General features: G+C 39.8%; 58 protein-coding genes (1 of these 58 only partly in view). 51 read left to right on the top strand and 7 right to left on the bottom strand.

Going from position 1 to position 57671, the window contains the following annotated elements; all coding sequences use genetic code 11:
• The 33 genes from BSAG_RS03250 to BSAG_RS03390 all read left to right on the top strand — a co-directional run.
• Positions 1 to 1557: the 3' portion of a ParB/RepB/Spo0J family partition protein gene (locus BSAG_RS03250; RefSeq protein ID WP_004314101.1), read on the top strand. Its footprint begins 162 nt before the window's first position; the window shows 1557 of its 1719 coding nt (coding positions 163-1719); the start codon falls outside the window, past its left edge; its stop codon occupies positions 1555 to 1557.
• 28 nt (positions 1558 to 1585) lie between these two features.
• Positions 1586 to 4099, top strand: coding sequence for a DNA methyltransferase (locus BSAG_RS03255; protein WP_032811013.1), 2514 nt, complete (start codon positions 1586 to 1588; stop codon positions 4097 to 4099).
• A gap of 98 nt (positions 4100 to 4197) precedes the next feature.
• On the top strand, positions 4198 to 4491 hold the full coding sequence (locus BSAG_RS03260) for a hypothetical protein (RefSeq protein WP_004318818.1): 294 nt from the start codon (positions 4198 to 4200) through the stop codon (positions 4489 to 4491).
• 60 nt (positions 4492 to 4551) lie between these two features.
• Entirely contained in the window at positions 4552 to 5208 is a 657-nt protein-coding gene (locus BSAG_RS03265; protein ID WP_004314103.1) for a ParB N-terminal domain-containing protein, read from the top strand.
• On the top strand, positions 5177 to 5929 hold the full coding sequence (locus BSAG_RS03270) for a hypothetical protein (RefSeq protein WP_004300221.1): 753 nt from the start codon (positions 5177 to 5179) through the stop codon (positions 5927 to 5929). Before BSAG_RS03265 ends, BSAG_RS03270 begins: the two co-directional genes overlap by 32 nt.
• Positions 5930 to 6040: 111 nt before the next feature.
• Entirely contained in the window at positions 6041 to 6616 is a 576-nt protein-coding gene (locus BSAG_RS03275; protein WP_004300222.1) for a hypothetical protein, read from the top strand.
• Positions 6617 to 6664: 48 nt separating this feature from the next.
• A complete protein-coding gene (locus BSAG_RS03280) occupies positions 6665 to 7312 on the top strand; it encodes a DUF3560 domain-containing protein (protein ID WP_004300223.1) in 648 nt (215 codons plus the stop codon).
• A 28-nt stretch (positions 7313 to 7340) separates the two neighbouring features.
• Positions 7341 to 7805, top strand: coding sequence for a hypothetical protein (locus BSAG_RS03285; protein ID WP_004318813.1), 465 nt, complete (start codon positions 7341 to 7343; stop codon positions 7803 to 7805).
• On the top strand, positions 7802 to 8134 hold the full coding sequence (locus tag BSAG_RS26215) for a hypothetical protein (RefSeq protein WP_004318811.1): 333 nt from the start codon (positions 7802 to 7804) through the stop codon (positions 8132 to 8134). Before BSAG_RS03285 ends, BSAG_RS26215 begins: the two co-directional genes overlap by 4 nt.
• Complete coding sequence (locus BSAG_RS03290; RefSeq protein ID WP_008017288.1) at positions 8127 to 9812, top strand: DNA cytosine methyltransferase; 1686 nt, start codon at positions 8127 to 8129, stop codon at positions 9810 to 9812. Before BSAG_RS26215 ends, BSAG_RS03290 begins: the two co-directional genes overlap by 8 nt.
• An 88-nt stretch (positions 9813 to 9900) precedes the next feature.
• Complete coding sequence (locus tag BSAG_RS03295; protein ID WP_004314107.1) at positions 9901 to 10146, top strand: hypothetical protein; 246 nt, start codon at positions 9901 to 9903, stop codon at positions 10144 to 10146.
• A 26-nt stretch (positions 10147 to 10172) separates the two neighbouring features.
• On the top strand, positions 10173 to 10964 hold the full coding sequence (locus BSAG_RS03300; RefSeq protein WP_004314108.1) for a phosphoadenosine phosphosulfate reductase family protein: 792 nt from the start codon (positions 10173 to 10175) through the stop codon (positions 10962 to 10964).
• A 22-nt stretch (positions 10965 to 10986) separates the two neighbouring features.
• The gene (locus BSAG_RS25785; RefSeq protein ID WP_008770948.1) at positions 10987 to 11145 is read left to right on the top strand and encodes a hypothetical protein; all 159 of its coding nucleotides are present in this window, start codon (positions 10987 to 10989) and stop codon (positions 11143 to 11145) included.
• A 244-nt stretch (positions 11146 to 11389) separates the two neighbouring features.
• Positions 11390 to 11806, top strand: a complete 417-nt coding sequence (locus BSAG_RS03305; protein ID WP_004314109.1) for a hypothetical protein — start codon at positions 11390 to 11392, stop codon at positions 11804 to 11806.
• A 21-nt stretch (positions 11807 to 11827) separates the two neighbouring features.
• On the top strand, positions 11828 to 12055 hold the full coding sequence (locus BSAG_RS03310; protein WP_004314110.1) for a hypothetical protein: 228 nt from the start codon (positions 11828 to 11830) through the stop codon (positions 12053 to 12055).
• Between the two features lie 288 nt (positions 12056 to 12343).
• Positions 12344 to 12775: a hypothetical protein gene (locus BSAG_RS03315; protein WP_004314111.1), complete on the top strand. Its 432-nt coding sequence runs from the start codon at positions 12344 to 12346 to the stop codon at positions 12773 to 12775.
• An 11-nt stretch (positions 12776 to 12786) separates the two neighbouring features.
• Positions 12787 to 13704: a radical SAM protein gene (locus tag BSAG_RS03320; protein ID WP_004314112.1), complete on the top strand. Its 918-nt coding sequence runs from the start codon at positions 12787 to 12789 to the stop codon at positions 13702 to 13704.
• 70 nt (positions 13705 to 13774) lie between these two features.
• The gene (locus tag BSAG_RS03325; RefSeq protein WP_008017297.1) at positions 13775 to 14584 is read left to right on the top strand and encodes an NAD-dependent epimerase/dehydratase family protein; all 810 of its coding nucleotides are present in this window, start codon (positions 13775 to 13777) and stop codon (positions 14582 to 14584) included.
• Between the two features lie 92 nt (positions 14585 to 14676).
• The gene (locus tag BSAG_RS03330; RefSeq protein WP_004314114.1) at positions 14677 to 15219 is read left to right on the top strand and encodes a terminase small subunit; all 543 of its coding nucleotides are present in this window, start codon (positions 14677 to 14679) and stop codon (positions 15217 to 15219) included.
• Positions 15220 to 15280: 61 nt separating this feature from the next.
• Positions 15281 to 17296, top strand: coding sequence for a PBSX family phage terminase large subunit (locus tag BSAG_RS03335; RefSeq protein WP_004314115.1), 2016 nt, complete (start codon positions 15281 to 15283; stop codon positions 17294 to 17296).
• A gap of 126 nt (positions 17297 to 17422) precedes the next feature.
• Positions 17423 to 18868, top strand: coding sequence for a phage portal protein (locus BSAG_RS03340; protein ID WP_008017300.1), 1446 nt, complete (start codon positions 17423 to 17425; stop codon positions 18866 to 18868).
• Positions 18822 to 19883, top strand: coding sequence for a hypothetical protein (locus tag BSAG_RS03345; RefSeq protein WP_004315579.1), 1062 nt, complete (start codon positions 18822 to 18824; stop codon positions 19881 to 19883). Before BSAG_RS03340 ends, BSAG_RS03345 begins: the two co-directional genes overlap by 47 nt.
• Before the next feature lie 17 nt (positions 19884 to 19900).
• Positions 19901 to 21478: a phage major capsid protein gene (locus tag BSAG_RS03350; RefSeq protein ID WP_004315580.1), complete on the top strand. Its 1578-nt coding sequence runs from the start codon at positions 19901 to 19903 to the stop codon at positions 21476 to 21478.
• Positions 21479 to 21482: 4 nt separating this feature from the next.
• Positions 21483 to 21905: a hypothetical protein gene (locus BSAG_RS03355; protein WP_008770950.1), complete on the top strand. Its 423-nt coding sequence runs from the start codon at positions 21483 to 21485 to the stop codon at positions 21903 to 21905.
• Positions 21906 to 21913: 8 nt separating this feature from the next.
• On the top strand, positions 21914 to 22456 hold the full coding sequence (locus BSAG_RS03360) for a hypothetical protein (RefSeq protein ID WP_004315582.1): 543 nt from the start codon (positions 21914 to 21916) through the stop codon (positions 22454 to 22456).
• Positions 22453 to 23025, top strand: coding sequence for a hypothetical protein (locus BSAG_RS03365; protein WP_004315583.1), 573 nt, complete (start codon positions 22453 to 22455; stop codon positions 23023 to 23025). The genes BSAG_RS03360 and BSAG_RS03365 overlap by 4 nt, the downstream gene beginning before the upstream one ends.
• Positions 23022 to 23861, top strand: a complete 840-nt coding sequence (locus BSAG_RS03370) for a hypothetical protein (protein ID WP_004300278.1) — start codon at positions 23022 to 23024, stop codon at positions 23859 to 23861. Before BSAG_RS03365 ends, BSAG_RS03370 begins: the two co-directional genes overlap by 4 nt.
• Positions 23858 to 24013 (top strand): hypothetical protein, encoded by a 156-nt coding sequence (locus BSAG_RS25360; RefSeq protein ID WP_004318783.1) that lies wholly within the window; start codon positions 23858 to 23860, stop codon positions 24011 to 24013. Before BSAG_RS03370 ends, BSAG_RS25360 begins: the two co-directional genes overlap by 4 nt.
• A gap of 49 nt (positions 24014 to 24062) precedes the next feature.
• Complete coding sequence (locus tag BSAG_RS03375) at positions 24063 to 24584, top strand: hypothetical protein (RefSeq protein WP_008770951.1); 522 nt, start codon at positions 24063 to 24065, stop codon at positions 24582 to 24584.
• Between the two features lie 30 nt (positions 24585 to 24614).
• Positions 24615 to 24776 (top strand): hypothetical protein, encoded by a 162-nt coding sequence (locus BSAG_RS25355; protein WP_004311558.1) that lies wholly within the window; start codon positions 24615 to 24617, stop codon positions 24774 to 24776.
• 2 nt (positions 24777 to 24778) lie between these two features.
• The gene (locus BSAG_RS03380; protein ID WP_008017308.1) at positions 24779 to 28690 is read left to right on the top strand and encodes a phage tail tape measure protein; all 3912 of its coding nucleotides are present in this window, start codon (positions 24779 to 24781) and stop codon (positions 28688 to 28690) included.
• Positions 28691 to 28692: 2 nt separating this feature from the next.
• Positions 28693 to 29274 (top strand): hypothetical protein, encoded by a 582-nt coding sequence (locus BSAG_RS03385; protein ID WP_004313384.1) that lies wholly within the window; start codon positions 28693 to 28695, stop codon positions 29272 to 29274.
• A 384-nt stretch (positions 29275 to 29658) separates the two neighbouring features.
• A complete protein-coding gene (locus BSAG_RS03390) occupies positions 29659 to 30132 on the top strand; it encodes an RNA polymerase sigma factor (protein ID WP_008997730.1) in 474 nt (157 codons plus the stop codon).
• An 84-nt stretch (positions 30133 to 30216) separates the two neighbouring features.
• Here BSAG_RS03390 and BSAG_RS03395 read toward each other — a convergent pair whose 3' ends face one another.
• On the bottom strand, positions 30217 to 31020 hold the full coding sequence (locus BSAG_RS03395) for a deaminase (protein ID WP_008997729.1): 804 nt from the start codon (positions 31018 to 31020) through the stop codon (positions 30217 to 30219).
• A gap of 340 nt (positions 31021 to 31360) precedes the next feature.
• Between BSAG_RS03395 and BSAG_RS03400 the strand changes: the two genes are divergently transcribed.
• The 18 genes from BSAG_RS03400 (at position 31361) to BSAG_RS03485 (ending at position 51942) form a co-directional block, all read left to right on the top strand.
• Positions 31361 to 33352, top strand: coding sequence for a hypothetical protein (locus tag BSAG_RS03400; RefSeq protein WP_008770954.1), 1992 nt, complete (start codon positions 31361 to 31363; stop codon positions 33350 to 33352).
• A gap of 4 nt (positions 33353 to 33356) precedes the next feature.
• The gene (locus tag BSAG_RS03405) at positions 33357 to 34670 is read left to right on the top strand and encodes a hypothetical protein (protein ID WP_008770955.1); all 1314 of its coding nucleotides are present in this window, start codon (positions 33357 to 33359) and stop codon (positions 34668 to 34670) included.
• Positions 34671 to 34681: 11 nt separating this feature from the next.
• The gene (locus BSAG_RS03410) at positions 34682 to 40855 is read left to right on the top strand and encodes a hypothetical protein (RefSeq protein ID WP_008770956.1); all 6174 of its coding nucleotides are present in this window, start codon (positions 34682 to 34684) and stop codon (positions 40853 to 40855) included.
• Between the two features lie 2 nt (positions 40856 to 40857).
• Positions 40858 to 41646, top strand: a complete 789-nt coding sequence (locus BSAG_RS03415; protein WP_004313377.1) for a hypothetical protein — start codon at positions 40858 to 40860, stop codon at positions 41644 to 41646.
• Between the two features lie 25 nt (positions 41647 to 41671).
• A complete protein-coding gene (locus BSAG_RS03420) occupies positions 41672 to 42481 on the top strand; it encodes a DUF1566 domain-containing protein (RefSeq protein WP_008997728.1) in 810 nt (269 codons plus the stop codon).
• A gap of 146 nt (positions 42482 to 42627) precedes the next feature.
• Positions 42628 to 43035: a four helix bundle protein gene (locus BSAG_RS03425; protein WP_004300306.1), complete on the top strand. Its 408-nt coding sequence runs from the start codon at positions 42628 to 42630 to the stop codon at positions 43033 to 43035.
• Positions 43036 to 43049: 14 nt separating this feature from the next.
• Positions 43050 to 44471, top strand: a complete 1422-nt coding sequence (locus BSAG_RS03430) for an RNA-directed DNA polymerase (protein WP_004313376.1) — start codon at positions 43050 to 43052, stop codon at positions 44469 to 44471.
• The gene (locus BSAG_RS03435; protein WP_004300310.1) at positions 44434 to 44712 is read left to right on the top strand and encodes a hypothetical protein; all 279 of its coding nucleotides are present in this window, start codon (positions 44434 to 44436) and stop codon (positions 44710 to 44712) included. Before BSAG_RS03430 ends, BSAG_RS03435 begins: the two co-directional genes overlap by 38 nt.
• A 203-nt stretch (positions 44713 to 44915) precedes the next feature.
• Complete coding sequence (locus BSAG_RS03440; protein ID WP_004313375.1) at positions 44916 to 45203, top strand: hypothetical protein; 288 nt, start codon at positions 44916 to 44918, stop codon at positions 45201 to 45203.
• Complete coding sequence (locus tag BSAG_RS03445) at positions 45200 to 45727, top strand: hypothetical protein (RefSeq protein ID WP_004311566.1); 528 nt, start codon at positions 45200 to 45202, stop codon at positions 45725 to 45727. Before BSAG_RS03440 ends, BSAG_RS03445 begins: the two co-directional genes overlap by 4 nt.
• Positions 45711 to 46289: an N-acetylmuramoyl-L-alanine amidase gene (locus tag BSAG_RS03450; protein WP_004313374.1), complete on the top strand. Its 579-nt coding sequence runs from the start codon at positions 45711 to 45713 to the stop codon at positions 46287 to 46289. The genes BSAG_RS03445 and BSAG_RS03450 overlap by 17 nt, the downstream gene beginning before the upstream one ends.
• Complete coding sequence (locus BSAG_RS03455) at positions 46286 to 46792, top strand: hypothetical protein (RefSeq protein WP_008770959.1); 507 nt, start codon at positions 46286 to 46288, stop codon at positions 46790 to 46792. The genes BSAG_RS03450 and BSAG_RS03455 overlap by 4 nt, the downstream gene beginning before the upstream one ends.
• A 158-nt stretch (positions 46793 to 46950) precedes the next feature.
• Entirely contained in the window at positions 46951 to 47565 is a 615-nt protein-coding gene (locus tag BSAG_RS03460) for a hypothetical protein (RefSeq protein WP_008997727.1), read from the top strand.
• A gap of 54 nt (positions 47566 to 47619) precedes the next feature.
• Positions 47620 to 48681, top strand: coding sequence for a helix-turn-helix domain-containing protein (locus BSAG_RS03465; protein WP_004313372.1), 1062 nt, complete (start codon positions 47620 to 47622; stop codon positions 48679 to 48681).
• Positions 48682 to 48710: 29 nt separating this feature from the next.
• Positions 48711 to 48974, top strand: coding sequence for a hypothetical protein (locus BSAG_RS03470; protein WP_004313371.1), 264 nt, complete (start codon positions 48711 to 48713; stop codon positions 48972 to 48974).
• A gap of 282 nt (positions 48975 to 49256) precedes the next feature.
• Complete coding sequence (locus BSAG_RS03475) at positions 49257 to 49466, top strand: HTH domain-containing protein (protein WP_004313370.1); 210 nt, start codon at positions 49257 to 49259, stop codon at positions 49464 to 49466.
• Between the two features lie 127 nt (positions 49467 to 49593).
• On the top strand, positions 49594 to 50400 hold the full coding sequence (locus BSAG_RS03480; protein WP_004313369.1) for an EcsC family protein: 807 nt from the start codon (positions 49594 to 49596) through the stop codon (positions 50398 to 50400).
• Positions 50401 to 50838: 438 nt separating this feature from the next.
• Positions 50839 to 51942 (top strand): putative phage abortive infection protein, encoded by a 1104-nt coding sequence (locus tag BSAG_RS03485; RefSeq protein ID WP_229105646.1) that lies wholly within the window; start codon positions 50839 to 50841, stop codon positions 51940 to 51942.
• A gap of 172 nt (positions 51943 to 52114) precedes the next feature.
• Here BSAG_RS03485 and BSAG_RS03490 read toward each other — a convergent pair whose 3' ends face one another.
• The 6 genes from BSAG_RS03490 to BSAG_RS03510 form a co-directional block, all read right to left on the bottom strand.
• Entirely contained in the window at positions 52115 to 52564 is a 450-nt protein-coding gene (locus BSAG_RS03490; protein ID WP_004311570.1) for a DUF5053 domain-containing protein, read from the bottom strand.
• 41 nt (positions 52565 to 52605) lie between these two features.
• On the bottom strand, positions 52606 to 52776 hold the full coding sequence (locus tag BSAG_RS25350) for a hypothetical protein (protein WP_004313367.1): 171 nt from the start codon (positions 52774 to 52776) through the stop codon (positions 52606 to 52608).
• 97 nt (positions 52777 to 52873) lie between these two features.
• Complete coding sequence (locus BSAG_RS03495; protein ID WP_004318751.1) at positions 52874 to 54097, bottom strand: tyrosine-type recombinase/integrase; 1224 nt, start codon at positions 54095 to 54097, stop codon at positions 52874 to 52876.
• Positions 54098 to 54464: 367 nt separating this feature from the next.
• Entirely contained in the window at positions 54465 to 55163 is a 699-nt protein-coding gene (locus tag BSAG_RS03500) for a LytR/AlgR family response regulator transcription factor (protein WP_004313366.1), read from the bottom strand.
• Between the two features lie 96 nt (positions 55164 to 55259).
• Positions 55260 to 56321, bottom strand: coding sequence for a sensor histidine kinase (locus tag BSAG_RS03505; protein ID WP_004313365.1), 1062 nt, complete (start codon positions 56319 to 56321; stop codon positions 55260 to 55262).
• A gap of 38 nt (positions 56322 to 56359) precedes the next feature.
• Positions 56360 to 57580 carry an ABC transporter permease gene (locus BSAG_RS03510; RefSeq protein ID WP_004313364.1) on the bottom strand — a complete coding sequence of 407 codons (1221 nt, stop codon included), beginning with the start codon at positions 57578 to 57580 and terminating at the stop codon, positions 56360 to 56362.
• Between the last annotated feature and the right edge of the window lie 91 nt (positions 57581 to 57671).

Genomic DNA, 57671 nt, shown 5'->3' with positions numbered 1-57671 from the left:
AACCTAGAAACCGGAGATGTTACCCCATTACCTTACACATACGAAATTGTTTGCGGTGAGCGTCGTTTCCGGGCTGTGTCACTTTTGAAAGCAAAGGAAGATGAAGCGAATGTTGCAAAAATCAAAGCCCATCGAAAAAAGTCGGAAAAATTTCAGACAATATCCTGCATTGTCAGAGAAATGACAGATGATGAGGCTTTTGAAGCGATGATTACCGAGAATCTTCAAAGAAAAGATGTTGATCCCATCGAAGAAGCTTTTGCCTTTGCGCAGTTGGCTGAAAAAGGACGAACTTTGGAAGATATCGCTCTTAAAATAGGAAAGTCTACCCGGTTTGTATTTGACCGTATTAAATTGAATTCTCTTATTCCTGAACTAAAAGAGCGGGTAAGAAATGGAGATATACCATTGTCCGGTGCTATGATTCTTTCTAAATTGGATGAAGATACTCAAAAAGAGTTTCATGAGGAGGAGGAAGAACAATGTACTACTGCTATGATTCGAGAATTTGTGAGTAATTCTTTCATGGAGCTTGGTAACGCACCTTGGATTAAAGATGATTCCGATAATTGGGAAAATACTGATATTAAATCATGTTCTCAATGTGAGAATAATACGTGTAATCATGGTTGTTTGTTCTATGAAATGAATAGTAAGGATGCTAGATGTATCAATGCTGCTTGCTATGAGAAAAAACAGATTGCTTATGTGACGCGGAAAATTCAACTAGAATATGAACATCTTGTTAAAGTTGGCGAACCTCTTTCATTTGGAAAAACAGTAATTATCGCTAGACGTCCCGATACATATTGGGGAGAAGATAGAAAGGTTTTCTATGAAAAAACTTTGGAAGCTGTTAAACAACTTGGATTTGAAATAGTTGATCCTGATGAAATCTTTAGATGTAAGTGCTGGTATTCAGAAGATGATGAACGCACTTTGAAAATGCTTGAAGATGGAGAAGTTTATCGTTGTCTTTCATTTTTTGGACATTATTCTCCCGAATTTAACGTTAGTTTCTATTATGTTAGAAAAGCAACGGCTTCCTCTACTTCCGCCGTTGCCGATCTAAAAGAGATAGAAAGGGAAAAAATAAACGCCCAATTAAAAAGAGCGAAGGATATAGTCAAGGAGAAGTCTGCTGAAGAAATGCGCAAGTGGGCGCAAGAGAAAACATATTATCAGAGAACAAAAGAATTCTCTGAAAATGAACAACTTGTTTTTGATGTGCTGGTTCTTAGCGGTTGTAGCAGTACTTATCTTGAAAAACTGAATTTGAAAAAATGGAATGGTGAGAGTGATTTTGTAAATTATGTCAAGAACAACCAAGCTGACCGACACCAATGGTATAGAGCCTTTATTGCTGAATGCTTATCATCGAATAATGTGAATTTCTGCTCCTATTTGCAAAAGTGTCAGAAAATCCTTTTTGCAGAACAATATCCGGATGATTACAATGCGCTAACAAAGAAACTTGCAGATTCATATAGCAAGAAAGAGATGAAGCTCAAACAGCAACTCGAAGAACTTAATAACGATAACACAGAGGAAGCCTAACGGTTTCCTCTCTTTATTTGAAATGAAAATGAAAGACTATATAGAATTTCTAAAAGACAAGATGGCTATTAGCCACAATACTGGATTTGAAGTTAATCCTAATGAAATATCAACTTCTCTTTACCCTCATGTGAGAGATACCGTTCGTTGGGCGGTTTCCGGTGGTTGCCGTGCCATATTCTCCAGTTTCGGTATGCAGAAAACAGTAACCCAATTGGAGATATGCAGAGTTATAATCAACCAGTATTTTGGTAAAGCTCTTATCGTTTGTCCTAAACGTGTAGTAGTAGAGTTTATCACCCAAGCTAAGGAGCACATGAACATGACAGTTAAGTATGTCAAGACCATGAGCGAAGTCAGAGCCTGCAAGTGTGATATAATGATTACCAACTATGAGCGTGTCCGTGACGGAGAAGACGGCGTAAGAATAGAACCTTCCTTTTTTACCGTTACCTCATTGGATGAAGCAAGCGTATTGAGAGGGTTCGGCACCAAGACATACCAAGAGTTCCTACCGCTGTTCGCCGATGTGCCTTTCCGCTTTGTTGCCACTGCCACGCCGTCACCTAACAGATACAAGGAGCTGATACATTATGCCGGATATCTTGGAGTGATGGATACAGGTCAAGCCCTTACACGTTTTTTTCAACGTGATAGTACCAAAGCTAATAATCTAACGCTTTATCCACACAAAGAAAAAGAATTTTGGCTGTGGGTATCAACTTGGGCATTGTTCCTAACCAAGCCTTCCGACCTCGGTTATCCTGATACCGGCTATGAATTGCCGGAACTGCGGGTACATGAAGAAGTGGTTAGCGTTGACAATTCCACTGCCGGTACAGACCGTGACGGACAAGTGAAGATGTTTCGTGAGGCTGCTCTCGGACTTGCTGATGCAGCGAAAGAACGTCGGGACAATATGGCAGAGAAGATTGCCCGTGTCGTAGAGATTATTAATCGTCCTGAAAACAAGGACGAGCATTTCCTTTTGTGGCATGACCTTGAGAGTGAGCGGGAAGCCCTTTGCAAGGCTATCCCCGGTTGCAAAGCTGTTTATGGCTCGCAGGATGATGAGGAAGCCGACAAGGTGATAGCGGACTTCAAAAACGGGAGATTGAAATACCTGGCCGCAAAGCCTGAAATGCTTGGTGAGGGTTTGAACTTCCAGTACCATTGTCATAAGGCTATCATGTTCATCGACTACCGGTTCAATGACAAGTTTCAGGCGATAGCCCGTATCTACCGTTTCATGCAAAAACATCCTGTAGACCTTTACTTGGTCTATGCAGAAAGTGAAGGAGAGATATTCAAAAGCTTTATGCAGAAATGGGCGCAGCATCGTGAAATGGTTTCTAAAATGACTGATATCGTCCGTGAGAACGGTCTGTTCGGTTTGCAGGCAGAGGAGAAGATGATGCGCTGGATGTTTGCCAGCCGTGAAGAAAAATCCGGTAAACTGTGGAAAGCCATCAATAACGACAATGTTTTGGAGTGTCAGAAAATGGAAAGCAACTCGGTGGATTTGGTTGTAACCAGCATCCCTTTTTCCAATCATTACGAATATACGCCGACCTATAACGATTTCGGGCATAATGAAAGCAACGACAAGTTCTTCGAGCAGATGGACTACCTCACACCAGAACTGATGCGGATATTGAAGCCTGGGCGGCTGGCTTGCATCCATGTGAAAGACCGTGTATTGTTCGGTAATGCCACAGGTGACGGTATGCCCACCATCGACCCGTTCTCCGAAATGACGGTATTTCACTACATGAAACACGGATTCCGCTACATGGGGCGTATCACAGTAGATACCGATGTGGTAAGGGAGAATAACCAGACCTACCGCCTTGGCTATACAGAGATGTGCAAAGATGGTTCTAAGATGGGTATTGGTTGCCCTGAATATGTGCTTCTTTTCCGTAAACTGCCTTCTGATACTTCACGTGCCTATGCAGATTTGCCAGTAACCAAGAATAAGAATGAATATTCGTTAGCCCGCTGGCAAATAGATGCTCATGCAAGTTGGAAATCTTCAGGTAATACTTTGTTAAGCTATGAAGATATGAAAGTTGCCGGTATTGACAAGATACGCCATTTGTTTAGAAACTATGAGCGTGAACATATATACAATTATGAAGAACATGTTGCTTTCGCTGAAGAATTAGAAGTTTACGGTAAACTACCAAAAACATTTATGGCCGTAGATCCTGTAAGTAAGAAACCTTGGATTTGGGATGACGTTACCCGGATGCGTACACTCAATACCAAGCAGTCACAGAAAAAACGTCAAAATCATATTTGTCCTCTTCAGCTTGATATTGTTGAGAGGTTGATTGAACGGTATTCAAATAAAGGAGACTTGGTATTCGACCCATTTGGCGGTATCGGTACTGTTCCTTACTGTGCTATTAGATTGGGGCGTAAAGGGCTCTCTACCGAGTTGAATTATGACTATTGGAAAGACAGCCTTTCATACTTGCATGAAGCTGAAATTGAAGTGAATGCACCGACGCTATTTGATTTGATGGAAGCTATTTAATCTAAATAAGAATGGATATGTATTTGTATAAAAACAGACCACCGCCTTTATTAAATAGTGTGAGATTATTCTTAGTCTAACAATTTAACCCGATCGATATGATAACATTGAATAGGTTTGCCCAGAGATGCTTGAATATCATGAGGAAGCGCTTTAAGATGAATGAGCATAGCTCAAGAAAAGCGTTTAGCATAAGAATTGAAGCCGTTTGGAGAAAATTCGATATTGCTTCTAAATATAGGAGTGATAATCTTCCTAAATATTCGGAAGATGAAGAATTGGCAGCCGAGATGATAATTTACCTTGTTGCCTATTTAAAAAGATTTGGTTGTGAGGACATTGAACAGCTTATCAAAGATAAGATAGAGTTCGATGATAGAAAAAATGATTAGGTGTTGTTACTGACTGTTTGTGTTGTTGATTTTGTGTTGTTGATTTTAATATAGTTAGTTATGACAGAGATTATTCAAGTCTGCCTACTTGATTTTAATAAGGGGCAGCTCACGGGATTGCCGAAAAATCCACGTTTTTTTCGTGATTACCGCTTTGAAGCGATGAAGAAAAGCATTCAGGATTCGCCAGAGATGCTTGAACTTCGAGAACTTATAGTTTTTCCCTACAATGATGGCAGATATATTGTTGTTTGTGGTAATTTACGTTTGCGAGCTTGCAAGGAGTTAGGTTATAAAGAACTGCCTTGTAAAATTCTGGCACCTGATACCCCCGTTAAGAAGTTGAGGGAATATGCCACTAAAGATAATGTCAATTTTGGTGAGAATGATTTGGACGTTATGGAAAACGAGTGGAATAAGGCGGAACTCCAAGATTGGGGCATCGAATTTGCCCCGGAGAAGAAAGAGGATGAATTTAAAGAGCGCTTCGATGCCATCACGGATGATACAGCCATTTATCCTCTCATTCCAAAGTATGACGAAAAACATGAGTTGTTTATCATCACCTCAAGTAATGAGGTAGATAGTAATTGGCTTCGTGAAAGGCTGGATATGCAGCACATGAAGTCGTACAAGACCGGGAAAGTAAGTAAGAGTAATGTAATCGACATAAAAGACGTTCGCCATGCCTTGCAAAATAGTAATACCAAGTCATAAGCGCCATGACCGGGTGTTCGCTAAAAAGTTGGTGAACGATCCTATCATTTGCGTTGCTGAAAGTCAAGCTGACTTATATCAACAATTTAACCCGGAATGTGAAATTGTTACTCATCCTGACGATGTTATGGGCCTCATCCCGAAACGTAACTGGATGGCAAAGCATTTTGGAGAACTTTTCATGCTTGATGATGATGTCCATGCCTGCAAACCTATTTATGTGGAAAAAGGAGAACCTAGCCGGATAAAGGATAAAGATAAGATAACCAATATCATTCAGTCATTATTTGAGATGGCCAGTATGATGGATGTACATCTGTTTGGCTTCACCGCTCGGATATCGCCGGTAATGTATGATGAATCCGCTTTTCTTTCTCTTTCGAAAATGATAACCGGTTGCAGTTATGGAGTAATCTATAACAAAAACACTTGGTGGAATGAGGAAATACGTTTGAAGGAAGATTTTTGGATTTCTTGTTACATGAAGTACAAAGAACGTAAGGTTTTAACCGATTTGCGGTATAATTTTGAGCAAAAGAACACTTTTGTAAACGCTGGTGGGCTTGCTTCTATAAGGAATCAGGAAGAGGAACGTAAATCTATCCTCTTTATCAAAAAGAATTTTGGTGATAGTATTTTGCTAAAGAGTGCAACCACTAATGGGAAAGACAAAACAAAGCAGCTCGTTCAATATAATATATCATGCAAATTCAAATTCTAATAGTCTGTAAAAAAGGCGTTTAAATGGCGTCCATTCTGTTTGTCATATTCGCCTTTTTTAGCTAATTTTACTGATGTAATAAACTAAAAGTCAAACCATTAAATTAGAATTATGATTATAAGAACAGTTTGCGGATATGATTTCTTTGAGGTGAGTTCTGCAATGCAGAAAGCCATTAGGCGAGCCGACACCGGGGTAGCCGGCTTTTTTGCATTGGAACTTTGGGCGAGTGGGTACCGCGACTATGTGTGGAAGCGTCTGTTTACCATTAGTGCTGAAGATTGCTATGGAATCATTACTAAAGAGATAGAAGCATTGTGGCAGGGGCATGAGCTGGTAAACAAGACTGCTACTGAACCCAAAGGGAGGATATTTGTCAGTAAAGCTGTTATTCTCCTTTGTGAATGTAGAAAGAATCGTGATGCGGATCATTTGCAAAACTTCATCTATGATAGAAAGGATATTGATATAGAAAAGTGGATAAATGATGTCAGGCGTTATCCTATTCCTATTCCAGATTACACTTTCGATGTACATACACGAAAGGGTAAAAAACATGGGAGAACCAAAGAAGAATTCTTTCAGGAAGAATACAAGGCGTTACAACCTCGTGTTCCTGGTTTATTCGATGATTTGGTTCAACCCAGTCAACCAAAGTTATTTAATGATGAAACCACGGCTAAGTAGCTGTGGTTTCTCATTTTTCATATAAGTCAAACCAATTTAATTAAAACAATGAACACGTATTACAAATTTGCGCCAAATGTATTTTTGGCAAAGTGTGATGAGAAGCACGAAAAAGGTGAAACTATTGAGGTTACCACCAAGTATGGTAAGGAGAACGAAAGTATAGTATTTAACCTAATCTTCGAGAAAGATGGGTTTTACTATTACTCCATCGTTAGAGCTGACGGCTTTAATGTTCAAGAATGGGCTAAGCAAAGAGCGGAACGCAGGCATGAATGGGCGTCATCGGCAGTACAAAAAAGTAATGAGTATTTTCAGAAATCAAATAAACATCGCGATTTCCTTTCTTTGGGTGAGCCTATCAAAGTTGGACACCATAGCGAACGAGGACATCGCAAAATGATAGATGATGCCTGGAATAACATGGGGAAAAGCGTTGAGTTTAGCGATAAGGCTGCCGAACATGAAAGAGTTGCGAAGTATTGGGAAAAAAGGGCTAATACGATAAACTTGTCCATGCCGGAAAGTATAGATTTCTATGAACATAAGTTGGAACAAGCAAAAGAATATCACGAAGGATTGAAGTCCGGTAAGTACCGACGCGAGCATACATACGCTATGGCTTATGCCAATAAAGCAGTAAAAGAGGCTAAAAAAAATTATGACCTTGCAGTAAAGCTGTGGGGCGATGTTTAATAATCTGTAGTATCTCAAATAATTTACTATGAGAGAATTATCAAAAGAAACCTCATTACAAAGGGTAATGAGGGCTTCAGGTCGTGTACCTGTACAATGCTCATGCAGTGTTTGTAAACAACAATGTCATACGCCATGTTTAGGTACTCCTGATGATATTGAACGAATTATAGATGCTGGTTATGCCGACAGGTTAGCACTGACAAACTGGGCTGCTGGTATATTCTTAGGGGTTATTAATATTGCTATTCCGATGATTCAACCTGTTTCCGGCAAAGAGTTTTGTGCTTTCTTCGAAAATGGACTGTGTATCTTACATGATAAGGATTTGAAACCCACTGAAGGGCGTTTGTCTCACCACACTGTCAGGAAGGATAACTTCAATCCAACTATGAGTATTGCTTGGAACGTTGCGAAAGAATGGCTGATGCCAGAGAATGAGGATGTACTTTCTCGTGTAGTAAATAAATTCTTGAATGCGAGGAAGCCATGAATGTGTATCAATCAATACCTCGTAGAGATTGTAGGGTGTTTGCTAAATGTGGGGCAAAATCCTTATCACATTGCCGGCGGCATCGTGGAACTGATGGTGAGTGTAAAAACTGTACTCTTATTCATCGCAAACCTCGCAATCGTATTATAGATGCTTCAGGACGTGAGATGAAAAAATGTACACACTGCGGAAATTACTTCTACTTGAACCGGTTCTACAATCGTATAGTAGTGAGAAAGGGTAAGGAATATCATTTATTGACTTCTTGGTGCCGCATGTGTATGTCTGAAATCAATAATCAAAGAAATTTGAAGAAAAGAAATGAGTAGTATAAATTTATTATATATTGACCTGTTTTGTGGAGCAGGTGGAACCTCGACAGGAGTGGAATCTGCAAGAATTGATGGTAAACAGTGTGCTAAAGTAATAGCCTGCGTCAATCACGATGCCAACGCCATTGCAAGCCATGCGGCCAATCATCCGGATGCATTGCATTTTACGGAAGATATTCGCACGCTGGAACTTTCCCCGCTAATTGAACATCTTGCCAAATGTAAGGCTCAATATCCGGGTGCAGCGGTCGTTCTTTGGGCGAGCCTGGAATGTACGAACTTCTCCAAAGCAAAAGGTGGGCAACCTCGGGACGCTGATAGTCGCACACTTGCTGAACATCTTTTCCGGTACATTGAAGCTATTTGCCCGGATTACATTCAGATTGAAAACGTTGAAGAATTTATGAGTTGGGGTGATATGGACGAAAACGGAAAGCCTATCAGCATGGATAAAGGTAGACTATATCAAAGATGGGTACGCAACGTAAGAAAGTATGGCTACAACTTTGATTTCCGTATTCTCAATGCTGCCGACTATGGTGCATATACTACTCGAAAACGCTTCTTTGGTATATTTGCCAAAAATGGATTACCGATAGTATTTCCACAACCCACTCACTGTAAAAACGGTAAACAAGATATGTTTGGTCGTTTGGAAAAGTGGCGCCCGGTTAAAGAGATACTGGATTTTTCCGATGAAGGAACAAGTATTTTTCGTGAGAAGCCACTTGCTGAAAAGACAATGGAACGTATCTATGCCGGCCTGATAAAATTTGTAGCCGGGGGCAAAGATGCTTTTCTTATCAAATATAATTCCATGAGCCGGACTGGAAAATATAATGCCCCTGGGATTGACGAACCATGCCCGGTAGTAGCTACGCAAAACAGACTGGGAGTTGCGCAGGTATGCTTTCTTTCAAAACAGTTCAGTGGACACCCCGAAAGCAAGAATGTTTCTATTAATGAACCAGCCGGAACAATTACATGCAAAGACCATCATGCGTTTGTATCAGCCCATTACGGTAACGGATTTAACCGCTCAATAAATGAACCGTCTGCAACCGTAACAACGAAGGATCGGTTATCTCTCGTTTCTCCATATTTCATAGACCAGCAATATGGAAACAGCAAACCTTCATCTACAGAAAAGCCGCTTGGATGTATTACCGCCAATCCTAAGTACAATCTTGTTAGCTGCAAGCCGTGGATTATGAATACAAACTTCTCCAACGTTGGTAGTAGCATAGAAGAGCCCGCACAAACAGTCACTGCAAATAGAAAGTGGCACTACCTAATGAACCCTCAATTTAATAGTGCAGGTGGTTCCGTTGATAATCCATGCTTCACTCTCATAGCACGTATGGATAAAATGCCGCCTTATTTGATCGCAACTGAAACTGGACATGTAGTAATCGAGATTTATGATACCGACAGCCCTATGACAAAAAAAATAAAAGAGTTCATGGGCTTATACGGGATAATTGATATTAAAATGCGAATGCTACGCATACCTGAACTAAAGCGTATCATGGGATTTCCAGAAAACTATGTGTTAATTGGTACACAGGCTGACCAAAAGAAATTCATAGGGAATGCAGTCGAAGTTAACATGGCACGTGTTCTCTGTGAATGTATTAGTAAAAAGTTACGTGAACTAGGGTCAGTTGCAGCATAAAATGGCGTTAAATTGGCGAATGTTCTGTTTGTAAAACTTGTCAATAATGATTACCTTTATAGATGTAAAGAACTAAAAGTCAATCAATATGAAGAGGAATGAAAAAATAGCAAAATTAGAAAGACTAGGTATTTTCAATCAATGGAAATATAATACAGAAAGAGCAAATGAGACATTTAATATTGAGTGTCCTGACTTCTCAATGACAAATGAAGAGCGGATGAACAATTTGTTAGATGTTGATTGCTGTTTTCATTGGTTTCTAACTATTTCATTCCCTTTTAATAATACTCCTGAAGGCGTTGCTTTTTGGAATGATATTGCAAAAAAATAATTAAAATAAAATTAGAAAGGAATCAAATGATAATAGCATGGTTCAGTTGCGGTGCTACATCCGCAGTTGCTTGTAAGATAGCATTAAGCCTATACGATGATGTGCATATCTACTATATTGAAACTGGTTCCGGTCATCCCGATAACACTAGATTCTTGGCAGATTGTGAAAAGTGGTACAATCAATCTATCCACATTATCCGAAGCGACAAGTACACCTGTGTGTCTGATGTGTTGCGAAAGGGGTATATCAACGGCGCGCATGGTGCCGCCTGTACTCTTGAACTGAAAAAGAAAGTCCGCTACAAGTTGGAAAAAGAATTGCAGCACTGGGACGGTCAAGTTTGGGGTTTCGATTATGACCCGAAAGAGATTAACCGGGCTATCCGATTAAAACAGCAGTACCCGGACACAAAGCCACTATTCCCGCTTATTGAAAAGCAGATTACGAAGCAGGATGCAATGGGAATGCTTTGGAAAGCCGGTATTGAAATCCCCGCTATGTACAAGATGGGCTATAATAACAACAATTGTATCGGTTGCGTGAAAGGCGGAATGGGCTACTGGAATAAGATACGAAAGGACTTCCCGGATGTATTTAACGAGGTGGCGCAGATTGAACGTGATGTAGGTGCAACTTGTCTAAAAGATAAAGACGGACGAATCTTCCTTGACGAACTCCCAACATGGCGAGGTGACCCAGTAGAAGAGATTATACCGGATTGCTCGCTTATCTGTCAGATAGAGTTTCAAGAGATAATCGACAGGCAGGTAGAACGAGTTTTGAAAGGAGAAATTAGTATTAACGATGTAGCCTAATTAGGCTCAAAACAAGATAGATATGAATTTTAAATCATTGGTAGCTCAATTAGCAAATCGCATCAATCAGCCGCATGTGGTTGAAACATATATGCGTAAAGTTTTTGCGTCTGGTGTTGAGTGGCAGAAAAAGCAATCTCCATGGATAAGAGTAGAAGAACGATTACCAGATGAAGAGTAGCGTGTTTTAGTCGGATTTTTATATTACTATAAATACGATGATAGAGAAGCTGAATCACGTAAGCATATAGATGTATTCACGTATGAAAATGGTATATGGACTACTGATAGTGATATATCATATTTAGGAAAAGTGTCGAAAAGGATGATATTAAGGTTATATGTTGGATGCCTATTCTGTCTTTCGATGAAATATTGGAAGCCAACAGAGATGTACTAGAACGGATTAAAAAGAAAGGAGACTGATGATGACAGCAAAAGAATTAAGTAAGTTAATCACTACTGGCAGAAAACTGAAAAAGTTTATTAAAGAAACTCTCCCTAAAATCAGAGAAGAGTTTCAAAGCCATAGCAATAGTGGAATAGATAAGCATACAGATGGATTTGGCAGAAGGGAGAGTATTCAGAGTATGAATATAAGTAATCTTTGTTATTTTTCTTTTTCTGGCAGTTATGGAAGTGGAGACACATATTCGGATATAGCAAATATGGATACTGATTTGATGCAGGAATACTTTATCAAATATCTGAATAGGCATAAGGATGAAATAATGGAGGGAGTAGCAGATTTAATGATAAATGATGCAAAATCAGGTCAAGAAGATGCTATTAAGGAAATAGACGAGTATAAAAAATCACTGCTAAAACTATTGGAGGAATAAAATAACAGAAAGGAATAAATTATGCAATACATATTAACAGAACAAGAATATAGAGCTTTGACCCCTATTAGTGAGGTAAATAAGCTCAAAGAAGAAGTACAGCTTCTTAATGATAAAGTTATGGAGCTTAGTGAACATCCATGTGGAAGTGGCGCAGATTATAGAAGTGTAACCTTTTATTGTGATGATTGTCCGATTGGTGCGTTTGGAACCGGAACTTGCACAAAGAGTCAACAATATTCTAAATAACACTCAAAATACAGTCTGTAATGAATAAAAGCAAAAGGCGGGTTGCAAAGCCGCCTCCTGTTTATTTTAGATGGGTACACACTCTGTCACGTATTCAATTAACTAATAACTGTCACTTACGAGATTGAAAAATGCTTCCCATCCTACCGTCTAATTGATTTTGGACATCCATATAGCCCCACGGTAGTAAAGCTATAGGAGTCCTTTTAAAATTATGTTTTTCATAAAAATAAAATTAAGTCGCTTGCACCGTGCAAACGACATCCAAAAGTAACAATTTAAAATAATATGGCAAAAATTTATGTAGCAAGTAGTTGGAGAAATGTATTTCAACAGGACGTTGTAGATATTCTCCGTGATTTAGGACATGAGGTTTACGATTTTAAGAATCCCCCACATGGTAATGGTGGTTTCCAATGGTCTGATATAGATCCTGATTGGCAGAACTGGACAACAGAGCAATATAGAGAAGCGCTTAATCACCCAATTGCGCAGAAAGGTTTTGATTCGGATTTCAACGGTATGCAGTGGGCTGATGTCTGCGTTATGGTTCTCCCTTGTGGTCGGTCTGCTAACACAGAAGCGGGTTGGATGAAAGGTGCAGGTAAAAAGGTGATGGTTTATTCTCCGAAAAAGGAAGAACCGGAACTTATGTATAAGATATACGATTTTGTGAGTGATAGCATATTTCGTATCAATGATGAGATAATTGGAGTATAACTGTTTTAGTAATGAACATCGGAATATTAGCAGTTGACAGTAATTATCCTAATCTAGCTTTGATGAAGATAAGTGCATGGCACAAGGCAAGAGGCGACAATGTGGAATGGTATAACCCTTTGTGCTCATACGATAAAGTTTATTCGGCAAAGGTATTCTCCTTTACTCCAGATTATGGCTATTACATCAATACCAATCAGGTTGAGAAAGGTGGTACAGGGTATGACATAAGCAAGGTTCTTCCAGTAGAAGTTGATAAAATAGTTCCCGACTATAACCTGTATAATATTGATAAGAATCTGGCTTATGGCTTCCTTACCCGTGGCTGTCCTAATCGTTGCAAATGGTGTGTCGTTCCTGCCAAAGAAGGCAACATAACTCCATACATGGATATAGAAGAAGTATCTGCCGGGCGAAAGAACGTAATACTCATGGATAACAATGTACTTGCATCCGATTATGGATTACAACAGATTGAAAAGATTGTCTCCATGGGCGTACGAGTAGACTTCAATCAGGGCTTAGATGCTCGCTTGGTAACAGACGACATCGCCCGGCTACTGGCAAGAGTAAAGTGGATGAAGCGCATACGGTTCGGCTGTGACACACCGGGACAGATTGCCGAATGTGAGCGTGCCACAGCTTTGATTGACAAGTACGGGTACAAAGGCGAATACTTCTTTTATTGTATCCTGCTCAGTGACTTCAAAGAATCGTTTGAGCGTGTCAATCATTGGAAGAACAAAGGCGGTCGGTTCTTACCGCATTGCCAGCCTTATAGGGATTTGAATAATCCACGTCAAATTATTCCTCAATGGCAAAAGGATTTAGCCGGATGGGCTGATAAGAAGTGGGTGTTTAGAAGCTGTGAATTTAAAGACTTTACTCCTAGAAAGGGTTTTAAGTGTAGGGAGTATTTTCAAAAATAAGATTTAATCTTTAGGATTTTATGTTGAACCTAGGTGTGTCTTTAAACAAGATGCACCTTTAGTTTTTGTGATGATGAGAAAAATGATTGTAACCGGCAGTGAGGGATTTATTGGTAAAGCCCTTTGCCGAGAATTAGCTAAAAGGGATGTCGAAGTCATAGGACTTGATCGAAAGTCTGGTATTGAAGCCACAAAAGTATGTGAGCTCCTGAAAAATGGGGGTATTGATTGTGTGTTCCATTTGGCGGCGCAAACTAGTGTGTTTAATGGAAACCTGGAACAGATCAGGAAGGATAACATTGATACTTTCATGCGAGTAGCTGATGCATGTAACCAGTATCATGTGAAGTTAGTATACGCCAGTTCGTCAACGGCGAATCCGGAGAATACCACTTCCATGTATGGAATAAGCAAGTATTTCGATGAACAGTATGCATCTATCTATTGTAAGGCTGCGACCGGGTGCCGGCTGCATAATGTATATGGACCTAATCCGCGAAAAAGAACTCTTCTCTGGTTCCTGATAGAAAAGGAAAACGTGTCTTTATACAATTGTGGTCAGAATATCCGGTGCTTCACTTACATAGATGATGTCGTCGAAGGGCTTATTTATGCGGTGGGCTGTAACCGGCAGCTTATCAATATTTGTAACGTCCAACCTGTGACTACTATGTATTTTGCATCTTTAGTAAAATACTACAAACCGCTTGAAATAGAGTTGATTAATAAAAAACGAGATTTTGACAATTTGGAGCAATCGGTGAACCAGGATATCTATTTAGTACCTTTGTCCTATACGTCAGTCGAGGACGGAGTAAAAAAGGTATTCGCCATGCGGAGAGAGGATAATTCTCAAAAAAATGCGGGGGCGGAGAAATAGAAATCCTTTGAATGTACAACCATTCTAATTTATTCCTGCATGTTGAGTAACTATCATTGTTTCTTCATGCAGGAATTTAATAATTTGAAGCTATGAGTAGAGAGAATGTATTAACATTGAAACAAGAGAAGTTCTGTCAATATTACGTTGATATTGATGGCAACGCAAGTGAAGCATACCGGATGGCTTACGACTGCACTAAGATGAAGCAGGAGAGCGTTTGGCGCAATGCTCATGCCCTTATGCAGAACATCAAGGTTACATCAAGGATAAAAGAGATAAGAGAAAAGAGGGCGAAAGAATCTGAAGTTAAACGTGAGACTGTGGAACGTGTGCTGATGGATATCATAACTTCTGATCCTAATGACTTGTATATTGTCGATGAGCTAACAGGTAAGGTAAAGATGAAAAGTCCATCGCAGCTTCCAAAGCGTACACGCAATGCATTGAAGAAGATTCAGAATAAGAGAGGAGAAGTTGTCTATGAGTTCAACGGTAAAACAGAAGCCGCTCGTTTGCTTGGTGCCTGGAATGGATGGGAAGCCGATAAGAATGTCAATATCAAAGGTGGAGACGGAAATAAAGTCGGTGAACTTCGTATCGGATTTGAAGATAATGAGAATTCGGAAGAATAGAACAATTTGAACTGCAAAATCCGGTATTCATCCTACGGAGAAACCTTACTTTTAGAACAATATGGTTATAAATTATAAGAAGCTAAATCCTAACGGATTCTATCTATTGAAGTACTTGAATGATGAGACTATCCGTTTTATCATTCTCTATGGAGGTTCATCTTCCGGTAAGTCGTATAGTGTGGCACAAACAATACTGATACAGACATTACAGGATGGTGAGAACACTCTTGTCATGCGTAAGGTAGGAGCTTCTATTCTCAAAACCATTTATGAAGATTATAAGGTCGCTGCGATCGGTCTTGGCATCTCCCATTTGTTCAAATTTCAACAGAATACTATTAAATGTCTGGTAAATGGTGCGAAGATAGATTTCTCCGGTCTTGACGATCCGGAGAAGATAAAAGGTATCTCTAACTATAAGCGAGTTCAGTTAGAGGAATGGTCAGAGTTCGAGCATCCGGATTTCAAGCAGCTACGTAAGCGTTTGCGTGGTAAGAAAGGGCAGCAGATTATTTGTACCTTCAACCCGATTAGTGAAAGCCATTGGATAAAGAAAGAGTTTATTGATAAAGATAAATGGCATGATGTACCGATGACGGTTACCATTGCCGGCAAAGAGTTGCCGAAAGAACTTACCAAGGTCAAATCCGTAAAGAAGAATGCACCCAGGCAAATACTTAATCTTCGTACTAAGCAAATCGAGGAACAGGCACCTAATACAGTTATTATCCAATCTACCTATTTGAATAATTTTTGGGTGGTCGGTAGTCCTGACGGTGCGTATGGTTTCTATGATGAGCAATGTGTTGCCGACTTTGAGTATGATAGAGTTCACGATCCGGACTATTACAATGTGTACGCATTGGGAGAATGGGGTGTCATTCGTACCGGTAGTGAGTTCTTCGGTTCCTTCAATCGTGGCAAACATTCCGGTGAACATAAGTATGTTCCGGACTTACCTATTCATATCTCTGTCGATAACAACGTGCTTCCGTATATCAGTGTATCATATTGGCAGGTCGATTTCACAACTGGTACCAAGGTTTGGCAATTCCATGAAACGTGCGCTGAAAGCCCAAACAATACAGTAAAGAAAGCCTCCAAACTTGTTGCAAAGTATCTGAAATCTATCCAATATTCTGATAGGTTATATGTACATGGTGATGCATCAACGAAAGCGGCAAACAGCATTGACGATGAGAAGCGTTCCTGGATGGACTTATTCATAGATACATTGCAGAAAGAAGGATTCGAGATTGAAGATAAGGTAGGCAACAAGAATCCGAGTGTTGCCATGACCGGTGAGTTTGTTAATGCCATTTTTGATTGTACTGTTCCCGGTATAGAGATATACATTGACGAATCATGTTCGGTATCTATTGAGGACTACATGAGCGTACAGAAAGATGCTAACGGTGCCATTCTTAAAACTAAGGTCAAGAATAAAACTACCTTGCAGACTTATGAGGAGCACGGGCACCTGTCTGATACGTTCCGATATGTCGTTGTGGATTTGTGTAGTGAGCAGTATATAGAGTTTAGTAACCGGCGAAAAAGAAACTTGTATGCTTGTAATGGCACTATTAATTTCTTCAATCCAGATACCGAATGTAAATACACTAAGAAGATTCTATATGTGATGCCGAATGTTAATGGGAAATTTGTCCTTATACAAGCGTTTAGATGTGGAAATAAATGGCATGTTGTTGATGTCGTATTTATGGATACTACTTCAACAGAAGATATACGTTCTTCTATTTTGTCCCATGAATCTGATTCATGTGTAATTGAATGTACAGATGCTTATTTCCCTTTTATCCGGGAACTCCGTTCTAGTACAAACAAGGAGATTCGTGTAATGAAAGAGTTTCCGGATGTAGATAAGCGTATTGCTGCAACATCTGATTATGTGAAAAATAGTATTCTTTTTTCTGCATCAAAAGTAGAATCTGATACGGAATATGTTGCCTTCATGAATAATCTGATGGACTATAATAAAGATAGTGAAACAAAAGAGGCCAGTGCTGTTTTGAGTGGGCTAGTACAGTTCGTTGTAAAATTAGGTTTGAATTGAATTGCGTTATATGTGATTGAAAATAAGGATGTTGTATTGTTGATATTATGTTTTCGTAATTTCAAGATTTTAGTGTTTTGGAAAACGGTTTTCCTTTTTACTTAGTTTTGCTCAAAAAGGAACCCAATGAATATTTTTTTTGATAATCTATTTGGAAAGAAATCTAAGACTAAAGGTGAAGTTGAAATAGTTACTTCATCTGAAAATAAGGATATAGATACTCAAAGTGGCAAGGCTGAAAAATGGTCAGTTGCATACATTGAGGACCTTACTAGTCCTATTGTAGCGGGCAGTAACTATCTAACGCTATTCAGTACGATACCTGAAGTCTTTTTCCCGATCGATTATATTGCATCGCGAATTGCAGGTGCTAATTTTCAATTGAAGAAAACTAAGGATGACAGTATAGTATGGGCGAATAAACGAATGAATGGCATACTTAGTCGTCCTAATTGTTTGATGCGTTGGAAAGAATTGATTTATCAGCACCATATTTATAAATTGTGTACAGGGAATAGCTTTATTCGTGCCGCTATGCCTGATGTCTTTTCTACAGCTGAAAAATGGAGATATTGCGATAATTATTGGGTGCTACCTTCTGATAAGACTATTGTAGAACCTGTTTACGGGAATATGCCATTGTTTGGTATTGCCCAAACAGAAGATATTATTCGTAGCTATCGTTTGGAGTATGGTTGGAATGGTAGTTTGGAAATTCCTCCATACCAAATATGGCATGATAGAGACGGAAGTGCAGAGTTCTATTCAGGGGCTATGTTCTTGAAGTCCAAAAGTCGTCTTGCTTCCCAAAATAAGCCAATGTCAAATCTAATAGCTGTATATGAAGCTAGAAATGTGATTTATGTAAAGCGGGGTGGATTGGGCTTTATTGTAAGTAAGAAAACTGATGCTACCGGTTCAATAGCGTTGACTGACGATGAAAAGGAACAGCTTTTGAAGCAAAATTTTGAGAAGTATGGTGTAAGGAAGGGCCAGGTACCTTATGGTATTTCAGATGCAGATATTGACTTTGTTCGTACTAATCTTTCTATTGCAGAGTTACAGCCGTTTGAAGAGACTTTGGCTGATGCAATAAATATTGCAGGGGCATACGGCATCCCTGCCGTTCTTGTTCCGCGAAAAGACCAGTCCACATTTAGCAATCAGGCTACTGCTGAAAAGAGCGTATATTGTTCAACTGTTATTCCTATGGCCAAACAATTCTGCAAGGATTTTACAGCTTTCCTTGGTCTTGAAGGAGGGGGATATTATTTGGATTGTGATTTCTCTGATGTTGATTGTTTGCAGGAAGGATTGAAAGAATCCGAGGACGTAAAGACAAATATAAATAAACGTTGTCGTGAACAATTCTCATGTGGGCTTATAACGCTCAATGACTGGCGTGCCCAAATAGGTGAAAGTATGATAGAAAATCCCTTGTTTGACAAATTGAAATTTGATATGTCAGATGAGGAACTGGATAAAGTAAATCGAGTTTTTAACACTAAAAGTGGAGATGAAAAAGATGGAAGAGAAAATCAAAAGCCTTCAGTACAAGACAAAGGCAAATGATGTTGATGAGAAGGGTATCGTTACCGTTGCGGTGAATGGTATCGGTGTGAAGGACTCACAAAATGACATATCTATGCCCGGCTCATTCAATAAGACATTGAAAGAAAATATTGGTCGGATGCGTTGGTTCCTGAATCATCGTACAGACCAGTTGTTAGGTGTTCCGTTGAGTGGTAAGGAAACAGAAGGTAATTTGGTTATGGTCGGTCAGTTAAATCTTGAAAAACAGATTGGCCGTGATACGTTAGCTGATTATAAACTGTTTGCAGAGAATGGCAGAACACTTGAACATTCTATTGGGGTCAAGGCCATTAAAAGAGATTCTGTTGATCCCTGTAAAGTGCTTGAATGGCGTATGATGGAATATTCAACATTGACAAGTTGGGGGAGTAATCCCCAGACTTTCCTTGTGAATATTAAGTCTGCTACTGCCGACCAGGTAAAGGAGGCTGTTGATTTCGTTCGGAAAGCGTTCTTGCAGCATGGATATAGTGATGAACGTTTAAAAGGATACGATATGGAATTAAGTTTATTACTGAAGAGCCTCAACGGTGGTGCCGTTGTCTCATGTCCTCATTGTGGTCATCAATTTGATTATGATGCAGAAACAGAGCATACCTTTGCCCAACAGGTATTAGATTATGCTGCTGATTATCAGAGATGGATAACACAGGACATTGTAAGGGAAGAAATGGAGAAGCTCACTCCGGAGATTAGAACCCAAGTAATTTCTCTTATTGATTCTGTCAAATCAGAAAAGAAAGAATTTTCTCAAAAGGGTCTACAAGACCTTATGAATTATGTAAGATGTCCCCACTGTTGGGGAAAAGTATATCGTTCGAATGCTATTCTGCAAAACACTTCTGAAGATACCACCGGAAAAAATGAGCCGTCTGTTGACACTCAAGAAAAGAATGACGGGGAAAATGGGAACGATGAAGTGACGATTAAAGCCGCTGATAATGGCACTTTATTCGATTTTAAGAGTTTGAATAGCTGTTTCGAGAATAAATAACTTAAAATTTAAATTTTATGCCAATTAGAAAATTTACAGTATCAGATTTTAATCTGAAAACGGACGGCTTGCCGGCAGAACAGAAGGCGTTTATGGAAAACATCGTCGGCATGATGTGTGAAGTAGTAAACAAGTCCCTTGAAGGAATTGCATCACCGGATGAGGTATCAAAACAGTTTGACGATATTAATAAATTGCTGAAATCCTATGACAATGAGAAGTTTCAGCAATTGGTTAAAGACAATGAAGAACTCGTTGCCCAGGTAAAGACCCTTGGAGAAAGTATTGAGAAAATGAAACAAAAGGGCTTGTCTATGAATGCTATCAACAAGTTCGATGAGAAGTTGAACGAGATGCTTGATTCTGAAAAATTCAGAGATTTCGCAGAAGGAAAAACACGCAAATCAGGAGAATTTGACGGCTTCTCCTTGAAAGATGTCGTTTCCATGACTGACAATTACACCGGTGATTTGTTGATTACTCAACAACAGAAACGTGTTGTGACTCAGGTTGCCAACAAAAAGTTGCATATGCGTGATGTATTAACGACGCTGACAGCTGATCCTGCATATCCTCAACTCGCCTATGCGCAAGTATATGCTTTCAACCGCAATGCCCGTTTTGTAACAGAGAACGGTCGTTTACCGGAATCAAGTATCAAGGTAAAAGAGATACAGACAGGAACTAAGCGCCTTGGTACTCATATCCGTATCTCAAAACGTATGTTGAAATCAAGAGTGTACATTCGTTCCTACATCTTGAACATGCTTCCTGAAGCTGTTTGGATGGCAGAAGACTGGAACATTTTGTTTGGTGACGGTAATGGTGAGAATTTGCTTGGTATTATTAATAATACTGGGGTGACTTCTGTAGAGAAGATTATTAGTACAGCCATTGTTACAGGTGCCGCTGGTGCTGTAAAAGCTATTACCGGATATAACGGTGATAAGGATGTGATTGTAGAGTTTGCAGAACCACAGGATTTGATTCTTGATGGAATGAGTATCACGTTCGCTGGCGCCGCTGTTCTTACAGAACTGAACAAAACACACGCTCTTGTGAAAATGGAAGATGGTCGTATCCTTATTCCTGGTGTCGCGTTCTCCGGTGCTGAAACGGCTACGGATAAAATGACATTCAGTGTTCATGAAGCCGGCTTTAAGAACATTGAGGAACCCAACTCTGAAGATGTAGTGAAAACAGCTTTCGCCGCAATGACATATGCCCAGTATTTTCCGAATGCTATTATTCTTAATCCAATGACTGTTAACGGTATGGAATCAGAAAAAGATACGACAGGACGTAATCTTGGTATCGTTAAAATGGTTGATGGGGTGAAATATATTGCCGGTCGTCCGATTATCGAGTATGGTGGTATTCTTCCAGGTAAGTATCTTTTAGGTGACTTTAACCAAGCCGCAAATTTGGTTGATTATACCACTTTGACACTTGAATGGGCTGAAGATGTGGAGACCAAGCTTTGCAATGAGGTTGTGCTGATGGCACAAGAAGAAGTTATCTTCCCGATTTATATGCCGTGGGCTTTCGCTTATGGGGATTTGGCCGCATTGAAGACTGCAATAACTAAAGCGTAGGATTATGGATTACATACTTAGAGGTAACGATAAGGATGTAACCAATGTGCTTAAAGAGCAACGCATTCGGATTAATAGAGGGATGATTCAACTCATCCCTATTTCCGAATGTGGTCTTGTTACAGAAGAAGATGCCCGAAAGACATTGGAATGTATGCTTGCAGAGAAAAATGAAGAGATTGGCAGGCTTACTGCATCCATTGCAGAGAAAGATAAGACAATTGTTGAACTGACAGAAGAGCGTGAAACAATGAAAGCTCGCATTGCAGAACTTGAAGTACAGGTGCCTTCTGATGAAAAGAATCTTCCGGTTGCCGATTCAAAAGATTTGCAAGAGGAAGATGCCAAGGAGGTAACTGTTACAGATGATAAAGCCGTTTCCGTGGAAGATGAAAAGAAAACCGGGAAAAGCAAGACTTCTAAATAACTATCGCTATGTTGATTGATGTTTCATATTTTATGTCAGGTCCCAGGCATATTGAGAATGTTTCGGTCGCTGAAATGCCTTCGCCCCAATCTCTTGCTGTGAATGAGGTGATAAATGGGTATATTAAGGCATTTCAGCCCGAATTTCTCCGGAATGTTGTTGGTGTGACTCTTTCCCAAGCTATCACAGATTATTTGGAGCTTATTGAACGGGAAAAGGAAGATTCTTCAGATGAAGTTGATATTTCAGAAGAGAAGGAAGCCCCCCAGTCCGGATATGCAGTATTATGCGAGAAGCTGTGTGAACCGTTCGCTGACTATGTCTTTTATCATATTCTTCGTGACGCAAACACCCAGGCTACAATAACCGGGCTTGTCCGTTTGAAATGTGCTAATGAATATGTAGCTCCTTTGAAGAGACAAGTAAGCACATGGAATAGCATGGTAGAGAAGAATAAACAGTTTGTTGAATGGGCTATGTCGAATGATTGTCCTTTCGATGTGCAAATAACCAAGAATCTTTTGACCCCAATTAATGCTTTCAATTTATGATAGATTTAGATATAACAGAACTGTTTGAGGAGATTGTAAAGGAACTTCCAGAAGGGCTTGAAATCCTCTATCCAAATGGGAAAGGGGGAACTAAAGTTGTGAAGTCCCCAAGGTTGAATTACATCTTCGGTAGCAGTCAATATATCAAAGATATTTTAGATGAATACAGTAAGTCTTCTGCCCAGTCTGAAAGGAAGTTTCCATTGGTTGCACTATTCACTCCAATTAGTGAGGATAGAGGTGACGCGGATTATTTTTCAAAAGCAAAGGTTTCGTTAATTATAGCATGTTCTTCTTGTAAAGAGTGGAGCAATGAGATGCGCAGAACCACATCTTTTAAAAATATCCTTCGGCCAATCTATAAACGTTTATTGGAAGTATTATATGAAGATTCTCGGTTCGACTGCGACTATGACGAAAAAGTGAAACATAGTTATTCAGAAAACTATTCATATGGCAGATACGGAGCCTATACAGATTCCGGTGAGGCTGTGAGCGAGCCGATTGATGCCATAAATATACGCTCGATGGAAATAAAAATTAATAATCTTAATTGTAGAAGAAAATGAGAAAGATTAGAACGTGTAAGGGTTCCCGGATGAACACTGGTAGTTCTGCTTGTAGCATTGACTGGAAAAAGGTCAAAGGTGCTATCTTGACAGAACATGGTGTCAAACTCCCTGCTGATATAACAGGTGAGAAGTTGCTCGAATTGTGCCATGCAGACCGTCCCGGGCGTATTTACCCTATTTTGCCATTCCTGGAGTATGCCAAGAATGGTGGAGAGCCTCAAGTTAATCCTGTAGGGTACGGTGCAAGTGAATACAACGGGCTAAGCGCTCAAACAGACACCTTCACTTTGAAGAAATTTGATGAGGTTTTGAATGCCCAGCTTCTGAAATGTGCCAATAAAGGATGGGACGTTTACTTTTGGAATCAGGATAATATGTTGATCGGTTATAATGATGACACTGATATCCTTGCCGGTATTCCGATGTCTACTGTTTATCCGACCGTGACACAGTACCCGACCAGTAGTGCTAAGTCTGCGATGACTGTTAGTTTTTCACATGAAGATGTGGAAGACAGCCAATTGCACTTTGACTACGTGCAGTTAGACTTCAATCCCAAGAATTTCGTTAAAGGCTTGGTTGATGTTGTGTTTCAAAAGTTGGAGGCCGAAAATACTTACAAAATAGTTGAAGTTGTTGGTGGTTATGACCGTACAGAAGAATTTGGCAGTCTTATTGCTGATGGTGCTGCTGAAGTTATGAATAACGTAACTTCTGCTACGTATTCGGATGGTATCATTACCATTGTTCCTAAAGCCGGGGCGGTTCCTTCGTTGAAAGCTCCTTCTGTATTGTATGAAAAAGGAATCAGAGGTATTGAGCAGGTGTCATGAAGGTAGATAATGTTACGTTCGTCGAAGCTGCTGTGAAGGGCATGACGAAGGAAGAGTTTATTAATGCACACATTAAAGTCGTGTGGCAGGAACTGAAGGAAGCTGACCGTAAGAAGAAGCTCTCGGAAGTGTACGATGCGATAACTAAGTAACCGACGGGCTGGGGTGTGATTACAGCCCAGCCCGTTATATTTTTACTGTATGGCAGATTTTGATGAATTACATAGAGTTATTCATTCCATTGCATCCGGGTTTGAAGAGGAATGTATTAGGTGTATGGAAGAACATAAGAATGTGCTCGTTGATTGTATTCAGGAGCAATTATATTCCGGTCTGGACGGTACTGAACATCTATTGAATCCTGATTATGATACTGACACCTATTTTAACGAGCCCGGTCCCTGGCAGAACCGTGCGGAACAATATAAACGATGGAAGGAGAGGATAACTCCACCTCTTAGAAGTGAGATGCTTTATTTGCCACCGCGTCCGATTGAGGTACCTAACCTCTTTATTACTGGTACTTTCTATGATAGCATAACTGCCGATAGAATTGATTCCGGGCTTCGATTCTCAACGAAAGGATTTACGGACGGTAGTTCTATTGAGAAGAAATACGGTGAGCAGATTTTAGGCATTGGTGATACAGCTAAAGAGTACTTTAATATTATGTATCTCCGTCCCTGGATGGAACGTTTCTTTTCAGAATGTGGATATCTGTAGAAAATGGCTTGTAGTTGCGAAATAAAAAAGATGCAGAGTGAACTGGAACGTATCAGTGATCTTGCAAAGAAAGCAGCTGTCTTGGATGGTTGCATGTATGTCGTTTATCAGAAAGAAGATGGTACCTATGCTTTTGATAAACTAGGAGTTGAGATAAAAGGAAAGATTGTTGAATATAGACATTACCTGTAATTATGGCAGATTTAAAATTAAAAGATTTCGTTGATGAGAACGATTTGCAGAAATTGGTGGAGCTTGATAATACTATTGAGCGTGTGAGGGCTGATTATGTTAATGCGGCCAAAGAATTAGCAAAAGGTTTGAAACTAAATGTAGAAGGCGTTGCTGATCTTGAAAAGTTGAGTAATCTTTATAATACTCAAGCAAAAACGGCTGGTTCTGCATCTGCTGAATTAACCGAGGCTCTTAGAAAACAGTCTGAAATAACTCAAACTGTCAGTAAGAAGATAGAGGAAAAGCTAAATGTAGAGAAATTATCTGCTGCTGAATTGAAGAAACTAACCAAGGCAAACTCGGATAATGCTGCGTCCTTGGAAAAGGCTGCTAAAGCGGAAGCTAACTTGACAAAAGCGCAGAATGCCGGTAATACTACTCGTAAGAAAGCTGTTTTATCTGAAGAAGAACGTTTAAAACTTATCAGAACTGCTATTACCTTGACTAATCAGGAAGTACATAGCCGTTCACAAGCAAAGGAAATGAATAAGCAGCTGCAAAAGGCTGTTGATGTTTTGAAAGATACGGATGAAAACTATATTCGTACACTTGCCCGTCTTAATTCTACTATTGGAATCAACACTGATTACATAAAGCGAAATTCCGATCGATATAGTCAACAGAAAATGACAATTGGTGCATACCGGGAAGAAGTGAAGGCTGCATGGATTGAAATACAGAACGGTAATAAGTCCATGCAGAACATGGGAATTATTGCCCGGAATGCTGGAATGATGCTTAAAACGGAGATGGCTCCTGGGCTAAACAAAGTTGGTGCAGGATTGAAAGGGTGGGCTGCTGGATATATTGGTGCACAAGCTGTTGTTAGTGGAGTTGTTGCTTTATTTACAAAACTGCGTGAAGGAGTAGGTGATATTGTTAAATTTGAATTAGCTAATAGTAGGCTTGCTGCAATATTAGGAACCACTTCTGATAAAGTGAAGGAGTTAACTGCGGATGCTCAACGTTTGGGTGCTACAACGAAATACACTGCATCCGAAGCTACGGATTTGCAAATAGAACTTGCTAAACTAGGTTTTACTCGAAAAGAAATATTAGACGCAACAGAGCACGTTCTAAAATTTGCACAAGCTACCGGGGCAGAATTAGCAGATGCGGCTTCATTGGCAGGTGCTTCTCTTCGTATGTTTAATGCTGATACAAGAGAAACTGAAAGATATGTGTCTGCGATGGCTGTCGCAACAACCAAAAGCGCATTGTCGTTTTCATATCTCGCTACTGCATTACCAATTGTTGGACCGGTTGCAAAAGCCTTTAATTTCAGTATTGAAGATACTTTGGCTTTGTTGGGTAAATTATCGGATGCCGGCTTTGATGCTTCAATGGCTGCTACTGCTACCCGTAATGTTTTTCTAAATTTAGCTGATAGTAATGGAAAGCTGGCAAAGGCGTTAGGTAAGCCCGTTAAAACATTGCCTGAGTTAGTTGAAGGATTGAAATCGCTAAAAGAAAAAGGGGTAGACTTGAATACTACTCTTGAATTAACTGATAAGCGTAGTGTTGCCGCTTTTAATGCCTTTCTCACCGCTGTTGATAAAATATTACCACTTAGAGAACAGATTACTGGTGTAGAACGTGAATTGGGCGATATGGCTCACACGATGGGAGATAATGTTCATGGAGCTCTTGCTAACTTATCTTCAGCATGGGAAGCGTTTATGCTTTCTTTCTCCGAGTCAACGGGACCTGCTAAGGAGTTTCTTAATTGGATGGCTGATAAAATAAGAGGTATCGCCAATGATTTGAAATCTCCTGAAGAAAAAATAGAAAAGATAGATTATAATTTTAGAACACTTGCAAAAAAAGATGCGAACAAAAAGTTATTGGAAGTAGAAAAAGATTTTCAGGCAGAATATAAGAGGCTTATTGATGCTGGTGATACAGAGGAACAAGCATACACAAAAGCTGTTATTCAAATGAAAAATAAACGTATTGAAGTAACGGCCCAAGAGAGAGAAGCTTTAAAACGGATGAAAACTCGTGCTCAATATGCAACATCAGAGTTTGAAGATATGTCTTGGATAAAGAATGGTGCTGCTAAAATGTTTGGCTATTACACATCGGAAGCAGAAAAAGCGGATAAGGCTCAGTTGGAATTTTCTAAAAACTTATTCAAAATAGCATCTAGCGATGAATTTAATCGTGGACTTGATGTGATTGCAGAAAAGTTCCGTCCAAAGGGTAACGACAAAAATGGTTCAGGTATAACAGTCCTTACTGATAAAGAAAAACGTGAACAGGAAAAAGCTCTCAAAGAGAAGCTGAAAATTCATGAAACTTATCAGGAGTCAGAACTAGCTCTTATGGATGAGGGACTGGAGAAAGAACTTGCTAAAATTGGTGTTGCTTACTCGAAGAAGATTGCTGCCGTCAAGGGTAATAGCAAAGAGGAAATTGCTACACGTCAGAATTTAGCTAAGGAAATGCAGGAAAAGCTAGATGAGTTTACTATTAAGTATAATTCTGATCGTGAGAAGAAGGATGTTGAGAACGCTCTTGCTGTTGTAAAAAAGGGGTCCCAGGAAGAACTTGATTTGAAATTGCACCAGTTGGAATTGCAACGTGAAGCAGAAATTGATGCAGCAGAGAAAACAGGTGAAGATGTTTTTCTCATTGACGACAAATATGCAAAAAAGAAACAAGAACTTTACGAAAGACATGCATCCGATCAGGTGCAATTAATAGCAGAGAATGCAGCGCATGAGCAGGAAATCCGGGATGCTGCATATGTTATGGATACGCTTGCTCTTAAAAAACAGTTAGCTTCTAAGGAAATAACCCAGCAAGAGTATGCAGAACTTGAGTATCAGTTAAAATTAGATTATGTACGTAAAACAACCGAAGCTGCAATTGATGCGTTGGAGTTGGAACTTCGAAACGAAAATTTGAGTGCAGAGGATAGGGCAAAGATTGCAGAGCAGTTACAGAAATTGAAAGCGGACCTTTCCCAGCAAGAAGCAGAAGCGGAAATAGATGCTATCAATAAAGTTACTAAAGCGGATGAGAAAGCACAGAAAGAACGTCAGAGGAATCTGAAAAAATGGCTTCAAACTGCATCTCAAGCAGTGGGTGCTATTGGTGATCTAGTCTCTACTATTTATGATGGTCAGATTCAGAAAATAGAAGAAGAGCAGGAAGCTAATGATGAGAAATATGATAAGGATGTAGAACGAATACAGAATCTAGCTGATTCGGGAGCAATCTCCGAAGAAGAAGCAGAAGCTCGTAAGCGTGCGGCCAAGGAAAGAACTGAAGCTAAGAATGCTGAACTTGAAAAACAAAAACAAGAAATGGCACGTAAACAAGCCATTTGGGAAAAGGCGACTAGTGTCGCTCAAGCTGGAATAGCCACTGCACTGGCAATAACTGAAGCTTTACCGAATATTCCTTTATCTATTGTTATTGGTGCCATGGGAGCAATTCAGGTTGCAACTATTCTTGCAACTCCTATTCCTTCCTATGCAGACGGTACTCAAGGTAATGATAGGCATCCCGGCGGTGCCGCTTTAGTTGGTGATGCCGGTAAACATGAAGTTATCATGTATTCTGGAAAAGCATGGATTACTCCTGATACTCCAACTTTAGTTGATATTCCTAAAGGTGCGCAAGTCTTTCCTGATGTTGATAAGGTAGATATCTCTAATTTTGATATACCGGATTGGGACTTTCCCACATTTTCACCGACATATTTTGCATCTTCTTCCGGTGACACCATTGTTTTCAATGATTATTCCCGATTAGAAAAAAGGGTTGATAGAACAAATTTCCTTTTGATGAAGAGTCTAAAAATGCAACGCCAAGATGCTTCTAACCGTGAATTTGAACTGTATAAGTTATCTAAACTGAAATAGCCATGATTGAAAGATTAAATCAGATAACATTGAGTGATTTCATTGAACTTTCATGCGGAAACTATGCTTGTTTGCTTTCGGACTGCAAATCTATGTCCGAAAGCACGCTTAAAGAAATAGCGTCTAAATTACTTGTCGAATACAGAAGTATTGTTAATCCTTCGAATATGAAGGCTATGGTAATGGACAAAGAGGATATGCTGAAAGAACGTGCCAAACTATTGAGTCTTCGTATTTGTCAGGCTCTTGTTTCTCTTGGCTTTTATGATGATGTTCGTCAGGTATTGGGTCAACTAAATGTAGATACCCGAAATATGAGTGATGAACAAGTAATATCGAAGATTGATTATTTACTTCATTCTGCAATTTTTGAGCAAAAACGGAATGAGGAAAGACGCAGTGAGGAACATAAAGGAAGTAAGGCTACTCCTGAACAAATTCGTTCTTCTTTTGATGCTGAGATTGCTTTTCTAATGACATTCTTTAAAATGAGTATTGATTCTCGTGTAATTAGTGCTGCTGTCTACGCAAATATCGTTCATCAAGCTGATGTTGAAATATCGATCAGAAAAAGAAGCACATGATAATATTGGTACTACATATATGCTGTAATTCGATTAATTTTTAATTAAAGCGAATTATTTCATACAGTCGTTTGTACATCTCCTTTAGAATCACAAACGACTTTTTTATGAATAGAAAAAACAGCATCCATTGTATAAATAGGCATTTATACAATGTTTTATTGTCAGAATTACGTACATTAGAGACGAAGTGTAATCGGATAACAGCAGAAGTGTCCGAGGTAAAAAAAATGATTGCCTTATTGCCCCCCGATATAGGCACTCTTATTAGTTCAATCGAGCGTTCTGCTAAGGAAATGCACGAACAAAGTATCATGCACCGGAAATATGTGGAAAGGTGCATTAATGGCGAACCGAAGATACACCTAATAAGGAGGGCTGACAATGGACTTTGAAAAGGAATTATCAGAAATATATCCTTGGATATTAAAGGTGGCAAGAAAATTCTGCTGTTCCATGCAAGATGCTGAAGACTTAGCCGGTGATACAGTTTATAAGCTACTTGTGAATCGTGATAAATTTGATTGTTCTAAACCACTTCAACCGTGGTGCCTTATTATAATGAGGAATACTTATATAATAAGATACAATAGAAATTCCCTTATACATTTTACAGGGCTTGATATGGTAGACGGAAGTGCCATTTCTAACTGTACAGCTCATTCAATACTGTTTGATGATTTGGTTTCCACAATACAACGGTGTGCTAAAAAATCCCGTTGTATTGATAGTGTGATGTATTATGCTAGTGGATATTCTTATGATGAGATAAGTGAAATCCTGAACATTCCTGTTGGAACTGTAAGAAGTCGTATTTCTTCTGGACGAAAACAATTATGTCAAGAACTTAAATATTAATTTTATATGTTATTGTAGTGATTACTGGCAATCGAAAAGAAATATTATATAATTTTTTCCGATTGTCAGTAATTTATTAAATTATTATCTGTTTCTAACTTGCCATTGAAAAGTTATATCAGTTTCAGTCATCTCTAATAACTTTATTAATATAACAAAGGTACTATCCGTTGGAGAAATAATTGCAATATCTCCAACTTTCATTCTGGCAAAATGAGAAGGCTCTCTAAACACAAAAGGGTCTGTAATATCTTCAAATTTTTGGGCTCCTTTAGCACTGCGAATTGATTCATTTGGTCCCATTAAATCTACGATCCCATGTACATATTGCAATGTACACCATCTGAATTTGATGGAACGATTATCTTTTTCAGAAAATTTTATTTCAAAATTTTTACCACTGCCAATTACCGCTACTCGTCTTATACCTGATCCATATCCAATATTACAGTCACCATAAATAAAAGTCGATGATTCAATTTTATTCCTTAGTTTAGGTGTGAAAAAGCTAACATTAATATTATTTTCAAGTAGTTTTTCATAACCTTGGCAATAAATTGCCCCATTGGGGTCTAATATTCCTATAATTACATCTTTGATACCACTCTCTATGATTAAATCTGTGCAGGATTGCAGTGGCTGATTATTTGCTATATTTATGCACGGTTCTAGAGTTGTCACTAAAGTTGCTCCATTAAGAGTAGATTTATCAAGTTTCTCTATCGCTATTCTTTCAGCATGTTTTGAGGACTCTTCATCCTTAAAAGCTTTTGCCAATATGATTCCGTCTTTTGCTATTACAGCTCCAACTTTAGGAAATGAAGTACATTTTGATTGTTCTTCTATTGCAATCTTCATTAAATCGACATTTGATAATTTCTGTTCCATTTTGATTATTGTATTTGTTTTTTTCAAAGATATAAATATTAAATTGAAAACAAGAATGCTAATATGAAATATTTTCACTTTTGAAAGCTATGATAATTTTTTAATATAGATATCGGTATAAAAAGGAAGCTGTGATGCGAATGGCGATATTTCTTTTGAAAGTAAATAACTATATATAGGGAGTTTTAAAATGAGAATTTCTTCTCTTATAATGTATTCCTTTGATAAATAGATGATTATATGATGATTTGATAAGGGGAGACTTTCAAGAATTTAGCCAATCGGAAAACCGGTTGGCTTTTTCTATATATTTGCTCGTGAACGTTCAAAAGGAGTTAAAATGCTTTGTAAATATGTACTTACCGTTGATAGTATTTCCTATGATATTCCCAAATCTTGTATTCAGAATTGGGATGAAATAAAGTTTTCCCGTAAACGCTCCGGACTTGAAGGAATAACTAGAACCTTTACTTCAAAATTCCAGTTTGTGGGAGAAGCCTATGATCTCATATTGGAGGAGTATTTGAGCAAATACCTAGCTTCTAATGCTAGTATCACTGTTTATACTATAACTAATTCTCATACTTATGAAGAATTCTTCAGTTGCCGACTGGATTTCGGTTCATTGACCTATGATGGAAATACTGTTTCTATTAATTCGATAGATGATAGTGTCGCTAATATCATAAAGGCTAACAAAGGAACGCAGTACGAATATTCGGTAGATGAGATAAAAGATACATATCAGCTTTATTATGATTCTGTAAGTATGAATTATAGTCAACCGCATACATTAGGTGGTAATACTGTAGAAAATGATGCTTCTTTGCAATATATCGTAATTGACAAAGGAATATATGTAGAAGCTATAACATATTCGCTTCCCTTATATATTTCTGGTGGTGAACTTCCGTCACGGGATTCACCTCTTGAGTTTTATGATGTACCACAGGAATCGAAAGATGATCCAAATGTATTTGTTAAAGCCTTGTCCGACATTGATATAGTATTGAATTTTAGTTTTGAATACTATATCAGTTATAGTGATGCGTATACAACTAAAGCTGAAATTGTTCTAGGTGGGCGTTACGAAGATGGTCGTTTAGTCGAGTTGAAAAGATGGGGGTATAATAAGGGGGATGTTACTCCAAGTAATCTGAATGAATCCATCAAGATTCATCTGACTAAAGGGCAGGCTTTATTTTTTGATTTGAATGTAACATTTAACAGAGTTAATGCTTCTACTGGCAATATTTATTTTCGTAATTTCAAATTTGAGACACGCTTTACTTCTCGAGCTAACCCTATCTATGTGGATGCAATAAGACCTATTGATGTGTTAAACCGATTGCTTAAAAGCATGAATGGTGGAAATGAAGGTATCTATGGTGAAATAGCTTCAGGTGTTGATGAAAGGTTAGATAATTGCGTGATATTAGCTGCTGAAAGTATCCGTGGAATCCCCCAAGCTAAGCTATATACTTCTTATACAAAGTTTAAAAACTGGATGGAAACAGTTTTTGGCTTTGTGCCTGTGATCAATGGTGTCACTGTTTTTTTTAAACACCGGGACAAATTGTTTAGTGATAACAATGTAAAGGATTTAAACAGCAGCTTTTCTAGTTTTGAGTATAAGGTTGATTCATCAAGAATATATTCTTTGGTTAGGGTAGGATATGATAAACAGGACTATGAAAGTATGAATGGTCGTGACGAATTCCGATTTACTACTGAATATACTACTGGCATTGATATAACTGATAATGTATTAGAGTTGATTAGCCCTTACCGTGCTGATGTTTATGGAATTGAATTCTTATCGCAAAAGAGAGGCCAAGATACAACGGATAGTGAAAGTGACAATGATGTGTTTTTTGTTTGTGCCAGTACTACATTACATGATAATGGCGGAGTACAAACATATAAAGAGTATAGGCTTATAAGGAGCGGTTGGGAAATAAGTGGTGTACTTGATCCTGAAACGATGTTTAATACCATGTATTGGCAAGGAGGCATATTGCAAGCAAATGCCGGCTATATTGGTATGTTTACTAAAAAACTATCTTATTCTTCTTCTGACGGTAATAGTGATGTTGTTGTCAATGGTATAGGAATGAAAGATGATTTTAACGTTGAAAGTGGTATTATAACTTGTGGAGATGTTTCATTCACAACTTATAATGAAGATATTCCACCAACAGATGATGAAACGATTAAAATCTTAAAAGATGATCTAGTTTACGAGGGCTACATCAAAGAGGTGAGTAGTACAGTTGAGAGAAACGAGGGAGTGAAGTATGATTTATTTGTCCGTTCAATAACAAAAGCCTAGAAATATGATTATAAGCCCGTTTACCCCACTGTTTTTTTCTCCGTCTACCGATAAATTTGGAGCGAAGAGTAAATATGTGCAATTATTCGCACGTACAGACAGGATTTTTGTTGAATTGATTTTGACAGCCAAAGAGCAGGAGCCTATAGTTTACATTAATAATCTTTTAAGTAATATATCTACACCTGTATCATTAAGCTCATGGAAGATGAATGATGATAAGATTCTTTATTTCTATAACATTTCATTGCTTCCATGTGGATACTATACTGTAACAGTTAATGGGAATACGAGTGAGATTTTTAAAGTTACGGACGATGAATGTGAGTTATCAGAAACCAGCCTTATTCAGTATTCAATGAAAGATAATAAGCAGCGTCTTGATGCTGTCTGGTGGATAGATGGGATGCAATACTTTTTTGATTTTCGCGTTCCTGGTGGTTTCAAAGATAACGGATGGACGTTCGGTGTGGATAATGAGCAGTTCGTGACCTCTGATGAGGATATTGTTGAGCTATTCAGCCACGAATATACAACAGTATTATTCACGCTTGGAAATGGGATGGGATGCCCTGTGTGGTTTGCTGAATTATTGAATCGTGTCTTATGCTGTAATTACGTCTACTTTGATGGTGTTCGATATACCAGAAAGGAAAGTAATGTTCCGGAACTTAACCAGCAAATAGAGGGATTGAAGAGTTTTGTGTTCAATCAAATGTTACAGAAGGTAAGAACGATGAATCCAGTTTTGGAATGGAATAACCAGCTTGCTATGAGGTGTGTACAAAGCGGTGCTTATAGGATAGCAGATGATGAAGGAATGCGTAGTATCAAGTATGGTTCAGAAAGTGAGGTTGCAGAGGTCGGAGCATATATCAATATGACTAAGGCTATTCCTAATACTGGAGTTTCTATTAATAGTGATACTATGGTTACTGTCAACAGTATTCATCACCCAGGTGTTGATGAAAATTCATATTGGGATTTGATTGCAATCAAGACGACTGACATAGATAACAAGTATATTGGTAGAAGAGGTTACGGTAAACTTACAGTTAATGGACTGGATAGACTAAAGAACGATTTGGACAACGGTTCGATAAATTTGCGTGCTGTACTATATAAAGGAGATTCGTATACTAACCTCATTGAAGGGAGTGTAATCAGTAGGGATGGTGTATGTGTCTTGAAAGGTATTAACGGTGGAGATATTGGTGCTCTGAAGGAGTTCCAACTTTATCTTGATAATGTCTATGATTGCGACATAGATAATCTTGGTATGACCATTGAGCTTGTATGGGTATATGAAAATGATTAAAAAAGAGAATTATGACAGAAACAGAAAAACAACAGATTATTAGCCTTGTGTTACAAGCGTTGAAGACAAACAGTCTTACAATAGAGCAACTGACTGATACAACAGAGCTATCCAAAGATATGTACGTTGAAGTTAGTGGCGGTCGGAAAATATCTATTGATTTACTTTCAAGTACCATTGCTAAAATGGTGAATGGGGATTTTGATGCATTAGTGGAGAATGTCAATAAGATTGCAAAAGATTTATCGGATGGAGACGCCGAGTTATTGAAACGTATAACAGGAGTGTCTGATAAATCCAATCCTTTGACTGACCCATTTAAAAGTATTGGCTCTTTTACTACTATTGGTAGCTTTAAAGATAAATTAAAAACAATGTATTCCGGGGATTCTTCTATTGGGAATTATCGGTGTATTTTGTCTGTTGATTCGTCTAAGATTCCTGTAAATATACAAATTGAACGGTTGGAGCTTGATAAGGTTTGTCAATCATTCACTTCGTGTATACAACTGGCTACCATGTCAGACAATGCCGAAGGTGTATATTTAGGTACAGTTTGTACAATCTCACGAATAGGTATTGTTTCCAATGAGAGTGTTACATGGGGCAAATGGACCTCTGTAATAAATGACTTTGAGGAAAGGATAGGAAAAGCGAACGGTATCGCTCCTTTGAACGAAGAAAGTAAAGTTCCTTCTGAATGTCTGCCTGAACCGTTGTCTCTTGGGGAAGGTGAAGAAGAAGCTTTCCCCGGCAACCGTGGAAAGTCTTTGGAAGATACAATGAAAAATATCCCTTCCGATATAATCAAACCGGGTTCTTTCTCCGTCCTGTCTGACGCTTCCTATCTCAATGTGTATTTTAAGAAAGTGTCCAAAACAACCGGTAAAGAAACGGACGACAGCTTCCGTCTGCCTTCTGCTACCCTTGAACAAGCCGGCCTTTTGTCCGCCGAGGATAAGCAAGCCCTTGAGGATATGAAGAGCGGCACGCCCGCTGACGATGTAACACACCCCATCGTCATTGTTGATGAGATCCGCCCATTGAAAGACGGCTACTATACCCTTGAAACCGCTATTGCCGCCATTGTCTCCTATCAACAGGAATCTGGCGTCAAATATGAGCGAACGGGTCTCATCATTACTTACAAAACAGGCGAGTATGAAATGGAAACCCGGCAGTTCCAGGGTGCTGTGTCCGATTTTGCGACCCCTTCTCTTTGGAAACCCTTCGGGAATGGTGGTGGCGGTTCCGTTGTTGAAACTTCCGATGAACCGGCGGAAGGGGGAAAGGATGCCTTTTCAACTGGTGGCGCCTATGCCTATGTTCCGGCCAACCTCGACGTAAACGTGGAAACAGAAGGCATCGTAAAACTTCAGATGAAGAACGCTGCCGGTGAAACCCTTGGCGATGAAGTGCAGTTCGCTATCGGCACGGGTGGCGGCGGTCAAACTGGCGGTACCATTGTTGCCATTGCTTTCCAGTCGACACCTGTCTATGGCTCTTACGGCTCCACGCTACGAACCTTTGCCGCCATTCGTTCCGTGACCTCGAACGGTGTCGAATCCTCTGACAACCTGATTGAGAAACTAGAACTCGTAGACCGTGAAAGCGGGCTTACCGTCTGGACTGAAACCGTCAACAAAGCATCTTCCGGTGACATGAAGGACTTCTCCTTTGAACTGGACTTCACCGCATACTTTACGGCTGCCGGTACTCGGAAATTCAAGCTGATAGCCACTGACGAAAGCGGCAATACCGGTTCCAAGAATGTCAATGTAACAGCTGTTGATATTACCTGTACCTGTGTGCAGGTGCTCAACTATACCCCTGAAACTCTGCTTACTCCGACAACTGAAAGTTTCAGCCTTCCACTCTATAAGTTCGGAAACAATACCTCTGATAAAGGTATCAGTGCCCAGGTTGACATTAAGATTAACGGTGAATGGCAATCCTTGTCTACCGCCGTTGTCAATGACAACTACTCGCACTCCGTCGTAATCCGTCCTGCTTCCCTCGGCCTAGAACACGGTACCTATTCCTTGCGCATCCAAGGAACGGATGTCGCATCCGGAGTGAAAGGAAATGTCATTTACACGGCTGTCATGGTAATTGACCCGAATAGTTCCACACCTCTTGTCGCCTTGAGATACGATGATAAAAACGGTGGAGTAGTCCGACTGTACGAAACCGTAGAACTTGATGTTGCCTGTTATGACCCGTTGGAAATGACTTCACCCGTCAGCGTGAAAGCCAATGACGTGCAGGTAACACAAATTGCTGCCAGTCGTAACAAAACCTATCAGGTCAAACAACAACTGCAGGGCTACAAGGCTGACGGCACCGATACGGTCAACTATACCGCCGTATGCAAGGACGTGACTAGCGAACCTGTCCGGGTGACAGTTAGCGGTTCCGCCATTGACGCCGCCATAAAAGAAGGCGCCATCTATAACTTTGACTTCTCATCCCGTACCAATCAGGAAACTGACCATAGCATTGTCAGCGGTAATTATGAAATGAAAGTGGACGGTGCCAACTGGACTACCAACGGTTTTGGCACATTCTTGGGTGAGAACTGCCTTCGCGTAGCCGAGAATGTGGGCGTGTCATTAAACCATGCCCCGTTTGCCGGCTCGTCCATCGAATCCAACGGTGCCGCCATCCAGTTCGCTTTCGCTTCCAAGAACGTGACCGATGATGATGCCCTGCTCCTTAGCTGCTATGACGAAACGTCCGGTGCCGGCTTCTATGTCACCGGCCGGGTGGTCGGCATCTTCTGTAACAATGGCGTTTCCCGTCGTGAAGAACGCGCCTATCGACAGGGTGAAAAGATAACCGTAGCCGTGGTTGTTGAACCTGCAAACAACTACGTTGAACGTGACGGCACACGGTATTCCATGATGAAACTCTTCCTCAACGGTGAGGAAGTCGCCTGCCTTGGTTATGTTCCGGGCGGCGGCTCCCTGATTCAGACCAAGTATATAACGATGGACGGCAAACTGGGTGATTTGTATCTTTATTACATGATGGCCTGGAACTCCTATATGGAATGGGCACAGGCGTTCAAGAACTACCTTGTCCGTCTGACCGATACAGAGGTAATGGTGAAGGAATACGCCTTTGAGGACATCCTTAAAAGCCAGACAGCCGAGGGTAGTACCCAAAGCCGCCCGTCGGCTGCCGAAATCTATTCACGCGGTATGCCTTACATTGTCGAATGCCCCTATGAAGGCTCCGATATAGAAGCACTGGACGGCACCACTTCCACCAGTACGAAGATATACATCACGCTCTATTACTTTGACCCCGAACGCCCGTGGCGTAACTTCAAGGCCGTGAGTGTCCAAACCCGCAACCAGGGAACCACCTCTGCCAAACGCCCGGTAAAGAATAAACGCTACTACCTCGCCAAGAGCAAAGGCAAAAACAAGGACACTCGAATCATACTACTTAATCCGGACGATACGACGGAGGAAGGACGCCGTGCAATAGCCTTGGCTGCCATCAACAAAGTACAGGTCGGTGATAATACAATCCCGGTCGATGTCATTACCGTAAAAGTCGATTACTCCGATTCCGGCAATGCGAACGACTGCGGCGCCTGTGAAATGATGAACGTTACATACCGTGCCTTAGGTGGTAACTATATGACACCTGTCCAACGTGCATTTGACGGAACATTTGACAGCGGTGACTTGCATATCGAAGACTTGCAGATGAACCACTCTACCGCCAATCACCCGGTAGCCACCTATCGGTGTAAGGATGACAGCCTGCAAAACGTCTATTTCCATGCCAAAGGCAACTGGAAAGAAGACAAAGGGGAACAGTTCGCCCTCGGCTTCAAAGATACCCCCGGCTATAACAAAGGTTGCCTGAATTATGGTGACTTCATAGAGTTCTTCGGTACTCCTGACGAAACTTTAGACGCAATTGAGATACGCTTCAAACAGACTGACGGAGTCGATACGGACAGCGTGTACCTGCTTTCCCTGTATTGCGGTAGTTCGTACCGGATAATGAGGTATCAGGACAGCTCATGGAAAAAGCAGTCCGGTTCCATGAAGTATGAAAACGGCAAATGGAATGTCACCGGTGACGTCCTGAATCCGGTTGAAGGTTTCGAACTTCTTAACTACCAAGGTATGGACTGGTTTCAGGGCGTCGGTTCTGTTCAGGATATGATGGCCATGAAAACGGACAAGTCCTCATGGGTTCAAAAACTCGTGGATAACGGAACTATCTCTGCTGATACCTTCCCGGCATGGACTTACTACTTTGAATCGCTTGTCGATGATGACCAGCTCGCCATTGATTACGCTTTGGGTAAGAAAGTGCCCTATAACCTCTACCGATGGTTGCGCTTCTGTGATTCCTGCGATTACTCCAAAGGCGGGAACTGGCAAAGAACATGGAAGGAAAACCTGTATAAATACGCCTGCCCAGAAAGTGTCTTGAGTTATGACATCTTCACCGACTACCTTGCCGCCACTGACCAACGCGCCAAGAATATGCAGCCGATGTGGTTCTTGGAAGAGTATGCTTCCGTAACAGACGGTGTGTACAGCTCCGAGGATGCCATGCGCATGTACCTGAATAAAATCTATGACTGCGATACGCTCAATAGCAAGGACAATGACGGTGGTTGCACGGTTGATACCGAGGTGGACCCCAACCGGACGAGCGATGAAACATTCACTAACCCTTATGCTGGCTACGGCTCCGTTCTGTTTAATAACATCTATCTCCAGCAAGTAGTGTGGACTGACTCATCCGGTACGGAACTCTCCCTGCGTACCGTTGCCGCCGCCATGCGTAACGTTCAGGCGACCATTGACGGCGTCACCCTGCACCCGTTCTCACCCGAAGGAGCTACGCATTTCTTCATTGACAAACGGCTCAAAAAATGGCAGAAACTGGTTAGTTCTTACGACGGTGAACGGAAATACATCTCCTATACCGCCACCTCTGATGCTATTTACTTCTATGCCCTGCAAGGTCTTGGACTTACCGCCCTTCCGTCTTTCATCGAAAGACGTTGGCGTATTCGTGACGGCTATTTCCAAACTGGTGATTTCTTCAGCGGTGTAATTTCCGGGCGCGTATCTTCCAAATCAAACGCCACCATCCGGATTGTCGCTGCTAAAAACGGTTACTTCGGTGTCGGCAATGACGCTAGCGGCAACCTTTCCGAAAGCTGCTTCCTTGAAGCGGGCGAAGAATATGTATTCACCAACTTCTCACATGAGGAAGGCGCCTTGCTGTATATCTATCAGGCTGACCGCATGAAGCTGCTCGACCTGTCTGAAATCTCCCTGTCAAGTACGGTGAGCTTCTCCGCCATGCAACTTGTGGAAACCCTTATCTTGGGCTCTGACACCCATACAGAACAATCCATCGGTTCTTACGCACCGCTTACCTCGCTGAACTGCGGCGAAATGCCCTTCCTCGTATCACTCGATATCCGGAACACACAAATCGCTACGCTCGTTACCGACAAATGCCCACGTATCGCCCATATCAATGCGTCCGGTAGCAAACTGGAGAACATCACTCTTGCAGAGACTTCTCCGATTAATGACATCTCTCTTCCACCAACAATGACAAGCCTCCGTTTTGTCGGTCTTCCTGAACTGACCTATACCGGTCTTTCCGCCCCGTCCGGCCTGCAAATAGAATCCATGCCGAACGTCCAACGCCTGCGTCTTGAAACGTCGCCTCAACTTGACGCCATTCAGATGCTCCGTGACGTCCTCGCTTCACAAGCGGCATCCCGTAAACTTTCCATGCTCCGTATCTCGAACATGACACTGAAGGCTGACGGCTCCGAGCTTCTTGCCATTCTCGAATATGGAGTCGCCGGTATGGATGAGGACGGTAACAGACAGGATAAACCGGTAGTCAACGGCACGTACGAACTGACGGTTATCCGTGAAACGGATGAAATCGAATCCCTTGAATCCGGTATCGACGGCCTTGTCATCCTTACCGTCATAGATGCCTACATCGACCTGATCAACTGGTTCAATAATGAGTCTTATGGCGGGGAACCGTACTACGATAACGTAACGCTGGACAACATCAATGAAGTCCTTGAATATTATAACGGCGAAACCTACGAGGAATATCTCGAACGGTTTGCTGAAGACAATATGGATATTAATGATTTAATTAACAAGTAACTATGACTAATGAACAAAGCGCCACGCTGCTTCGCTTGAACAAACAGGCACAAGTAGCAGCACTGAACGCCGTTGGATTCTCGGATATCACCGAGAATTCCCGCGCATCTGAATTTGGACAACGTATCAAGTGGGCCGCCGGCCTGTTTGACCTTACTCTTGCCTGTAACCGTATTTCTGATAACTCCAAGGCATACTTTACCGCTGCCGAATGGAATTCCCTTACGCTTGCTAATAAGCAACTGTACATCAAACGCGGGCTTCGTATCCGTGCCCACGGACACTCCTTCGTAATCGCCGCCCAGGAGTGCTATAATGCCGATATGACTACTACCTTCTATTGGGGCGGTCAGGGTAAAGCCATAGACGGCCTGAATCAAAAAGGACTGGGTGCCATGTACGGCTGCTTCACGGGTGAGGAAGATACCGAGCTGATCATCACCGGCCTGAAGGACCAGAACAATAGCGGTGTAATCGGTGCGCCGGCTGCTGAAGCTGCCCGTGCATACCGTGCCTACACTTTGGAAAGTGACGGTATCGAGGATGAATCCAACTGGTTCCTTCCTTCATCCGGCCAAATGCTTCTGATGTACCGCTACCGGGATAAAATCAATGAGATGATGCGTACCTTTTGGAGTAGTGACAGTATGCTGATGACTGATAAATACTACTGGTCATCAACAATTTGGGATGTAAACTCCGCCTGGGCGTTCGAACTGAATACCGGGCGTATTACGAATCAAAACAAAAATTCAAATCTTCTCCATGTGAGAGCTGTTGCTTCCGAATAGTATTAACTTAATATTATACAATAAAATGGATAAAAATATCGCCAGTGCCATGCTTCTGCGCCTGAATAAACAAGACCAGATAGAAGCCTTACAGTCAATTGGTTTTACAACCGTGAATGAAAACACCCCCGCAAGCGACATCGCCAAATATATGCAATGGTCAGGTACGCTTCTTGACCTTTCTTTGGCTACGCTCCGGATTGAAGACGGTGAACAAGTCTTTTTCACGGCTTCCGAATGGAACTCCATGAGCGCGAATAATCGCTCCAAGTATATCCGTATCGGCATCCGACTTCGCGCCGAATGCCACCAGTTCATTATCGCCAAAAGCGACTGCGTTGACGCAGGCGGCAATAAAACGTTCAAATGGGGTGGCTACGGAACTGACCTACGCGGCCTGAAAAACTACGGCAGTGGTAACCAAGGACTCTATGATACCTTCGACGGCAAGGAAAATACCGATGTTATAATAGAAACCCTTGCAGGCGTCAAGGACACCCAGGGAACTGTCGGCGCCCCTGCCGCCGAAGTTGCCAGAGCCTATAAAGCCTGTACGCTTGAATCTGACGGAATTGAAGATACAACCGTGTGGAACCTGCCCGCATTGGGTGAACTTATGCTTATGGCCAAGTATAAAACCGAAATCAATGAGCTCATAACTTCTATGCTTGGCAATCAAAATATATTTACAAACGACTGGTATTGGTCTAGTACCGAATATGACGCTTCCAGCAGTTGGAACGTGAGCTTCAGCGGCGGCAGCGTCAGCTCGGGCCTCCGCCAGGGCGCGGGCCGGGTTCGTCCCCTCGCCGCAATAAACACTTTGTCCCTTTAATTCTTTATCCCTTAGAGAGTTAGCTAAATAAAAGCCCCGGTAGGGGCTTTTCAGATTCACTTTTTTGTGCTAAAATTGTGTTAATTGCTTTACAGTTATTAACTTTGCGCCCTCTAATACATACATTAAAATATCAAAAAATTAACATGGCACTTACACAAGACCTTCCTATATCAAATTCGATGTATAAGCTTCTGAACCTTATCATTGATGCCCGGCAACAATTCCCCAAGGCGTTCCGGTATGAATTTGGTACGGAGTTGATGATGCTTGCCGTCCATTGTTGCGAATATATCCGTTATGCAAATACAGATATGAACCTTGAGCACCGTGCAGATTATCTGATGAAGTTTTTGTGTGAGTTTGATGCATTGAAATTACTGCTAAGAGTGTGTGAAGAACGACATTTGACCAGCCTGACTCAAACTGCCGAAATCTGTCTGCTTGCAGAGAGCATCGGTAAGCAAAGTACCGGCTGGTACAAAAAAACGGTTGCAGATCTCCAACGGCAAAAAGCTAACGGATCGCAACAAGTCGCAAAGCCGGAGTCATAATCGCCAAGGGGATTATGAGTGAGCAATTAGAATTATTTATTGGGCATCCCCCCGGTGATGAGCCGGGAAAGACTAAGATAGCGGATGCAACGGCTTCCAGCAGTTGGAACGTGAACTTCAACAACGGCAACGTCAGCACGGGCAACCGCCAGGGCGCGGGCCGGGTTCGTCCCCTCGCCGCAACAGGTAATATAATCTATGACATACTTCTTAGCAGTATTTTCGAAGCATCCGAAGATTGTGCCAGGCAGAAAAGAACGAGTACGGATTGTGTTGAGTTCTATAATGATTATCAGTCCGCATTGGTGCGGCTATGGTATTCTATTATTTACGGTGAATATGTACCGGACTTTTCAAAAGTATTCATACGGACTTACCCGGTATATCGGGAGGTTTTTGCCGCCGCTTTCATTGATCGTGTTGTCCATCACTGGATCGCTCTTCGTATCGAGCCGATCTTAGAGGAACGCTTCCGGGAACAAGGAAACGTCTCCAAGAACTGCCGGAAAGGTGAGGGATGCTTGTCTGCCGTGCACTATCTGAATAACATGATAGTCGAGGTCAGTGAGCATTATACTGCCGATGCGTACATTTTCAAAGATGACCTGTTCAGTTTCTTCATGTCTATCTCGAAATCGTTGGTATGGGAAATGCTGAACATATTCGTAAGGGACAATTATAAAGGTGATGATATTGAATGTTTGCTTTACCTTCTAGCCGTTACTATCTTTCATTGTCCACAAAATAAGTGTATCAGACGCTCTCCCGTCTCCATGTGGGACAAACTTCCCAGTAATAAAAGTCTGTTTCATAATGACCCTGACAGGGGAGTGGCTATCGGGAACCTGCCGTCGCAACTCATAGCCAACTTTCTGGCGTCTGTATATGATTATTTCGTGATGGAAATACTGGGATTCAGACATTATGTACGCTTTGTTGATGACTTTTGTATCGTGGTGAAATCTCCGGAAGAAATATTGTCCAAAGTCCATCTTCTTGATGGTTTCCTGAAAGAACAACTCCTTTTACGGTTGCATCCACGCAAGCTGTATCTTCAGCATTATAAGAAAGGAGTCTTGTTTGTTGGGGCGTTCATTTTGCCGGGTAGAATTTATGTATCTAACAGGGTGGTTGGTAACACATATAACGCTGTCAGGAAATTTAATAGAATAGCTGAAAATGGATTTGCAGAAGCGTATGTTGAGAAGTTTGTGAGTACAATGAACTCTTATTATGGCCTGATGAAACACTTTGCAACGTACAATATCCGTCGTAAAATTGCAGCGATGTTACTTCCTGAATGGTGGGAATATGTTTATATCGAAGGACATTTTGAAAAGTTTGTATTGAAGAATAAATATAACCATAGAAAACAACTAATTAAACATATCAAAAAACATGGATCAAAAAAATATCTTACCGCGTGGGATTGCTAAGCCTATCGAGCAACAGCCGGACGGAACTTGGATTGTACGTCATCACTTCCGGGTGGTTGGTACCAGTGAGAATGGTGAAGAACTGGTAACTTTTGCCAGTTCGGAATATCCCGAGAAACCTACCTTGCAACAGATTCAAAGAAGTATTGACCGTTATCGGGTGTGTCTAACAATGTATGGAGATACAATTTCAGACGAAATAGAAAAGGTTGATCTTTCCGTGTATATGTTTACGGATTAATAGTTCAATCTGTTGGTTGTTTAGGGGTGCTTATCAAGCATCCCTTTTTTATTTATGGAAAAAGTGAAAATTATAATGTCTTGTTTTATAGATATTTATCATAGAATTGATTTCCAAGATTTTCCATTTTTGTAAAACTCGTTATTATACTCAATACATTTGTTCCATACAGAATATTTTATTAATAATTAAACGCTATGAGTATGGGTATAAAAGTATTGTATGATTGGCTTTTGCAATCTAACCGACCGGCACACGTCAAAGCCGGGATGTTCGTCTTTGTTGTAATGCTTATTTTCTGTTTCCTTCTATTAGGCATTGATTTCTGTAAATCTGCTATTGTTTCTTTAACGACAACCGCCATTGCCGCAATAGTGGTTGAGTACATTCAGAAAAAGTGCGGGTTCATCTTTGATTGGCTTGACGCATTAGCTACTGTTTTGCTTCCTGGGCTGATTACTGTGTTTTCAATATTGGTAGTAACTTTATGATTAATATTATGAGATGGTTATATGAGTTATTTAATGTAGACCAGATACGAATTATTTTCGTTTCGATGTTCAGTTCTCTTCTTGCTTATTTAACGCCGACTAAAGGTTTTCTTATAGCATTAGTTGTAATGTTTGGATTTAATATTTGGTGCGGAATGAGGGCTGATGGTGTTTCAATTATACGTTGTAAAAACTTTAAGTGGGATAAGTTTAAAAATGCCTTGGTCGAACTTCTCCTCTATCTTATAATCATTGAAGTAGTCTTCTCCTTTATGAGCTTGATAGGAGATGGTGAGAATTCATTGTTAGTTATTAAGACTATTACGTATGTATTTTCTTATGTATATCTTCAGAACGCATTTAAGAATCTGATTATTGCTTATCCTAGAAACAAAGGGTTTCGTATAATTTACCATGTAATACGTTTTGAATTTAAGCGGGCTACGCCTACACATGTACAAGGAATTATTGATAGAATCGAAAACGAACTAGATAAAGAGGAAAGATATGAAAATATTGATTGATAACGGTCACGGTAGTAATACTCCGGGTAAGTGTTCTCCAGATGGCAGGTTAAGGGAATACTCCTATACCCGTGAAATTGCTGGGCGTGTAGTATTTGAATTGCGTAAATTAGGTATTGATGCGGAACTGGTCGTGAAAGAGGAAATAGATGTTCCTTTGTCAGAACGTTGTAGGCGAGTGAATGAATATAAAACTTCTGATGCAATTCTTATTTCTATCCATTGCAATGCAGCCGGTAATGGTTCAAATTGGATGCAAGCACGTGGTTGGGAAGCATGGACCAGTGTGGGACAGACAAAAGCCGATAAGCTGGCTGACTGTCTGTATGCTACTGCTGAAGAATGTTTGTTTGGAATGAAAATACGGAAGGATATGGCAGACGGTGATCCAGATAAGGAGAGTAGTTTTTATATCTTAAAGCATACGAAGTGTCCGGCTGTTCTGACGGAGAATCTGTTTCAGGATAACAAAGAGGATGTGGATTTCCTGCTGTCAGAAGAAGGTAAACGGACTATTGTCTCTCTTCATGTGAAAGGTATTTGTAAATATCTGAAAGTATGAAAATGCTAATCTATATAACCATGTTCCTGATGTCAGGAATATGGTTTACTTCCTGCAAAACTTCTCATAGCATTGAGTCACAAAAGCAGATTGACTATTCAGGAGATTTTTTGTATTTGCGAAACTTAATTGAATCATTACAGCTGGATGTGAATAAGCAAACGAAAGTTACTACTGACAAGTTGAGTGATCTGAAAATTGAGAATAAAACAGTTTACTTGTCGCTTCCGGATTCAACCGGAAAACAGTATCTAGTCAAAGAAAGTACTACCACCGCTTCCAAACAGGAGCAAGAACGGAGTGAAGTTGATGAAACATTATCCATTACTTTGCAGCAGTTCTCGAATCGACTTGATACTATAAATAACAAGGTGAATGCTTTACTAAATCAAAGAGAGAAGGTAGTCGAGTTATCTTGGTGGGATTTGCATAAAGATAAAGTTTATTGCTATGTCATTGGCTTGATTCTTGCGGGATGGTTGGGGTGTAAATTTAAGAAATAAGCCTTTCTTTTATTGAAAATACAATTTTGGGGCGAAATTATATGTGATAAAATACAATATTGTGGAAATAATATATATCTTTGCAGCAAAAGAATATCTCTGTTGGCGCAGAGATAAACTTTAAATTCGGTGATGTAAAAATATAAAATTTTATTTTTATGGCAAAAATAAAGAATGTGGCTGAAACAGCCAAAAGGAAGCGTATAATAAACGCTAAAGAATGTGAATACGAACTTCGTGAGTCGTTAGAAAAGCTATTTGATGCTTTTTGGAATGCTGTACGTAATTATGAAAAAGAGGTAATACAAACCCCGTTTACAGCTCGTTGTCGAGGATTTGAAGCCTCCCTCTTAAACTCAAAAATAATTCAAAGTGTTCAGTCTGTTTTTAAAGATGACTGGACATTTGGAAAGTACAAAAGATTTATGCTTAGAGTTAATGGATATATTATGCTTTTTAAGAAATTAAATAGTAAAAATATGCCAATGAATGTTCCAACTCGTTTTTCATCATCTATTCAGAACCAAGAGCAAGGTTATTTGTTTGATATGTATGATAACGGGACAGAGCCTATTTTATTTTTTGGATATAATAAAAGTCGTTTTGGGGAGATTATAAATCCAAAATTGGTTTATATCGATGAAAACAGAGTGAGATGGACTATTTCTGAAAATGATATTTTTACGGTTAATAGAACAATGGATGTTCAGCCAGCCGCTGCGTCTCTCTCTGTACGCCAAAATATCAAAAAGAAAGAAGGAACAAATAATTAATAATATAATACATCACCGAATTTATTTTAGAAAACAACAATACTGATAGCAAAAATGGAAATCAACTATAAGCAGATAATATTTGCTCGTGAATATCGAGGTTACTCACAAACCGAGCTTGCTTCTAAGATTGTTGGATTGTCACAATCCAATTTATCTAAGTATGAGAAGGGTATTGGTCCTTTATCTACCGATGTGCTTAATCGCATAATTGATTTTCTGGGATTTCCAACTGACTTTTATGAGAAGAAAATCTCAAATATTGCAGAAAATGCGCATTACCGAAGGAAGAAAGGAATGACTAAAAATGAACGTTCCCAAATAGACCTTTCAAATAAGTTATTAGGTTATATTGTAGACCAAATGGGGGAGTCTGTGGAATTTCCAGATATGTCATTTCGAATGATTGACCTTGAAGATGGATATACACCCGAAACCGTGGCTCAGTACACCAGGAAGTATTTAGGCTTGAAAGATGAACCGGTTCGGAATATATTCTCTTTGCTGGAAAGAAATGGGATTATAATCATAGAATTGGATTATGATGTGGATCTATTTGACGGGGTTTCTTTTTTGACAGATGGTGGATATTATGTGATTATTATTAATAAGAATTTCAGTAATGATCATAAAAGATTCACTTTAGCACATGAACTGGGACATTTGATCATGCATACTTCAAATGAGTTTCTAATCTCTGAATATAGGGATAAAGAAGATGAAGCAAATAGATTTGCTTCAGAATTCCTTATGCCTTCTGATGCTATATCAAATTCTTTACGTGGACTAAAACTGCAGTATTTGGTGGAATTAAAAAGATATTGGTTAACCTCCATGGCATCTATTGTACGTAGGGCAAAAGATTTGAAATGTATTACTAACGAAAAATATAAATATTTTAGTATTGAACTAAGTAGAAGAGGATATAGAAAAAGCGAACCTGTGAGTGTATATATTGATATGCCGAATATGTACAATGAAGCTTATAAACTTCATAAGAATGAATTGGAATACTCAAATGAGGAAATGGCAACTGCATTTAGTTTGCCTATTGATGTTCTTACTAGATTTTGCTGTCCTACAAAAACTAATTTGAAATTAAGATTGAGTATATAATCTGTATATCTTATAAATATAATCATCATATGGCTAAAACAATAAAAAGATTCACTTATGCGGTGAAAGATAAATATGATAATATGGTAACTGTGTATGCAAGAATTGAAAAGGAAGGTGGTTTGTATTACTGGTATACAAGTCATTTGACAAAACCGCAAGATGCAGATGGAATAGGAATATATAACCCTTCTAATGTTGAGTCTAATCTTGATACTGCTGAAGCATTTTTGAAAGTATATATTAGTATGATGAAAGATTCTAAAGTAATTGTACCAAACAATCATTATTGATTTATTATTTTAGAGATAAGTTATGTTCTATTAATGATAAGTCCTTTTTATATTGTCCCGTCTCTTTGATTCGGGGCTTTCTTATACCTTTGCATCAGTTTTGGCTATGAACTTCATCTCCAAATTTGGCTGGCAATTGGAGTAGGTATCCGTTATGATGATGGAAGTCCTATCATTATTTGGACCTTATCAAAAAATATCATTTCAGAAGATGAAATAACGAAAGAGTTTCAAACTAAACTCATGTATGATAAAAAACACCAAAAACAGCATTAAAAAGATATGACATTACACGAAGCTATTATTAAATTGTTGAAAGAAAAGGGTACTCCTATGACAACAACAGAGATTGCAAATGCTCTAAATGAAAATAAATGGTATTTGAAGAAAGATAAAAGTGAAATTACTCCTTTTCAAATCCATGGGCGTACTAAAAACTACGATAAGCTTTTTCGTAGACTAGGAAATACTGTCTATTTGGTCACTGACTAATTACTATGGCAGAAGAAAATAAATATGCTCACAATTGCGTTTGTGAGGTAATTAACCTAAGGAAAGAAATTAAATTTATTTTTAATGGATTAAACTAATAAAGTAGTAAAACAGGTTTTGTAAAAAGATGAATATATACGAAGAAGGTCAAATTAAAGATATTAAAATTTGGAAAGCTACTGAACCATCGGTAGTTTCCAAAGCTGTAGGTTATATGACTAAGCCTATTGTTCTGGTTGCAAATAGGATTATCCCACAAAAAGCGATACAAGGTGCTCTAACAGGTTCTAATACTTTGGCAAAGTTAATTACTGATGAACAAGATATTATACGGGATGCAAAAGTTAATTCAATAATTGAGTTAAAAACAAAAGATCTTCAATTGTCCGATAAGTTAGCAGATGAAGTTCATAATTGGGCATTGGCCGGACTTGGTCTAGAAGGGGGAGTCGCTGGCTTTTTTGGCTTACCAGGTATGTTTGTTGATATTCCTATGGTTGTAACTATTGCATTAAGAACAATACATAAAATAGGAATTTGCTATGGTTATAAAGCATTAACATTAGAAGATACTCAATTTGTATATTCTATAATGTCTGTTGCCGGTTCTAATTCTATGCAAGAAAAGAATATGGCATTAGTTACTCTTAAACAATTAAATGTTATTCTTGTAAAACAAAGTTGGAAAAAAATGGCTGAAAAAGCTACTGTAAATAAGTATTGTAATGAAGCCATATTGATTACAATCAAGAGTCTAGCTAAACAACTTGGTATTAATATCACAAAAAGAAAGGCAATTCAAGCAATTCCTCTTATAGGTGCCGGTGTTGGTGCAACTATGAATATTGCTTTTATAAATGATATATGTTGGGCCGCAAGAAGAAGTTTCCAAGAACGTTGGCTTATTGATAATGGAAAAGTTCAATCGATTTAATTATTAGTTATATTCTTTCAAGACATCAGAAAGTAAGAAAGTACTAAGAGTATTTATTCTAGGGCTTTCTTCTCACTAAGTAGCAATCATAATAGAGTTTATAAGAGGTAGCTATTCGGCTACCTCTTAGTTTTGTAATCCCTCCAATCAACAACACACGAATCAACAAACTCTCAAGAAGGGTTACATAAGATAGTACTAATATATAATTGAAAAGTTCGGTAAGGATATAAAAAAGTGAGCACTTTTCTTTTAAGTCAAGTATAGCTATAATTGGTGAGCACTTATATTATATTGTTTGCTGTGATAAATAAGAACAAACTTTAGTACCTTTGGAATCTATTATTTCTGGAAATATTTTTTATTTATCAAAATCATGATTATATTTGAATTGATAATATTGTTTTAAAACTTATTAGATTTTGATTTATGATAAGAATGAAAAGAAATGTAAAAGGTTGGCTCGTTTGGGGAACTGTCATCCTCATATTAATTATAATAGTCATTTTAGCTTTCTATTTTATTCAGACCAAAGGTAAGTTTGCGGATAAACAGACCGACTGGGGTGAGTTTGGAAGTCTATTAGGAGCGATTGCAGGATTAATAGCATTCGTCGGAGTTTTATTTACATTAAGACAGAATAAACAGCAATTCTTGAATAGCGAGGATAGAGCTGTCTTTTTTGAGTTGCTTAGGATTTTTATTTCATATCGGGATGCCTTGCGAGTGAAAAGAATAGATTGGGTATATGATGAAAAACAATGTGAATGGAAAATAACTCCTTACAATGAGTTTTGTACACCAGAAAAAACTTATCGACAGATTTATGTAGAGTTATACCATACTTTCTATTTGGAAATAAGAAGAGGTATTCCTGAAAATTTTTCCAAAGAGGAATTTGTAAGGAGGATTATTCCCCAAAATATGTCTAAAGAGCAATGGATGTTTATATATGGTCAATTGAATGCTGCCATTAACAACATTTATTCAGAGCATGAATTTGGAATACATAAAGGAAAGATTAATATTTATCCTGTACATATAAACACTTATGATTACCTCTGTTTAAATGCGATTAAGATCTATTTTGAACAGAATAATTTCAAGCCCATAGCTGAAGCTTGTGCTAAAGCCGCTGATCATTGTTTTGCCCCATATAAAAATCAACTTGGCACATATTTTAGGAATGCTTATTATATTTTGGAAATGACTTCGGAATTCACTTCGCCCCTAAAATATTCGAATATATTTCGAGCGCAACTGTCAAAGTATGAACTTGTGTTGTTGTTTTTTAACTCATTTAGTTCATTATCAACAATTGAGACACGAAGGTTATACTTGAATGCCGATTTGTTCAATAACCTTGAGTTGAAAGATGTGCGATTGAAAGAGGGGATAAATGATGAATCTGTATCCCGCCGAATGGAATATATACATTTTCCACCAGTCTTGTTTCAAAAGGCAAACAAAAACGAATATATGTCTAGTAATTTGTTGGAAAAATTGTACAATGTGACTCTTTCAGAAAATAATATACTATAGAATGTTCGGTAGAAATAAAAAAGTGAGGGGAACCACCCCCTCACCAAAGTCAAACCAAAATAATCCGAATTATGTCCGTATTATCTTGATGTTGCAAAGATACAATTATTTTTCGATTAGACAATAAAAATCCCTGCATCGGCTCAATGCAGGGATGGTGTCAAATAAGAGCTTAACTGATTTTTAATGATGTCTGATGAATCATTTCGCTAACATCGTTCAAAGCGTTCAGGAACGTTTTGAGTTCATTGTCAGTAAAGCGAGCCTTTTTCCCGTTGACTATATTTCCGTTAATACGCTGATATAGCCAGTTTCTACTTTTACCAAAATATTTCTTTGCAATATAACTGAATGAGATTGCTTCGGGCAATTCTCCAAGTTTATCACGTAATATGGCTTCTTCCGCTCTTTCTATATAATCATTGCAGGCATTTACCGTTGCTTTTAGCCCAGCTTCAGATGCTTTTTTGTAGGCTTCCTTTTGGGCTTCCGGTAGTTTATTATATTTATCCTGCATTTCCTTTTTGAAAGCTTCTTTTTCTTCTGTGGTTTTTAGTTCTTTGAATCTTTCAAAGTCAGCCTGCATTTCTTTTGTTGGCAGGCAATCATTCCAATCTATCATAGCTTTTAATGTTTGTCCCTCCCCGAAGGGAGGGATGTTAATTACAACTTTTTTAATTTCTCTTGGATTTCGTTCATCCGATCGAGTATGTCATTTATAAGCGCTTCCCGTTCTTTGGCATTTTCAGGAACCCCATAGGCCTCGTGAAAAGAAGCGAGAAGTTTTAAATTCTCATACTCTTGTTCTAATTCTTTTTTTTCTTCATCTTTCATCAGTTAAACATTAAAATTAAGAACTCTTATTTGACACTACAAAGATAATAAGCATTTGGTTATTATGCAAATTCTTAGTGATTTATTTTATATGTGATTATTCATTTTTCAAGTTGTCAAGTATTTCCCTGATTGCTTTATCAGCGTGTTTTCTCATTATTGTGACATAGTTGAAGATTGGTCTATCTTCTTTCATTGACTGCCCGATACAGTATTCCAGTGTACTAAGAGGAATTCCCAGGTCATATCCATGTTGGACGAAAGATTTGCGGGCTGAATATAGGGTGAATTTATGCCTGATTCCTGCCACCTTGCCTAATTGACTGATTTTCCTAGCCAGCAGGTTATAGCAGGAGGTATAGTTCTTGTATTTCCCGAATATAATTTTCCCTGTATTCTTTTTCATATACTTTTTTATAATGGGCTTTGCTTCTTCGGGAATGGAAAAGGAAATCAGGGAGTCCCCCTCTTTGGTGTTTTTGGTCTTTTTTCGGATGTAGTTTATTTCATCCGTCCGGAAATCGTATGCTAGTATGTCTACTAGGTTCATGCCGGCAAGATAATAAGTAAGCATGAAAATGTCCCGTGTGACGTTGAGATTGTAATGCTCTAAATTGGCGTCCCTGATTGTCTTGAGTTCTTCGACGGTGATTTGCGTTTCCCTCTTTTGGGCTGATGGAATTCTGGCTGTGATGAAAGGGTCGATATCGTAGGTGACGTATCTCATCTTTATAGCATAGTTAATGATAACCTTTAGGAGGGTTATGTAGATGTTGATTGTGGTGCTTGACAGCTTTGTCTTTTTGAGCCATGATATGTACTGGTTCATTCTGATAGGGGTAATATGTTCCATGAGAGAACCGTTCCCGATGAATTGCATAAACTTGTTTGTGGCCAGCCGATAGAGTTTGTATGTCTTGGTACGTTCTTCTTCATCTATTTGGGACAGATATTCATCCACGATATCCTCGAACTTACGATGCTTTTCTCCGTTTAACGGGTTAGTTATCATTTTGACTAATTGCGTGCACGTGAGCGAATCAGGGTAGTCCAGTTCCATGTATCGCTTGAAATAAAGGTTGTATAGCTGTTGTAATTTTGTATTGAGAAAATCCTTGTCTGGACGGTGTACTATTTTACCGTTCTTAAACTCGTTTTCCCTTACCACTATATCCGTGGTGATGAATCTCGTTTCAGAGTTGTGTGCGACTCGAATTCTTATTTTATGTGTCCCGTCTGATAACCTTTTTGCGGGAACTATTACCAATGTTAATGTAGCCATAATTTGTGTTTTTAGGGTAAAAATGGCGTTTTCGACCATTATTTTTTTAACATCCTATTGTAATTTACTTATAATCAGATTCTAATCCGGGAATTTTCCGACCATAATCCGACCATTTTATAGCGTCAAAAGTGACGTTTTTGCTCTCTATTATAGACTACTAATTGATAGGAAAAATAGTTCGATTGTGCTTTTAATATGCTGTATATCAATAAAATAAAAATCGGAAGCTCATGCTCGCTCGCAGGCTTCCGATCAACACAAAAACTAAACTAGACTTAACTAAACTATTCTATTCTTGGAATTTCACAATCCCTTTCTGTTCTTTGCAAAGGTAGATATAAAACGGATTTTGGCAAACTATAATCGACAAAAATCACTTTTTTACCGATAAAATAATGAATAATCAGCTCCTTTCGTCAAGAAAAGTCTGAAAAACTTGCTTGTAACTATCGCTGATAGGAATATATGTCTTGTCAAACACGATACGTCCGCGGTCAATCACACGTATTTTATCTTTCTGTACGATAAAGGAGCGGTGCACACGTATGAAACGACTGGATGGCAAGAGCTCTTCCATGGCTTTCATACTCATCAGTGACAGGATAGGTTTGGGAGCGTCTTCCGTATATATTTTAATGTAATCTTTCAGTCCTTCGATATACATGATTTTCTTCAAGTCTACTTGTACCAGTTTGTAGTCACTTTTCACAAAGATACTGTCTATCTCTTCCGGTTTCTGTACGAGTTCGAACCATTGGAGAGCTTTGTTGGCAGCTTGCAGGAAATCAACGTATGAGATTGGTTTCAGCAGGTAATCGAGTGCATTGACACGATAACCGTCGATGGCATACTGTCCGAAAGCGGTGGTAAATACAATGCGCGTATGCGGATCTACCATCTTCGAGAACTCCAGACCGTTAAGCTCCGGCATCTGAATGTCCAGAAACAGGAGGTCGACCTCTTCGCCCGGCAATTCTTTCATCGCCTGAACCGCACTGGAATACTTTCCTGCAAGTTGCAGGAACGGAGTCTTATTCACATAACTCTCTAACAAGCTAAGAGCTAAAGGTTCATCGTCAACGATTGCGCAACGTAACATCATACTATTTTATATCTAAAGTTTTATATCCAAAATCTTGTACTTGACGCTTTATACTAAACATTGGTACTTGACGTTTTATACTGAACGTCTTTCTTTCTACTCTCTAATCTTGATACTTAATCTCGATTCGTATACCTTTTCATCTTTTGAGACGCCTTTCAACCACGTATAAGCTCCGGGATAAAGTATCTCCAACCGACGGCTGACTTGTTCCAATCCCACGCCCGAGCCACTCTTATCCTCCACTGTCTTAGGATGATTACTATTGCGGATTTCACACACCACTTCGTTGTCATTCTCCAAAATATGAATACTGATGAAACTCGATTCAGTAGGGGAGATGCCATGCTTGAAAGCGTTCTCTATCAAAGAGATAAAGATAAGCGGGGCAATGAGCGTCTGACTGTCGGGCTGAATATCGAATTTAGTAATCATCTGCACGTTGGCGGACAGACGGATGCGCATCAGTTCGATGTAATTGCGGATAAAATCGACCTCCTTACAGAGAGGAACGTATGTCTGCTGGTTATCATATAACACATAACGAAGCAGTTTGCTCAACTCCTGAACTGCCTGTTGCGCCTTGTCCGAATCAAATGCAATCAATGCATAGATGTTATTCAGCGTATTCAGCAGAAAGTGCGGGTTCAGTTGGTTCCGCAGGTTCTTCAGTTCCGCTTCCGCACGGTTCCGTTCCGCCTCTTTTCGGGCAGCTTCATTCTGTGTCCATCGGGCACTCATGCGGATAGCGGCACTTAGTCCGATAGTGAATACGAGACTCAACATATCCCTAAGGAAAAACAACCATCCCGGAGGCATCCCCGGTCTTTTTGATTTGGGAGCGAATGACGGATCGAACGTCAGACTTTGCCAGAGATGAAGCAACACACCGATGGCGCATAAAAAGATAATATTGTAGACCACATATCTTTTGGCCTGACTCTGGAAAAGATAGCGCGGCACAAGAATGAAATAATTCACGTAGAACACAATCATGAAAGAGAGTGGTACGGCAAGGTGGCGTGTATAAGCCATCCAGTTGATGTTCCCGTTTCCACGTTCGACGAAGAAGAACGGGAAACCGAACATAATCCCCCAGCTGATAATGTGTATCAGTACTTCCAGGGGACGACGTGCGGATGTAAAGGTTTGTTTCATAAAGACAAAGATAATTCTTTTATTGGTAATTATCCATTTTATTCGTATCTGATGGCTTCTATCGGATCTAAATCTGCTGCTTTCTTAGCCGGATACCATCCGAAGAAGACTCCTGTAACTGTACATACTGCGAAGGAGAGGAATACGCTCCACGGCTGGATATAGATAGGCCAATGCGCTACGCTCTTGACAATCCAACTGGCTCCGCAGCCGATAATCACTCCGATGATACCTCCCGTGATACTAATCATGATGGCTTCGATGAGGAATTGACTTAGAATGTCGACCCCGCGTGCGCCGACAGACATACGCAGACCGATTTCACGGGTACGCTCCGTAACGGATACATACATGATATTCATAATCCCGATACCACCCACTACCAGCGAAATACCTGCGATGCAAGCAAGCAGGGTAGTCATCAAATCGGTGGTTGAGTTGAGCATCGTGCTCAATTCCTGTTGGGTACGGATGGTGAAATCATCGTTATCCGAAGCCTTCAGTTTATGGTTGCGGCGGAGGATTGTACTGATTTCGTCAGTTGCATAGTCCGTCATATCCTCGGTGAGGGCAGAGGCAAACACTCCCTGCAAATACGTAACGGCAAGCAGACGTTTCATTACGGTGGTATATGGCGCAAGCACTACGGCATCCTGGTCTTGTCCCATAGAGTTGTATCCTTTTGCTTTGAGCACTCCTACTACACGGAAAGGTATTTTGTTGAAACGGATAATCTTACCAACCGGATCACTTCCGTCCGGAAACAGATTGTCGACTATGGTCTTTCCAATCACGCACACTTTGGCCGAGCTCTGTATGTCAGCTTCTGTAAACATATCTCCGTTCTCAACAGTCAGTTGGCGAATATCGAGATATTCTGTTCCGACACCGTTCACCGAAGCCGGATAGTTGTTGTTACCGGCAATAAGCTGTCCCGATGACGAAACATTGGGACTGATGGCAGACAGGAAACTGGTCTCATCGCGCAAGGCCTCGTAGTCGGCAAGCTTCAAGGTCTGCATCGCAGACGGGTCCTGCCGGACACCTCCACGCATATCGGCTCCCGGATGAATCATAATCATGTTCGATCCCATCTCGGAAATCTGCTGCTGGATGCTTTTCTTCGAACCTTGTCCGATAGCCAGCATCGTGATGACGGAAGCAACACCGATAATGATACCGAGCATGGTTAGAAAAGCACGCAGCTTATTGTTCGCCAATGCCCGGAGAGCTATCTTTAATAAATTAGTTCCATTCATGTTTATAAAGTTATGGAGTTATTAATGGGGTTCTGAAGGTATAAGGCTATTATAAGGTTATAAAGTTATGAGACTGTAAAATGTTGGCATG

The sequence above is a fragment of the Bacteroides sp. D1 genome, assembly GCF_000157095.2.
Classification (GTDB): domain Bacteria; phylum Bacteroidota; class Bacteroidia; order Bacteroidales; family Bacteroidaceae; genus Bacteroides; species Bacteroides xylanisolvens.
Note: the sequence above shows the minus strand (reverse complement) of the source record. Positions and strands in the feature narration are given on the sequence as shown.

Coding starts and splice junctions, on each gene's coding strand:
- BSAG_RS03470 (WP_004313371.1), top strand. CDS start 48,711: ATGGCTAAAACAATAAAAAGATTCACTTATGCGGTGAAAGATAAATAT.
- BSAG_RS03350 (WP_004315580.1), top strand. CDS start 19,901: ATGCCAATTAGAAAATTTACAGTATCAGATTTTAATCTGAAAACGGAC.
- BSAG_RS03310 (WP_004314110.1), top strand. CDS start 11,828: ATGCAATACATATTAACAGAACAAGAATATAGAGCTTTGACCCCTATT.
- BSAG_RS03260 (WP_004318818.1), top strand. CDS start 4,198: ATGATAACATTGAATAGGTTTGCCCAGAGATGCTTGAATATCATGAGG.
- BSAG_RS25350 (WP_004313367.1), bottom strand. CDS start 52,776: ATGAAAGATGAAGAAAAAAAAGAATTAGAACAAGAGTATGAGAATTTA.
- BSAG_RS03365 (WP_004315583.1), top strand. CDS start 22,453: ATGATAGATTTAGATATAACAGAACTGTTTGAGGAGATTGTAAAGGAA.
- BSAG_RS03435 (WP_004300310.1), top strand. CDS start 44,434: ATGGATCAAAAAAATATCTTACCGCGTGGGATTGCTAAGCCTATCGAG.
- BSAG_RS03500 (WP_004313366.1), bottom strand. CDS start 55,163: ATGATGTTACGTTGCGCAATCGTTGACGATGAACCTTTAGCTCTTAGC.
- BSAG_RS03385 (WP_004313384.1), top strand. CDS start 28,693: ATGATTGAAAGATTAAATCAGATAACATTGAGTGATTTCATTGAACTT.
- BSAG_RS03490 (WP_004311570.1), bottom strand. CDS start 52,564: ATGATAGATTGGAATGATTGCCTGCCAACAAAAGAAATGCAGGCTGAC.
- BSAG_RS03300 (WP_004314108.1), top strand. CDS start 10,173: ATGATAATAGCATGGTTCAGTTGCGGTGCTACATCCGCAGTTGCTTGT.
- BSAG_RS03425 (WP_004300306.1), top strand. CDS start 42,628: ATGGCACTTACACAAGACCTTCCTATATCAAATTCGATGTATAAGCTT.
- BSAG_RS25355 (WP_004311558.1), top strand. CDS start 24,615: ATGCAGAGTGAACTGGAACGTATCAGTGATCTTGCAAAGAAAGCAGCT.
- BSAG_RS03455 (WP_008770959.1), top strand. CDS start 46,286: ATGAAAATGCTAATCTATATAACCATGTTCCTGATGTCAGGAATATGG.
- BSAG_RS03255 (WP_032811013.1), top strand. CDS start 1,586: ATGAAAGACTATATAGAATTTCTAAAAGACAAGATGGCTATTAGCCAC.
- BSAG_RS03480 (WP_004313369.1), top strand. CDS start 49,594: ATGAATATATACGAAGAAGGTCAAATTAAAGATATTAAAATTTGGAAA.
- BSAG_RS03280 (WP_004300223.1), top strand. CDS start 6,665: ATGAACACGTATTACAAATTTGCGCCAAATGTATTTTTGGCAAAGTGT.
- BSAG_RS25785 (WP_008770948.1), top strand. CDS start 10,987: ATGAATTTTAAATCATTGGTAGCTCAATTAGCAAATCGCATCAATCAG.
- BSAG_RS03375 (WP_008770951.1), top strand. CDS start 24,063: ATGGCAGATTTTGATGAATTACATAGAGTTATTCATTCCATTGCATCC.
- BSAG_RS03395 (WP_008997729.1), bottom strand. CDS start 31,020: ATGGAACAGAAATTATCAAATGTCGATTTAATGAAGATTGCAATAGAA.
- BSAG_RS03390 (WP_008997730.1), top strand. CDS start 29,659: ATGGACTTTGAAAAGGAATTATCAGAAATATATCCTTGGATATTAAAG.
- BSAG_RS03510 (WP_004313364.1), bottom strand. CDS start 57,580: ATGAATGGAACTAATTTATTAAAGATAGCTCTCCGGGCATTGGCGAAC.
- BSAG_RS03330 (WP_004314114.1), top strand. CDS start 14,677: ATGAGTAGAGAGAATGTATTAACATTGAAACAAGAGAAGTTCTGTCAA.
- BSAG_RS03325 (WP_008017297.1), top strand. CDS start 13,775: ATGATGAGAAAAATGATTGTAACCGGCAGTGAGGGATTTATTGGTAAA.
- BSAG_RS03505 (WP_004313365.1), bottom strand. CDS start 56,321: ATGAAACAAACCTTTACATCCGCACGTCGTCCCCTGGAAGTACTGATA.
- BSAG_RS03345 (WP_004315579.1), top strand. CDS start 18,822: ATGGAAGAGAAAATCAAAAGCCTTCAGTACAAGACAAAGGCAAATGAT.
- BSAG_RS03305 (WP_004314109.1), top strand. CDS start 11,390: ATGATGACAGCAAAAGAATTAAGTAAGTTAATCACTACTGGCAGAAAA.
- BSAG_RS03360 (WP_004315582.1), top strand. CDS start 21,914: ATGTTGATTGATGTTTCATATTTTATGTCAGGTCCCAGGCATATTGAG.
- BSAG_RS03335 (WP_004314115.1), top strand. CDS start 15,281: ATGGTTATAAATTATAAGAAGCTAAATCCTAACGGATTCTATCTATTG.
- BSAG_RS03270 (WP_004300221.1), top strand. CDS start 5,177: ATGCCTTGCAAAATAGTAATACCAAGTCATAAGCGCCATGACCGGGTG.
- BSAG_RS03320 (WP_004314112.1), top strand. CDS start 12,787: ATGAACATCGGAATATTAGCAGTTGACAGTAATTATCCTAATCTAGCT.
- BSAG_RS25360 (WP_004318783.1), top strand. CDS start 23,858: ATGAAGGTAGATAATGTTACGTTCGTCGAAGCTGCTGTGAAGGGCATG.
- BSAG_RS03265 (WP_004314103.1), top strand. CDS start 4,552: ATGACAGAGATTATTCAAGTCTGCCTACTTGATTTTAATAAGGGGCAG.
- BSAG_RS03445 (WP_004311566.1), top strand. CDS start 45,200: ATGATTAATATTATGAGATGGTTATATGAGTTATTTAATGTAGACCAG.
- BSAG_RS03355 (WP_008770950.1), top strand. CDS start 21,483: ATGGATTACATACTTAGAGGTAACGATAAGGATGTAACCAATGTGCTT.
- BSAG_RS03485 (WP_229105646.1), top strand. CDS start 50,839: ATGAAAAGAAATGTAAAAGGTTGGCTCGTTTGGGGAACTGTCATCCTC.
- BSAG_RS03420 (WP_008997728.1), top strand. CDS start 41,672: ATGGATAAAAATATCGCCAGTGCCATGCTTCTGCGCCTGAATAAACAA.
- BSAG_RS26215 (WP_004318811.1), top strand. CDS start 7,802: ATGAATGTGTATCAATCAATACCTCGTAGAGATTGTAGGGTGTTTGCT.
- BSAG_RS03465 (WP_004313372.1), top strand. CDS start 47,620: ATGGAAATCAACTATAAGCAGATAATATTTGCTCGTGAATATCGAGGT.
- BSAG_RS03415 (WP_004313377.1), top strand. CDS start 40,858: ATGACTAATGAACAAAGCGCCACGCTGCTTCGCTTGAACAAACAGGCA.
- BSAG_RS03430 (WP_004313376.1), top strand. CDS start 43,050: ATGAGTGAGCAATTAGAATTATTTATTGGGCATCCCCCCGGTGATGAG.
- BSAG_RS03460 (WP_008997727.1), top strand. CDS start 46,951: ATGGCAAAAATAAAGAATGTGGCTGAAACAGCCAAAAGGAAGCGTATA.
- BSAG_RS03440 (WP_004313375.1), top strand. CDS start 44,916: ATGGGTATAAAAGTATTGTATGATTGGCTTTTGCAATCTAACCGACCG.
- BSAG_RS03410 (WP_008770956.1), top strand. CDS start 34,682: ATGACAGAAACAGAAAAACAACAGATTATTAGCCTTGTGTTACAAGCG.
- BSAG_RS03295 (WP_004314107.1), top strand. CDS start 9,901: ATGAAGAGGAATGAAAAAATAGCAAAATTAGAAAGACTAGGTATTTTC.
- BSAG_RS03285 (WP_004318813.1), top strand. CDS start 7,341: ATGAGAGAATTATCAAAAGAAACCTCATTACAAAGGGTAATGAGGGCT.
- BSAG_RS03290 (WP_008017288.1), top strand. CDS start 8,127: ATGAGTAGTATAAATTTATTATATATTGACCTGTTTTGTGGAGCAGGT.
- BSAG_RS03340 (WP_008017300.1), top strand. CDS start 17,423: ATGAATATTTTTTTTGATAATCTATTTGGAAAGAAATCTAAGACTAAA.
- BSAG_RS03405 (WP_008770955.1), top strand. CDS start 33,357: ATGATTATAAGCCCGTTTACCCCACTGTTTTTTTCTCCGTCTACCGAT.
- BSAG_RS03370 (WP_004300278.1), top strand. CDS start 23,022: ATGAGAAAGATTAGAACGTGTAAGGGTTCCCGGATGAACACTGGTAGT.
- BSAG_RS03450 (WP_004313374.1), top strand. CDS start 45,711: ATGAAAATATTGATTGATAACGGTCACGGTAGTAATACTCCGGGTAAG.
- BSAG_RS03315 (WP_004314111.1), top strand. CDS start 12,344: ATGGCAAAAATTTATGTAGCAAGTAGTTGGAGAAATGTATTTCAACAG.
- BSAG_RS03380 (WP_008017308.1), top strand. CDS start 24,779: ATGGCAGATTTAAAATTAAAAGATTTCGTTGATGAGAACGATTTGCAG.
- BSAG_RS03495 (WP_004318751.1), bottom strand. CDS start 54,097: ATGGTCGAAAACGCCATTTTTACCCTAAAAACACAAATTATGGCTACA.
- BSAG_RS03475 (WP_004313370.1), top strand. CDS start 49,257: ATGACATTACACGAAGCTATTATTAAATTGTTGAAAGAAAAGGGTACT.
- BSAG_RS03400 (WP_008770954.1), top strand. CDS start 31,361: ATGCTTTGTAAATATGTACTTACCGTTGATAGTATTTCCTATGATATT.
- BSAG_RS03275 (WP_004300222.1), top strand. CDS start 6,041: ATGATTATAAGAACAGTTTGCGGATATGATTTCTTTGAGGTGAGTTCT.